Below are 57,671 nucleotides of genomic sequence, written 5' to 3' on the forward strand. Positions count from 1 at the left end.
ACCGCGATCTGCGGTTCCGCGTCGACCGGCAGCGGGCCGGCCACCACCGCCCACGACTCCGGCAGCCCGTCGGTGTCCACCAGGACGATCCGGCCGGGATACTCGTTCTGGGCCGAGCGGAGCAGACCCAGCACGGTCGCGGCGGCCAGGTCGGTCACCGGTCCGCCGGCCGCCGTGGCGGCGCGGGTGAGCACCACGAGCCGGGCGTCGTCGTCGCCGGCCAGCCACCGCTGCACCGCGTCGAGCGTGCGGCGGGTGAGGTCGGCGGGCTCGCCGGCTTCGATCGCGGCCAGCAACGGCAGGTCGGGCACGGTCAGGTCGCCGACGGCCAGGTAGGTCCGGCCGGCGGTGCTGCCCTCGGCCCCGCTCTCGTCCCACTCGATCCGGAACAGCGAGTCGTCCAGCCGCGGGGCACGGGTCAGGCTGTCGCCGGCGACCGGGCGGAACACCAGCTTGTCGACGGCGGCGACCGGGGCGCCGGACGCGTCGGCGAGCTGCACGACGAGGCCGTCCTCGCCGACCGGGCGCAACCTCACCCGCAGCGTGCGCGCGCCGGCGGCGTGCACGCCGACGCCGGTCCACGCGAACGGCAGCCGTGCACCCCCGGAACCGCCGACCAGGGCCGCCGCGTGCAGGGCGGCGTCGAACAGGGCGGGGTGCACCGCGTACGACTCGGCGTCCACGGTCTCCGGCAGCTCGACCTCGGCCAGCACGTCGTCGCCGTGCCGCCAGGCCGCGCGCAGCCCCCGGAAGTCCGGCCCGTAGTCGAGACCCGCCTGCGCGGCCCGCTCGTAGGTGTCGTGCACGGCGACCGGCTCGGCCCCGGCGGGCGGCCAGTCCCGCAGGTCGAAGCCGGGCGCGGCGTCGTCGTCGACCAGCAGGCCGTCGGCGTGGCGCACCCACGGGCCGTCGTCACCGGCGCGGGCGGCGATGCGCACCGTGCGGGCGCCGTCGCTCTCCGGGCCGCCGACCCGCGCCTGGAGCAGCACGTCCCCGGTCGCCGGCAGCACCAACGGCGTACCGATGGTCAGCTCGCGCAGCGCGCCCGCGCCGACCAGCCGCCCGGCCTGCCCGGCCAGCTCGACGAACGCGGTGCCGGGAAAGACGATCCGGTCCAGCACGCGGTGGTCGCCGAGCCACGGGTGGGTGGTGGTGGAGATCCGGGCGGTGAGCACGAGCCCGTCGTCGTCGGCGAGCGTCACCGCCGCGCCGACCAGCGGATGACCGCCCGAGGTGAGCCCGGCGGCGGAGACGTCGCCGGCCGTCGCCCGCACCCGCGGCCAGAACCGCTGGTGCTGGAACCGGTAGGTCGGCAGGTCGGCGACCGGCCCGGGCGGGGTGAGCGCGGACCAGTCCACCGTGGCGCCGCGCACCCACAGCTCGGCCGCCGCCCGGTGCAGTCGGGTCCAGCCGTCGTGGTCGCGGCGCAGCGTCCCGGTCACCAGGCCACCGGCGGCGTCGACCCGGTCCTGGAGCGCGGCGGTCAGCACCGGGTGCGGGCTCACCTCGACGAACGTGGTGTGCCCGGCCGCGATGAGTCCCTGCACGACCTCGTCGAACCGGACCGGGTCGCGGAGGTTGTCATACCAGTAGCCGGCGTCGAGCGCGGTGGTGTCGAGCAGGCCACCGGTGACGGTCGAGTAGAACGGGATCCGCCCGGCCGTCGGGCGCACCGTGCCGAACGCCGCCCGCAGGTCGTCGCGGACGGCCTCCACCTGAGGCGAGTGGGAGGCGTAGTCGATCGCCACCCGACGCGACCAGAGGCCCGCCGCGGCGCACCGCTGCTCGATGGTGGCCAGGCCGGCCGAGTCGGCCGACAGCACCACCAGGTGCGGGCCGTTCACCGCACCGAGCACCGCGCCGTCGACGCCGTCCAGCAGCGCCCCGGCCCGATCCGGGCCGGTCCCGACGGCCAGCAGGCCACCCTGACCGGCCAGCCGGAGCAGGATCCGGGCCCGCTGCACCGAGATCCGCGCGCCGTCGGCGAGACTCAGCGCCCCGGCGGCCACGGCGGCGGCGAGTTCGCCCTGGGAGTGCCCGACCACGCCGGCAATGTCGACGCCGAGCCACTCCCAGACCGCGGCCAGTGACACCATCACCGCCCACAGCGCCGGTTGCAGCAGGTCGGAACGTTCCATCCAGGACTCGTCGCGAGCGCGCAACGCGGCGCCGACCGCCCAGTCCAGGTGCTCGGCCAGCGCCGCCTCGCACTCGGCGAACCGGTCGGCGAAGACCGGGCAGGTGTCGAGCAGGTCGGCCGCCATGCCGGCCCACTGGCCGCCCTGGCCGGGGAAGACCAGGATCACGCCGCCCTCGGCGGTGGCCGCCGACCGTACCCCGGTGACCAGGCCGGCGGCGGTGGCGCCGGTCGCGGCGGCGGCGAGGCCGGCGGCGTCCGCGCCCACGACCACGGCCCGGTGCTCCAGCGCCGCCCGCCCGCTCACCAGCGCGCGGGCGACGGCGGCCGGCTCGTCGTCGACCTCGCGCAACGCGGCGGCCTGCGCGCGCAACGCCTCCGCGGTACGCCCGGAGATCGGCCAGGACCAGGCGGCGGGAGCCGGCGTGGCGGGCACGGGCGCGGCCCCGGGCGCCTCTTCGATGATCACGTGGGCGTTGGTGCCGCTCATGCCGAACGACGAGACGCCGGCCCGCCGGGCGCGCCCGGCCCGGGTCCACGGCACCGGCTCGGTCAGCAGCCGCACCGCCCCGGACGTCCAGTCGACCTGCGGCGTCGGCCGGTCCACGTGCAGCGTGCGGGGCAGGCGGTCGTGCCGCATCGCCTGCACCATCTTGATCACCCCGGCGACGCCGGCGGCGGCCTGGGTGTGCCCGATGTTCGACTTCACCGAGCCCAGCCAGAGCGGCTCGGCGCGGTCCTGACCGTAGGTGGCCAGCAGCGCCTGCGCCTCGATCGGGTCGCCGAGGCGGGTGCCGGTGCCGTGTCCCTCGACCACGTCCACGTCCGACGGTGACAGCCCGGCCGCGGCCAGCGCCGCCCGGATCACCCGCTGCTGAGCCGGCCCGTTCGGCGCGGTCAGCCCGTTGCTGGCGCCGTCGGAGTTGACCGCGGTGCCGCGGACCAGCGCCAGCACCCGGTGTCCGTTGCGCCGCGCGTCGGAGAGCCGTTCCAGCAGCAGCACCCCGGCGCCCTCGCCCCACCCGGTGCCGTCGGCGGCAGCCGCGTACGGCTTGCACCGCCCGTCGGCGGCGAGGCCGAGCTGGCGGCGGAACTCGACGAACGCGGTCGGCGTCGACATCACCGTCACGCCGCCGGCCAGCGCGGTCGCGCACTCACCGTGGCGCAACGCCTGCACGGCCAGGTGCAGCGCCACCAGCGACGAGGAGCAGGCGGTGTCCACGGTCAGCGCGGGACCTTCCAGCCCGTACGCGTAGGCCACCCGGCCGGACAGCACCGCCGCCGCGTTGCCGGTGCCCTGGTGCCCGTCGGTCTCCTCGCCGGCGACGGCGAGCAGGCCCAGATAGTCCTGGCCGCTGGTGCCCACGAACACGCCGGTGCGGGTGCCGGCGGTGCAGCGGGGATCGATCCCGGCCCGTTCGAAGGTCTCCCACACCACTTCCAGCAGCATCCGCTGCTGCGGGTCCATGGCCAGCGCCTCGCGCGGCGAGACGGCGAACAGGTCGGCGTCGAACCCGGTCACGTCGCGCAGGAAGCCGCCCCGCGCGTCCGGGTCGTCCAGCGACGCCGGATCCCAGCCCCGGTCCACCGGGAACGGCGTGAGGCCGTCGCCGTCGCCGTCGACCAGCCGCCACAGCGCCTCCGGGCTGTCCGCGTCGCCGGGATAACGGCAGGCCATGCCCACGATCGCGATCGGCTCGTCCGGCTCGGTCCGGGCCGCCGGCTCCGCGCTCGTGGTGGCGGCGGAGTCCCCGGCCAGCAGCTCACGCAGCCGGCCGGCCAACGCCACCGGGGTCGGGTGGTCGAAGACGAGCGTGGCCGGCAGCGTCAGGCCGGTCTCGGCGCTGAGCCGGTTGCGCAGCTCGACCGCGGTCAGCGAGTCGAAGCCGAGCTTCTTGAACGGGACCCGCACGTCCACCCCGGCCGCGTCACGGTGACCGAGCACCACCGCCGCCTGTTCGCGGACCAGGGTGCGCAGCGCGCGTTCCCGATCGGCCGCGGGCAGCCCGCGCAGGGTCACCGCGAACGCCGGCGGGTCGCCGCCGGGGGCCGCCCCGGCGGCCGGACCGGCCGCCTCGGGCAGGAGGGCGAGCAGCGGCTGCGGGCGGGACGCGGTGAACGCGGGGGCGAAGCTCCGCCAGTCGACGTCGGCCACGACCACGCATCCGTCGTCGTCGCCGTCCAGCGCGGCGGCCAGGGCGGCCACCGCACGCGCCGGGTCCATCGCGCGCAGGCCCCGGCGGCGCAGGTACTCCTGGGTGCTCGCGTCACCGGCCATGCCGGCGCCGGCCCACGGGCCCCAGGCGAGCGCCAGACCCGGCCGGCCGGCGGCCCGCCGCTGCTCGACCAGCGCGTCGAGGACGGCGTTGGCGGCGGCGTACGCGCCCTGCTGCCCGCTGCCCCAGACCCCGGCCACCGAGCTGAAGACGACGAAGAAGTCGAGCTCGGCGGTGAGTTCGTCCAGGTGCCGGGCACCGGCCACCTTGGCCCGCAGGGTCGCGGCGAACGCCGCCGGGTCGGTGTCCGCCAGCGCGCCGAACTCCCCCGACCCGGCCGCGTGCACCACGCCCGCCAGGTCCGGGATGCCGGCGACCAGCTCGGCCACGGCGGCCCGGTCGCCGACGTCGCAGGCGGCGACCGTGACGGTGGTGCCGCGCCCGGCCAGCTCCTGGACCAGTCCGGCCACGCCGGGAGCGTCGGCGCCGCGCCGGCCGGTCAGCACCACGTGCCCGGCGCCCCGGTCGGCCAGCATGCGCGCGACGTGCGCGCCGAGCGCCCCGGTGCCGCCGGTGACGAGCACCGTACCGCCGGTGGCGCCAGCGCGCCCGGCCGCCGGCGGGGCGGCCCGGACGAGGCGGCGCGCGGTCACCCCGGTGGGCCGGACGGTCACCTGGTCCTCGCTGCCGTCGGCCAGCACGGCGGCCAGGTGGCCCAGGGCCGTCCCGCCGGTGCCGGCGGGCAGGTCGATCAGGCCGCCCCACCGGTCCGGGTGCTCCAGCGCGGCCACCCGGCCGAGCCCCCACACCTGCGCGGCGAGCGGGTGCTCGGACACGCCCCGGGTGATCGTCCACAGCGGCGCGGCGATGCCGGCGTCACCGAGGGCCTGCAACACGGTCAGCGTCAGCGCCGCACCGCGCGCCACCACGCCGTCCGGCATCGGCTCGTCGGCCAGCCCGGCCAGCGAGACGACGGCGCCGAACTCCCGGCCCGTCGCGGCCAGGCGCGCGGCCAGGGCCGTCCGGTCCAGGTCGACCGCCGTCAACGTCAGCACGGTGACGTCGTCGCCGAGCGCGGCCACCACGTCCTCGGCCGCGACGCCCTCGGGCACCAGGACCAGCCGGGGGCCGGGGCGCGGGCCCGGCACCGGGGTGACCGGCGTCCACACCACCCGGTAGCGCCAGTCGTCGGCGGCCGGGGCGCGGTGCGCCGGCCAGTAACGGTCCCGCCGGAACGCGTACGTGGGCAGCTCGGCCGGCAGTCCGGTGTCCCGCCCGACGACGGCCGTCCAGTCGACCGGGACGCCGACCGTGAACAGCGCCCCGACGGCCTCCAGCAGCGTCTCCGGCTCGGGCCGCTCGCGCCGGGACGCGGCCACCCGCACCGGCGGCGCCAGGTCCTCGGGCTCGGCGGTCCCGGCCGCGCCGAGCTGGGCCATGCCGGTGAGCACGCCGTCCGGGCCGATCTCCAGGTAGCGGCGGACGCCGAGTTCGGCCAACTCCTGCACGCCGTCGTGGAAGCGGACCGGGCGCCGCACGTGGCGCACCCAGGTGTCGGCGTCGTAGCCGTCGACCACGGTGCCGGTCAGGTTCGACACGATCGGGATGCGCGGCGCGGCGTAGGTCAGCCCGGCCGCCACCGCGCGGAACGCGTCGAGCATCGGCTCCATCCGGGCCGAGTGGAAGGCGTGCGAGACCCGCAGTTGCTGGGTCCTGACCCCGTCGCGGGCGCAGCTCGCGGCGAACGCGGCGACCGCCTCGGCGTCGCCGGAGACGACCACCGACTCGGGGCCGTTCACCGCCGCGATGTCGAGCCCGTCCGGCAACGCCGCGGCGACCTCCGCCTCGCCGAGACGTACCGACAGCATGGCGCCGCCGGCCGGGAGCGCCTGCATCAGCCGGCCCCGGGCCGCCACCAGCGTGACCGCGTCGGCGAGCGAGAGCACCCCGGCCACGTGGGCCGCGGTCAGCTCGCCGATCGAGTGGCCGAGCAGCACGTCCGGCACCACGCCCCACGACTCGACCAGCCGGAACAGCGCGACCTCGACCGCGAACAACCCGGCCTGGGTGTAGCCGGTCCGGTCGAGCAGGTCCGCGTCGTGCCACACCACGTCGCGCAGTGGACGCTCCAGGTGGCGGTCGAAGCGGGCGCAGACGTCGTCGAACGCCGCGGCGAAGACCGGGTAGGTGGCGTGCAGTTCCCGGCCCATCCCCACCCGCTGGCCGCCCTGGCCGGTGAACAGGAACGCGAGTTTGCCCGCGCTGACCGTGCCCCGGACCACCCCGGGCGCGGCGTGCCCGTCCCGGACCGCGGCCAGGCCCTGCGGACCGGCCAACACGACGGCCCGGTGCTCCATGGCCGAGCGGGTGCCGACCAGCGCCCGGGCGACCGCGTGCCGGTCGTGGTCCGCGCCGAGGAAGACCCGCAGCCGATCGGCCTGGGCGCGCAGACCCGCGGCGGTACGCCCGGACACCACCCACGGGACCGGGCCGGCAACCGGCTCGACCGGCTCACCGGCCGGCGGCTGCGGTGCCTGCTCCAGGATCACGTGGGCGTTGGTGCCGCTCACCCCGAACGACGAGACGCCGGCCCGGCGCGGGCGGTCCCGGCGCGGCCAGTCCACCGGGTCCCGCAGGACCGCGACGCCGCCGGCGCTCCAGTCGACGTACGGGGTCGGCTCGTCCACGTGCAGGGTGCGCGGCAGCCGGCCGTGCCGGATCGCCTGCACCATCTTGATCACGCCCGCCACGCCGGCCGCGGCCTGGGTGTGCCCGATGTTCGACTTCACCGAGCCGATCCACAGCGGATCGGCCGCGGACCGGCCGTGACCGTAGGTGGCCAACAGCGCCTCGGCCTCGATCGGGTCGCCGAGGCGGGTGCCGGTGCCGTGCGCCTCGACGGCGTCGACGTCGGCGGGCGTGAGATCCGCGCCGGCCAACGCCTGCCGGATCACCCGGCGTTGGGCCGGGCCGCTGGGCGCGGTCAGGCCGTTGCTGGCGCCGTCGGAGTTGACCGCGCTGCCGCGCAGCACGGCGAGGACGCGCCGGCCGAGCCGCTGCGCCTCGGAGAGGCGCTCCAACACCAGGACGCCGACGCCCTCGGCCCAGCCGGTGCCGTCGGCAGCCGCCGCGAACGGCTTGCACCGCCCGTCCGCGGCCAGGCCGTCCTGCTTGGCGAACTCGCCGAACACCTCGGGCGACACGAGCACGGTGACGCCGGCCGCGAGCGCGGTGGCGCAGTCGCCGCGACGCAGCGCCTGCCCGGCCAGATGGACCGCGACGAGCGCCGACGAACAGGCGGTGTCGACGGTGACGGCCGGGCCCTCCAGCCCGAGGGTGTAGGCGACCCGGCCGGACAGCACGCTTGTGGCGCTGCCGGTGAGCGCGTGCCCCTCCGCCGCCGGCTCGTCGTGCAGCAGGTAGTGGTAGCCGGAGGTGGCCGCGCCCACGAACACCCCGGTCCGGGTGCCCCGCAGCTCGTCGGCGTCGATCCCGGCCCGCTCGATCGCCTCCCACGACGTCTCCAGCAGCAGCCGCTGCTGGGGGTCCATGGCCAGCGCCTCGCGTGGGGAGATGTCGAAGAACTCGGCGTCGAAGTCGACGCCACCGGCGAGGAAGCCGCCCCGGGCCGCGTACGCCGGCCCGTCCGGGTGCGCCGCCCAGCCCCGGTCGTCCGGGAAGCCGGTGATCGCGTCGCCACCGTCGTCGACCAGTCGCCACAGCGCCTCCGGCGAGTCGGCGCCGGGGAACCGGCAGGCCATCCCGACGATCGCGATCGGCTCGGTGGCGGCCTCGGTCAGCGCGCGGTTCGCCGTGCGCAGCCGCTCGGTCTCCTTCAACGACGACCGCAGCGCGGCCACGTAGTCTTCGGTCGAAGCCATCTTGAACTCCAGCGGGTCGTCGCGTCGGGTGGTTCAGGAGGCCCGTTCGCCGAGCGCCAGCCGCAGCAGGTCCTCGCCGTCCAGGTCGTCGATCTCGTCGGTGGCCAGCGGCACCGGGTCGGCGCCCGGCTCCGGCTCGGCGAGGCTCAGCAGCGTGTCGAGCAGGCCGGCGCCGCGCAGCCGGGACAGCGGGATCAGCTGCAACGCCCGGCGGACGCGGGTGTCGTCGTCGTCCTCGGCCGCGCCGCCGAAGAGCAGCGCGTCGAGGTGCTCGGCGAGCGCGCGGACGCTCGGATGGTCGAACGCGACGGCGGCGGGCAGCCGCTCACCCACCGCCCGGCCGAGCCGGTCGCGCAGCTCGACGGCGGTCACCGAGTCCAGGCCGAGGTCGCGCAGCGCGCGGTCGACCCGCAGGGTGGCCGGCTGGGCGTAGCCCAGCACCGCCGCGGCGTGCCGCTGCACCAGCTCCAGGACGGCCGCCGCCCGCTCGGCGGCGGGCAGCGCGGTGAGCCGGTCCCGGTCGCCCTGGCTGCCGTCGGGCTCGGCCGGCCCGCCGCCGGCGGCGTCGGCCAGCCCGGTCAGCAGGGGTTGCGGCCGGAGCGCGGCGAACGCCGGGGCGAAGCGGTCCCAGTCGACGTCGGCCACGACGACGCACCCGTCGCCGCCGCCGACCGCGCCGGCCAGCGCCGCCACCGCGAGGCCGGGGTCCATCGGCGGCAGGCCACGCCGCTGCAGGTACGCGTCGGCGCCCGCCCCCGCCGCCATGCCGGCGCCCGCCCACGGGCCCCAGCTCACCGAGGTGCCGGGCCGGCCCCGGGCACGCCGCCGCCGGACCAGGCCGTCGAGGTGGGCGTTGGCCGCGGAGTACGCGCCCTGCCCGCCCGCTCCCCAGACGCCGGCGATCGAGCCGAACACGACGAACGCGTCCAGCGGCGTGTCGCCGAGCACGTCGTCGAGCACCTCCGCGCCGACCACCTTCGCGCGCATCGCGTCGGCCAGGTCGGCCGGGGTCAGTTCGGTGATCGGGCACACCGTGCCGGCGCCGGCCGCGTGCACCACCGCGGACAGGGGATGCTCCGCCGGGACGGCGTCGAGCAGCGCGGTCACCGCGTCCCGGTCGGTGACGTCGCAGGCCGCGACGGTCACCCGCGCGCCACGGTCCTCCAGGTCGCGGACCAGTTCCGACACGCCGGGGGTGTCCGCGCCCCGGCGGCCGGCGAGCAGCAGGTGCGGCGTCCCCCGGTCGGCCAGCCAGCGCGCGACGTGCCCGCCGAGCGCGCCCGCGCCACCGGTCAGCAGCACGGTGCCGGTCGGCGTCCATCCGGCCCCGGTGCGCGCGGGAGCCGGCGCCCGGACCAGCCGGCGCGCGGTCACCCCGGACGCGCGGACGGCGACCTGGTCCTCCCGGCCGTCGGCGAACACGCTCACCAGGTGCCGGGCGGCGAGCACGTCGAGCTGGACGGGAAGGTCGACGAGGCCGCCCCACCAGCGCGGGAATTCGAGGGCGGCGACCCGGCCGAACCCCCAGACCACGTCGCCGTGGGGGTCGTCGCCGGTCACCGCGTCCCGGGTCAGGCACCACAGCGGGACGTTCCAGTCCAGGTCGTGCAGCGCCTGGGTGACGCTCAGCAGCCAGGCCGCGCCCGCGCTGCCGGGCAGGCCGGCGACGCCGGCCAGCTCGGCCGACCGGTACGGCTGCAGGCCCTCCGCCGCCGTCGCCCGGTCGCCGGTGACCAGGACCACCCGGGACTCGGCGCCGCCGGCCTTCAGCGCGCCGGCCACGTCGCTGACCATCTCGTCGTCGTCGCCCGGCGTCACCACCAGCCACGTGCCGCTGAGCCGGGCCGCCGTCGGGTGCGCCGGCCGCCACTCGACCCGGTAGCGCCAGGAGTCGGTGGCCGCCTGCTCGGCGGCCTGCCCGCGCCAGGCGGACAGGGCCGGGAGCAGCTCGGTCACCCGGGTGTCCGGCGCCACGCCGAGCAGACCGGTGAACCGCGCGACGTCGTCGTCGTCGACCGCCGCCCAGAAGGCGCCGGCGCCGGTGACCTCGGGCCGCGGCGGCGCGAGGACCGGCCAGTAGCGGTCCCGCGCGAACGGATAGGTGGGCAGGACGACGCGGGTGCCGCCCCACACCCGCAAGACCGCCGCCCAGTCGACGGGCTGACCCGCCACGTGCAGCTCGGCCAGCGCCGCGAGCAGGGTCGTCGTCTCGCCGTGGCCCTGCCGCAGCGCCGGCGCGATCACCGTGGGCGCGTCGGCGGTGCCGGTGAGCGAGTGTCGGGTCAGCGCGGTCAGCACCGGGTGCGGCCCGAGCTCCAGGAACCGGGTGACACCGGCCGCCTCCAGGCAGGCCACCCCGTCGGCGAACCGGACCGCGCGGCGGGCGTGCCGGACCCAGTGTTCGGCGTCCAGGGTCTCGGCGACCCGGCCGGTCACGTTGGACACGACCGGGATGCGTGGCGCGGCGTACGTCAGCGCCTCCGCCACCGCCCGGAACTCGTCGAGCATCGGCTCCATCCGCACCGAGTGGAACGCGTGCGACACCCGCAGCAGGTTGTTGCGCCGGCCCTGCGCGGTCCACCGCGCGGCGAGTGCGAACACCGCGTCCTCGTCGCCGGAGACCACCACCTGGGCCCGCCCGTTGACCGCCGCCACGTCCACGCGGCCGTCCAGGTCGGCCAGCTCGGCGGTGGCCTCGTCCTCGGTGGCGTCGACCGCGAGCATCGCGCCGCCGGGCGGCAACTGCTGCATCAGCCGGCCGCGCGCGGCCACCAGGGCGCAGGCGTCGTCGAGCGACAGCACCCCGGCCACGTGCGCGGCGACCAGCTCGCCGATCGAGTGGCCGAGCAACGCGTCCGGCGTGACGCCCCAGCTCTCCACCAGCCGGTACAGCGCCACCTCCAGGGCGAACAGGCCGGCCTGGGTGTGCACGGTCTGGTGCAGCGCGTCGGCGTCGGCGTCGATCACCTCCCGCAGCGGCCGGTCCAGCACGGCGTCGAAGCGGTCGCAGATCGCGTCGAACGCTGCCGCGAACACCGGGAACGCGGCACGCAGCTCCGCGCCCATGCCGAGGCGCTGCGCGCCCTGGCCGGTGAAGAGCACGGCCAGCCGGCCCGGGCGGGCGGTCCCGCTGACCACCGCCGGGTCGGCCGTGCCCTGCGCCAGCGCGGTCAGGCTCGCCGTCGTCCGGCAGGGATCGCCGGCCAGCACCACCGCGCGCTCGTCGAGCAGGGTGCGGCCGGTGGCGAGCGAGTGGCCGACGTCGAGCAGCGCCAGGTTGGGGTCGGCGGACAGCCGGGCCAGCAGCCGCTGTGCCTGCTCGCGCAGGGCGGTGCCGGAGCCGGCCGACAGCAGCAGCGGCACCGTCGCCGGGGCGCCGGCCGGTTCGCGGGTCGCGGCGGGCGTCGCGGCGGGGGCCTCCTCGACGATCACGTGGGCGTTGGTGCCGCTGACACCGAACGAGGAGATCCCGGCCCGCCGGGCGCTGCCGTGACGCGACCACGGCACCGGCTCGGTGAGCAGGCGCATCTCCCCGGCCGACCAGTCGACGTGCGGCGTCGGCTCGTCCACGTGCAGGGTGCGCGGCAGCAGCCCGTGGCGCAGCGCCATGACCATCTTGATGATCCCGGCCACGCCCGCGGCGGCCTGGGTGTGCCCCAGGTTCGACTTCACCGACCCCAGCCACAACGGCCGGTCCGGCGGCCGGTTGCGCCCGTACGCGGCCAGCAGCGCCTGCGCCTCGATCGGGTCGCCGAGCGTGGTGCCGGTGCCGTGCGCCTCGACCACGTCCACGTCGCCCGGGCCCAGGTCCGCGCCGGCCAGCGCCTGCGCGATCACCCGCTGCTGCGACGGGCCGTTCGGGGCGGTCAGCCCGCTCGACGCCCCGTCCTGATTGACCGCGCTGGAGCGGACCAGGGCCAGCACCGGGTGCCCGTGGCGGCGGGCGTCACTCAACCGTTCCAGCACGAGCAGCCCCGCGCCCTCCGACCAGGCGGTGCCGTCGGCCGACGCGGCGAACGACTTGCAGCGCGCGTCGGCGGCGAGACCGCTGTCGACGGTGAACCCGGTCAGCACGGACGGCGTGGCCATCACGGTGACGCCGCCGGCCAGCGCGAGCGTGCACTCCCCCTGACGCAGCGACTGCGCGGCCAGGTGGACCGCGACGAGTGAGGACGAGCACGCGGTGTCGACGGTGACGGCCGGACCCTCGAAACCGAAGGTGTAGGAGACCCGGCCGGAGATGGCGCTGCCGGCGTTGCCGGTCGCCAGGTAGCTTTCGGCCTGGTCCCCGGCGGCCCCGGCGAGCGCGCCGTAGTCGTGGTACATGGCCCCGACGAAGACGCCGGTGCGGGTGCCGCGCAGCAGCGTGTGGTCGATTCCGGCGTGCTCCAACGCCTCCCAGGCGACCTGGAGCATCAGCCGCTGCTGCGGGTCCATCACCAGCGCCTCGCGCGGCGAGACGCCGAAAAGCTGGGCGTCGAAGTCACCGGCGCCGCTGAGGAAGCCGCCCTCGCGCGGCCCGCCGGCGGCGGTGAGCGCGTCGAGGTCCCAGCCCCGGTCGGACGGCAGCGCGCCGATCGCGTCGCCGTCGGCCGCCACCAGGTGCCACAGGTCCTCGGCGCTGGCCACCTCGCCCGGATACCGGCAGCCCATCGCCACGATCGCGATCGGCTCCCGGGCCCGGTCCTCGGCGGCGCGCAGCGCCTCCCGCGTGTCCCGCAGGTCGACGGTGGCCCGCTTCAAATATTCCAGGAGCTTGTTCTGGTCTGTCATGGCGCCTCTTTCCGTCGCTCACACCGCGCGGTCGAGGAACTCGAAGAGCTCCTCCGCCGTCGCCGACTCGAGGTCCTGCTCACCGTCGGTGTCCTCGGTCCCGCCGTTCAGGCGGGCGACGAGCGAGCGCAACCTCCGCTTGACACGTGCATGGGCGTCGTCGCCGGGCTCGACCGCGTCCAGCACGGCCTCCAGCCGGTCCAGCTCCTCCAGCGCGACCTCGGCGGCCGGCCTGGCGGGTGGCACGAGCGCGACCCGCAGGTGCGCCGCCAGCGCCATCGGCGTCGGGTGGTCGAAGACCAGCGTCGCCGGCAACCGCAGGCCGGTCACGCCGGCGATCCGGTTGCGCAGCTCGATGCCGGTCAGGGAGTCCATGCCGAGGTCGAGGAAGCCCCGCTCGGAGCGCACCTCGCCGCCGGACGGATAGCCGAGCACGACCGCGACGTGGGTGCGGACGAAGTCGAGCACGACCCGCTGCCGCTCCTCGTCGGGCAGCGCGATCAGCCGCTCGCGCAGCGGCGGCCCGTCGCTCTCGGCCGGCCGGCCGGCCGCGGACCGCACCGGCGTACGCACCAACGAGCGCAGCAGGTGCAGCAACGGTCCGGTCGCCGCGCTGAGCGCGCCCCGGGCGAACAGCAGGGGCACCACCACCGGCGCGGGGTGTCGCACCGCCGCGTCGAACAGCGTCATCCCGAACGAGGTCTCCATCGGTCGCAGGCCGGTCCGCTCGACCCGGCGCACGTCGAGTTCGGTAAGCGCCCCGGTCATCCCGGTCGGCTGCGCCCACGGGCCCCACGGCAGCGACTTCGCCACCAGCCCGTCCGCCCGGCGGCGCTGGGCCAGCGCGTCGAGGAACGCGTTGGCCGCCGCGTAGTTGCCCTGACCGGCGCCGCCGAAGGTGCCGGCGGCGGAGGAGAACAACACGAACGCGGTGAGGTCGAGACCGCGGGTGAGGTCGTGCAGGTTCATCGCGCCCCGGGCCTTGCCCCGCATCACCAGGTCGACCCGGCCGGGGTCGAGCGCCGCGATCACCCCGTCGTCCAGGACGCCGACCGCGTGCACCACGCCGGTGAGCGGCCGGTCGGCCGGGATCTCGGCGAGGACCTCGGCCAGCCGGTCCCGGTCCGCCGCGTCGCACGCCACCACCGTCGCCTCGGCGCCGAGGGCGGCGACGTCGGCGACCAGGTCGGCGGCGCCCGGAGCATCGGCGCCGCTGCGGCTGGTGACCAGGAAGTGGCGTACGCCGTGCACGCTCGCCAGGTGCCGCACCAGCGCGCTGCCCAGCGTGCCGGTGCCGCCGGTGACCAGGACGGTGCCGTCCGGCCCGAACGCCGGCGCGGTGTCGCCCTCGGCCGGCGCGACACGCACCAGGCGGGCCGCGCTGACCCGGCCGGCCCCGGCGGCGAGCTGCGGCTCGCCCGAGCACACCGCCGGGGGCAGCAGGTCGAGGTCGGCGTCGACGCCCAGGTCGAGCAGGACGAAGCGGTTCGGGTGCTCGGACTGGGCCGAGCGCAGCAGCCCCCAGGCCGCCGCCGGGGCGAGCGCCGGCTTCGCGCCGACCGCTCCCCGGGAGACCACCAGCAGGCGGGCCGGCTCGAAACGGTCGTCGCCGATCCACCGCTGGGCCAGCGCCAGGGCCTCGTGCACGCAGCCTGCCGCCCGGTCGACGGCGTCGCCGTCGCCGTCGGACGCGGACAGCGCGACCACCACCACCGCCGGATCGTCGTCGCCGGTGAAGTGGGCGGTGACGTCGTCGAACGTGGCGCAGGCGCTGACCCGGCCACCGGCGGCGCGCACCTGGTCGGCCAGCGGGGCGTCGCCGACGACCAGCCAGTGTCCCGGATCGGCCGGGGCGACGGCGAGGTCGCTCCAGTCCAGCTCGTACAGCGTGGTCGGCCGGGCCGCGCCGGACGCGCCGAACGAGGCCGGCAGCGGCCGGGCCACCAGCGCGTCCACCGCGACGACCGGCGCGCCCGTGGCGTCGGCGATCCGCACCACGACGGCGTTCTGCTCGGACCGGCCGAGCCGGACCCGGACCGTGTCCGCGCCGGTGGCCCACAGCCGCACCCCGCTGAACGAGAACGGCAGCTCGGCGCCCTGCGGCGCGCCGCCGGCGGCGTCCCGGTGCAGCGACCGGAGCAGCCCGATGCCGTGCAGGGCGGCGTCCAGCAGGGCCGGGTGCACCCCGTACGCCGCCGCGTCGTCCCCGTCGTCGGGCAGCGCGACCTCGGCGAACACCTCGCCGTCGCGTTGCCACAGGGCGCGCAGCCCCTGGAAGGCCGGCCCGTAGCCGTAGCCGCGCTCGGTCAGGTCGTCGTAGAAGCCGGCGGTGTCCACCGCCTGCGCCCCGGCCGGCGGCCACTCCCGCAGGTCGAAATCGGGGCCGGCCGTCACCGGAGCGAGGGTCGCGCTCGCGTAGCGGGTCCACTCCACCTCGTCGCCGGGGTCGGAGTCCGGGCGGGCGTAGACGGCGACGGTGCGGCGGCCGGTCTCCCCGGGCGCGCCGACCACGACCTGGATCCGGACCGCCTGCCGCTCGGTGAGCACCAGCGGCGCCTCCAGGGTCACCTCGTCCAGCGCCGCGGCGCCGACCCGCAGGCCGGCCTGCAACGCCAGCTCGACGAACGCGGTGCCGGGCAGCAGCACGGTCCCGAGCACCGCGTGGTCGCCCAACCAGCGCTGGTCGCCGGCGCCGAGCCGGCCGGTCAGCACCAGCCCGTCGCCGTCGGCAAGCGCCACGGCGGCGCCGAGCAGCGGGTGGCCGGCGTCGGTCAGGCCGGCGCCGCTCAGGTCGCCGGCCGGCGTCGTCCGCGCCGGGGTGAGCCAGTAGCGGCTGCGCTGGAACGCGTACGTCGGCAGCGGCACGATCGGCGCGGCGTGCCCGGCCAGCGCGGCCGACCAGTCGACGGTGCCGCCCTGGGCGTGCAGTTCGGCGGCCGAGCGCAGCACCCGGGTCAGGTCGCCCTCGTCGCGGCGCAGCGTGCCGACGACCGCGACGCGACGGTCCGCGTCGGCCTCGTCGAGCGTCGCGCGGACCGCCATGGCGAGCACCGGGTGGGCGCTGACCTCGACGAAGAAGTGGTAGCCGGCGTCGGCGAGGGCGCGCACGCCGGCGTCGAAGAGCACCGGCCGGCGCAGGTTGCGGAACCAGTACCCGGCGTCCATCGTGCCGGTGTCCGTCCACCCACCGTCCACCGTGGACCACATCGGGATGCGGCCCGGGCCGGGACGGACCGCGCCGAGCGCGGCGATCAGCTCGTCGCGCAGCGCGTCCATCTGTGGGCTGTGCGAGGCGTAGTCCACGGCGATCCGCCGGACCCGCACGCCGTCGGCGGCGCAGGCGTCGACGAAGGAGTCCAGGTCGTCGGCCGGGCCGGCCACCACAGTGGTCTCCGGCCCGTTGACGGCGGCGACCGACAGCTCGGGGTACGCGGCGAGCCGCTCCCGCACCGGGTCGGCGCCCAGCCACACCGACACCATGCCACCGGTGCCGGCGACGGTGCCGACGAGCTTGCTCCGCACGGCGACGATCCGGGCCGCGTCGTCGAGGCTGAGGCCGCCGGCCACGTGCGCGGCGACGATCTCGCCCTGCGAGTGGCCGACCACCGCGTCCGGCACCACGCCCCACGACTCCCACAGCCGGGTGAGCGCCACCATCACGGCGAACAGCACCGGCTGGACCACGTCGACCCGCTCCAGCGAGGCGGCGCCGGGCCGGTCGAGCAGAACGTCCTGCAGCGACCAGTCGAGGTGCGGCGCGAGCGCCAGGGCGCACTCGTCGATGGCGTCGGCGAACACCGGCGCGGTGTCCATCAGCGTGGCGGCCATGCCGATCCACTGGCTGCCCTGGCCCGGATAGACGAACACGGTCTCACCTGTCGTCACCGAGCCGGTCACCACGTCGGCGCAGGGGCGGGCGGCGACCAGGTCGTCCAGCCGGCCCAGCAGGTCGTCCCGGCCGGCGCCGAACAGCGCCGCCCGGTGTTCGAAGGCGGCCCGGGTGGTGGCCAGCGACCAGGCGACCGGGCCGGGCCCGGCGTCGGGTCGGCCGGCGAGGTGCCGGCGCAGCCGGTCGGCCTGCTCCCGCAGGGCGTCCTCGGTGCGGCCGGAGAGCAGCCAGGCCAGCGGCGCCGCCGACGCCGGCGCGTCGGCCTCGGCGGCGGGGGAATCCGGGGCCTGCTCGACGATGGCGTGCGCATTGGTGCCGGTGCCGCCGAACGACGAGATGCCGGCCCGGCGCGGGCCGCCGGTGGCCGGCCAGGCCCGCCCCTCGGTCAGCAGCCGGACCGCGCCGCGCCCCCAGTCCACGTGCGGGGTGGGCTCGTCGACGTGCAGGCTCGGCGGCAGCACGCCGTGCCGGACGGCCATCACCGCCTTGATCACGCCGGCCACGCCGGCCGCCGACTGGGTGTGCCCGATGTTCGACTTGACCGAGCCGAGCCAGAGCGGACGGTCGTCCGGCCGGTTCTGCCCGTACGTCGCGATGATGGCCTGCGCCTCGATCGGGTCGCCGAGCGTGGTGCCGGTGCCGTGTGCCTCGACCAGGTCGACGTCGGCCGGCGCCAGGCCGGCGTTCGCCAGCGCCTGCGCGATCACCCGCTGCTGGGAGGGGCCGTTGGGGGCGGTCAGGCCGTTGGAGGCGCCGTCCTGGTTGGTCGCCGTGGCGGCGACCACCGCGAGCACCGGGTGCCCGTTGCGGATCGCGTCGGAGAGACGCTCCAGCAGGACCACGCCCGCGCCCTCGCCCCAGCCGGTGCCGTCGGCCGCCGCCGCGAACGGCTTGCAGCGGCCGTCCGGGGCCAGGCCACGCTGGCGGCTGAACTCGGTGAACGAGGTAGGCGTGGGCAGCACGGCGACGCCGCCGGCCAGCGCCAGGTCGCACTCGCCCTGCCGCAGCGCCTGTGCGCCCAGGTGCAGGGCCACCAGCGACGAGGAGCAGGCGGTGTCCACGGTGACCGCCGGCCCCTCCAGCCCGAGCCCGTAGGCGACCCGGCCGGAGACGGCGGCGGTGCCGGTGCCGGCCAGGAAGAAGCCCTCGGTCGCGCCGAGCCCCAGGTGCGCGCCCATGCCGTAGCCCTGGAACGAGGTGCCGACGAAGACCCCGGTGCGGCTGCGGGCCAACGTCTGCGGGTTGATGCCGCCGCGCTCGATGGCCTCCCAGGACGTTTCCAGCAGGATCCGCTGCTGCGGATCCATCGCCAGCGCCTCGCGGGGGCTGATGCTGAAGAACCCGGCGTCGAAGTCACCGGCGTCGTAGATGAACCCGCCCTCGCGGACGTAGGAGGCGCCCGGCGCGTCGGGGTCCGGGTCGTAGAGCGCGTCGAGGTCCCAGCCGCGGTCGTCGGGGAACCCGTCGACCGCGTCGACGCCGTTGACCACCATGTCCCACAGCTCCTCCGGGCTGCGCACGCCACCGGCGTACCGGCAGCTCATGCCCACGATGGCGATCGGTTCGTCGGCGCCGGCGGCGGCCGTCGCGGCGGTCTCGGCCGGCGCCTCGCCGAGCAGCTCGGCGCGCAGGTGCTCGGCGAGCAGCGCCGGGGTCGGGTAGTCGAAGATGAGCGTGGTGGGTAGCTGCAGGCCGGTGGCCGCGCGCAGCTTGTTGCGGACGTCGACCGCGGTGACCGAGTCGAAGCCCAGCTCCCGGAAGGCCCGGGTGGGCGCGATCTCCTCCACCCCGGTGTGCCCGAGCGTGTCGGCGGCCAAGTTGCGCACCAGGTCCTGCAGGAAACGCTTGCGCTCGCCGGCCGGCAGCGCGCTCAGCCGGGCGGCGAACTCGCCCGTCTCGCCGTCGGCGCCGCCGGGCCGGTCCGCCTCCCGCCCGACGCGCGCCTCCGGGATCTCGTCGACGAGCGGTCGCCGGCGGGCGGCGGTGTAGCTGGGCGCGAACCTCTCCCAGTCGATGTCGGCGACGGTCAGGTGCGGCTCCGGCTCGCCCATCGCCTGGTCCAGCGCGGCCAGTGCGAGCTGCGGCGGCATCGGGCGCAGACCGCGCCGGGCGAGCTGGGCGACCGCGTCGGCGGTGGCCATGCCGCTGCCCTCCCAACCGCCCCAGGAGACCGCCAGCGCGGCCTGGCCGCGCTCGTGCCGCTGCCGGCACAGGGCGTCCAGGTAGGCGTTGCCGGCGGCGTACGCGGCCTGGCCGCCGCCGCCCCACACGCTCGCGCCGGAGGAGAAGACCACGAACGCCTCGAGGTCGTCGCCGGCCAACTCGTCGAGGTTGCGGGCGCCGGTCGCCTTCCCGCGTACGGTGGCGGCCAGCTCGGCCGGGTCGATGTCGGTGATCGCGGTGGACTGGGCGACCCCGGCGGCGTGGAAGACGGCGGTCAGCGGGGCGGCGTCGTCGACGCCGGCGAGCAGCGCGCGCAGCGCGTCGCGGTCGGCCACGTCGCAGGCGACGATCCGCACCCGCGCGCCGAGCGCGGCGAGTTCCCCGGCCAGTTCCGCCGCGCCGGGCGCGTCGGGGCCGCGGCGGCTGGTCAGCAGCAGCCGTTGCGCGCCGGCGGTGGCCAGCCGGCGGGCCACGTGGGCGCCGATCGTGCCGGTCCCGCCGGTGATCAGCACCGTGCCGCGCAGGCTCGGCGCGGGCCGGCGGTTCGGGTTCGGCGCGGCGCGCACCATCCGCCGGGCGAGGACGCCGGAGGCCCGTACGGCGAGTTGGTCCTCGTCGCCGAGCCCGGCCAGCACGGCCGCGATCCGGCCGGCGGCGCGGCCGTCGACGACCGGCGGGAGGTCGATCAGGCCGCCGAACCGGCCGGGCTGTTCCAGGCTCGCCACCAGGCCCAGCCCCCAGCTCTGGGCCTGGGTGGCGCCGGTGATCCGGTCGGCCGGGGAGACGCTCACCGCGCCCCGGGTGGCGAGCCAGAGCGGCACGTCCCGGTCGCCGCGGGCGTGCTCCTGGATCAACGCCAGGTTGCCGACGGTGCCGCGGGTGACGTCCGGCCAGTCCGGGTGCGGTGCCTCGTCCAGCGCCAGCAGCGACACGATGCCGGCGAGGTCTGCCGCGCCGGCGTCGGTGACCACCTCGGCGCCGTGCGCGGTGAGCAGCCGGTCGACCTCGGCGGCCGTCGGGTCCCCGTCCGGGGCGACGAGCAGCCACCGGCCGGACAGCGTCGCCGGGCCGCCGGCCGGCGCCGGTCGCCACTCGACCCGGTAGCGCCAGGCGTCGACGGTGCGGCGGCGCTGCTCCCGCGAGCGCCAGGAGGCCAGCACCGGCAGCACCGGGGCGATCCGGTCGGCGTCGTCGGCGCCGAACGCCTCGATCAGCGGGGCCAGGTCGGAGCGTTCGACCGCGTCCCAGAACCCGGCCTCGGCGGCGTCGGAGGTGGTGCCGGTGGTGGCGGCGGGGTTCGCCTCCAGCCAGAACCGCTGGTGCTGGAACGCGTAGGTGGGCAGCGGCATCGGCGGCGCGGCGCCGTCGACCCGCGACGGCAGCGCGGTCCAGTCGAACCGGACGCCCCGGGCGTACGCCTCGGCCACCGAGGCCCGGAACCGGTCCGGGCCGCCCTCGTCGCGCCGCAGCGAGCCGACCGCGACCGCCTCGACGTTCGCGTCCTCGGCGGCGTCCTGCACCGCGTGCACCAGCACCGGGTGGGTGCTGGCCTCGACGAAGACGGTGTGCCCGTCGCGCAGCAGCCGCCGCACCGCGTCGGCGAAGCGGACCGTCTGCCGGATGTTGCGGTACCAGTACGCCGCGTCCAGCCCGGCGGTGTCCACCGGTGCACCGGTGACGGTGGAGTAGAACACCGGGCCGTCGCCAGCGCGGGGGCTGATGCCGGCCAGCTCGGCCAGCACGGGTTCGCGCAGCACGTCCATGTGCCAGGAGTGGGCCGCGCCGGGGATGCGGATCTTGCGGACCCGGACGCCCTCGGTGGACAGGTCGGCGAACAGCCGGTCGGCGGTCTGCGGGTCGCCGGCCACCGAGACGGTGCGGGGGCCGTTGACGGCCACGACGTCCAGGCCGGGGTAGTCGGCCAGCCGGCCCTCCACCTCGGCGGCGGGCAGCGACACGGCGACCATCGCGCCGGCGATCTGGGCGCCCCGCTCGGCCAGCAGGCGGCTGCGCACCGCGATCACCGTGGCGGCGTCGTCCAGGGTCAGGCCACCGGCCAGGTAGGCGGCGGCCACCTCACCCTGGGAGTGGCCGACCACGGCGGCCGGCTCGACGCCCTCGGCGCGCCACAGCTCGGCCAGCGAGACCATTGTCGCGAACAGGGCGGGCTGGACCACCGCGACGTCGTCGAGCGACCGCTGCGGGTCGGCGCCGCGCAGCACGTCGGTCACCGACCAGCCGAGCCGGGGCCGCAGCGCGGCGTCGCACGCCTCGACCGAGGCGCGGAAGACCGGCGAGGACGCCAGCAGCCCCTCGGCCATGCCGAGCCACTGCGGGCCCTGGCCGGGGAAGACGAAGGCGACCTTCCCGCCGGCGCCGGCGACGCCCCGGACCAGGCCGGGCGCGCCGCGGTCGGCGGCGAGCGCGTCGAGCAGCCCGGGGTAGCCGTCCCGGTCGTCGGCGAACAGCACCGCGCGGTGCGGCAGCCGGCCCCGGGTGGTGCTCAGCGCGTACGCCACGTCGTCCGGCCGCCAGCCGGGCTCGGCGTCGAGGTGGGCACGCAACCGCGCGGCCTGCGCGCGCAGCGCCTTGGCGGTGCGGGCCGACAGCAGCCACGGGCCGCCGGCCCGGTCGACGGTGCGCCCGGCCGCCGGCGGGGCCTGCTCGATGATCACGTGGGCGTTGGTGCCGCTCATGCCGAACGAGGACACGCCGGCCCGGCGGACCCGCTCCGCGGCGGGCCACGGCACCGGCTCGGTGAGCAGCCGGACACCGCCGGCGGACCAGTCGACGTGCGCGGACGGGCGGTCGACGTGCAGGGTGGCGGGCAGCAGCCCGTGCCGCAGCGCCAGCACCATCTTGATGATCCCGGCCACGCCGGCCGCCGACTGGGTGTGCCCGATGTTCGACTTGATCGAACCCAGCCGCAGCGGGGCGTCGTCGGGGTGCTCCCGGCCGTACGTGGCCAGCAGCGCCTGCGCCTCGATCGGGTCACCGAGGGCGGTGCCGGTGCCGTGCGCCTCCACCGCGTCCACGTCGGCGGCGGTGAGCCCGGCGTGCCGCAGCGCCGCGGCGATGACCCGCTGCTGCGACGGCCCGTTCGGCGCGGTGAGCCCGTTGCTGGCCCCGTCGTGGTTGACCGCCGACCCGGCGACCAGGGCGAGGACCGGGTGACCGTGGCGGCGGGCGTCGCTGAGCCGCTCGATCAGCACGACGCCGGCGCCCTCGCCCCACCCGGTGCCGTCGGCGCCGTCGGCGAACGCCTTGCAGCGCCCGTCCGGGGCGAGCGCGCCGCCACGGCTGCTGTCCAGGAACATGCCGGGGGTGGTCATCACGGTGGCGCCGCCGGCGATCGCCAGGTCGCACTCGCCGTGCCGCAGCGCCTCGGCCGCCAGGTGCAGCGCCACCAGGGAGGACGAGCAGGCGGTGTCCACGGTGACCGCCGGGCCCTCCAGGCCGAACGTGTAGGAGAGCCGGCCGGCGACCACGCTCGTCGCGGTGCCGGTGAGCAGGTGCGGTTCGGAGCCCTCGGGCAACCGCAGGTCGCCGACGCCGTAGCCGGTGGTGGCGGCGCCGACGTAGACGCCGGTGCGGCTGCCGCGCAGCGTCTCCGGGTCGATGCCGGCCCGCTCGAACGCCTCCCACGACGTCTCCAGCAGCAGCCGCTGCTGCGGGTCCATGGTGACCGCCTCGCGCGGGCTGATCGCGAAGAAGCCGGCGTCGAAGTCGGCCACGCCGTCGACGAAGCCGCCCTCGAAGGTGTACGAGGTGCCCGGCTCGAAGAGGTGCTCGACGTGCCAGCCGCGGTCGTCCGGGAACGCGCCGACCGCGTCGACGCCCCCGGCGACGATGCGCCACAGCGCCTCCGGGGTGTCGGCCCCGCCCGGGAACCGGCAGCCCATGCCCACGATGGCGATCGGGTCGTCGGCCGGCCCGCCCCGCGGGACGGTCGCCGGGGTGACGCCGGGCGCGTCGGCGGCGCCGCCGCCCAGTTCCACGTCGAGGAAGGCGGCGACGGCCGCCGGGGTCGGGTGGTCGAAGACCAGGGTGGCGGGCAGCCGGGTGCCCAGCGCCGCGCGCAGCCGGTTGCGCAGCTCGATCGAGGTCAGCGAGTCGAAGCCGATCTCCTTGAACGGCCGGTCCGGTTCGACCGCCTGCGGGCCGGGCAGGCCGAGCACCGCGGCGGCGTCGGCGCGTACCTGCTCCAGCAGGGCGGCCCGGTCCGGCCGCGGCCGGCCGGTGTCGCGGACGGTCCCGGCCGCGCGGCGCTGCGGGGCGCGGGTCAGCTCGGTCAGCACGGCCGGCAGGTCGGCGGCACGGGCGGCCAGCGCGGCCGGGTCGAACCCGGTCGGGACGAGGACCGGCGCGGCGGCGGCGAGCGCGGCGTCCAGCAGCGCGAGCCCGTCGGCCTCGGCCAGCGGCGGGAAACCGGAGGCGGCCAGGCGGGCGCGGTCGCCGTCGGAGAGCTGCCCGACCATGCCGCCGCCGGACCACGGGCCCCAGGCCAGCGACTGGGCGGGCAGGCCGGCCGCCCGGCGTCGCGTCGCCAGCGCGTCGAGGAGGCTGTTCGCCGCCGCGTACCCGGCCTGCCCGGCGCTGCCGACGGTGCCGGCCAGCGCGGAGAAGACCACGAACGCGGCGAGGTCGAGGCCGCGGGTCAACTCGTCCAGGTGCAGCGCCGCGTCGGCCTTGGGGCGCAGCACGGTGTCCAGCCGCTGCGGGGTCAGCGCGGCGACGACCCCGTCGTCGAGCACGCCGGCCAGGTGCAGGACGGCGGTCAGCGGCCGGTCGGCGGGGATGGTGTCGATCAGCGCGGCGAGCGCGGCCCGGTCGCCGACGTCGCAGGCGACCACCTCGGCGCCCGCCGGCACGCCGTCGGCCGGGTCGACGCCGTCGGGCCCGCGGCGGCCGGCGAGGATCAGGTGCCGGACGCCGTGCTCGGCGGCCAGGTGCCGGGCGAGCAGGGTGCCGAGCCGGCCGGTGCCGCCGGTGATCAGAACCGTGCCGTCCTTCTCGAGCGGCCGGGGCACGGTGAGCACCACCTTGCCGACGTGCCGCGCCTGGCTGACGTGCCGGAACGCCTCGGGCGCCCGGCGCACGTCCCAGGCGCGCACCGGCGACAGGCGCAGGCTGCCGTCGGCGAACAGCTCCCGCAGCCGGCCGAGGATCTCCTGGATGCGGTCGGGCCCGGCGTCGATCAGGTCGAAGGAGCGGTAGGTGACGCCCGGGTGGGTGGCGGCGACCGCCGCCGGGTCCCGCACGTCGCTCTTGCCCATCTCGACGAACGTGCCGCCGCCGGCCAGCAGTCGCAGCGAGGCGTCCACGAACTCGCCGGCCAGGCTGTTCAGCACCACGTCGACGCGGTCGAACGCGGTCGCGAAGCCGACGTCCCGCGACGACGCGATGTGCGCGTCGTCCAGGCCCAGCCCGCGCAGCACGTCCCACTTCGCCGGGCTCGCGGTGGCGAAGACCTCGGCGCCGAGGTGCCGGGCGAGTTGCACCGCGGCCAGGCCGACGCCGCCGGTCGCGGCGTGGATCAGCACCGACTGGCCGGCGCTGAGCGCGCCGAGGTCGTGCAGGCCGTACAGGGCGGTGCCGTAGACGATCGGCACCGACGCCGCCTCGGCGAACGTCCACCGCTCGGGCATCGGCGCGAGCACCCGGTGGTCGGCCACCGCGACCGGGCCGAACGATCCGGGACAGAGGCCGAAGACGCGGTCGCCGGGGCGCAGCGTGGCGACGTCCGGCGCGACCTCCAGCACGACGCCCGCCACCTCGGCGCCGAGTTCGACGCGGCCCGGGTACATGCCGAGCGCGGCCAGCACGTCGCGGAAGTTCAGCCCGGCGGCGCGCACCGAGAGGCGGACCTGGCCGGGGGCCAGCGGCGCGTCCGCGCCGGACGGCACCAGCGCGAGCTGGTCGAGGGTGCCGCGCTCCGGCAGCGCCAGCCGCCAGTGCGCGGTGTCGGCGGGCGGGACGAGGTCGGCGGCCGGTTCCGCGCGGCGCAGCCGGGCCCGGTACAGGCCGCCCGGCCGGACCGCCAGTTGCGGCTCGCCGGTGGCCAGCCCGGCCGCCAGCGCGGGCAGCGGGTCGGGTGCGACGAGCGGACCGCCGGGCAGGTCGACGAGCACGACACGGTCCGGGTCCTCGGCCTGGGCCGACCGGACGAGCCCCCAGACGGCCGCGCCGGCCAGGTCGGTGACCTCGTCGCCCGGCTCGGCCGCGACCGCCCCGCGGGTGACCACGACCAGGCGGTCGGTGGTCTCCCGGGGGCGGTTGAGCAGGTCGAGCGTGCGCGCGGTGGCGGCCCGGACGCCCTCGGCGGTCGGCGCGTACCCGAGCACCGGGGCGAGCAGGACGGCGGCGTCGGCGCCGACCGGAACGCCGACGCCGATCGGGTCGCCGTCGAGCTGCGCCCAGTCCGGCGCCGGGGTGTCGTCGGCGGCCAGCGGGGACCAGGCCAACCGCAGCAGCGCCGCCGGCCCGGCCGCCCGGGCCGCGAACTGCGCCCCGGCGATCGGGCGCAGCAGCACCCGGTCGACGGTGAGCACCGGCGCGCCGGTGTCGTCGTACGCGTCGAGGCGGACCGCGTCCACGCCGTCCGGGACGAGCCGGACCCGCAGCGTGGTCGCGCCGGCAGCCCGCAGGGTGACCCCGGTGAAGGAGAACGGCAGGCCGGTGAAGCCGTCCTGCGCCGCCGCCCGGGCGGCGAGCGCCTGCAACCCCGCGTCGAACAGGGCCGGGTGCAGACCGTACCGGCGGGCGTCGGACTCCTCGCCCGCCGGCAGGCGCAGCTCGGCCAGGATCTCGTCGCCGGCCCGCCAGGCCGACCGGATGCCCCGGAACACCGGGCCGTAGGCCAGGCCGGCGGCGTCGTAGCCGGCGTAGAGCGCCGCCACGTCGATCCGCTCGGCGTCGGCCGGCGGCCAGTCCGGCGCGGGCGGCGCCGGGGTGCCCGCCGTGGCGGGGGCGAGCACACCCGTCGCGTGCACGGTCCACGGTTCCTCGGGCCAGCCGTCGGCGGAGGCGTCCGCCACCCGGGAGTGGACGGTGACGTCCCGGCGGCCACGCGCGTCCGCCGCGCCCACCTGCACCTGCACCTGCACGGCGGCCTCGGCCGGCACCACCAGCGGCGTCTGCAGGACCAGTTCCTGCACCACGCCGCAGCCGACCTGGTCGCCGGCCCGCACGGCGGCCTCGGCCAGCGCGGTGCCGGGCAGCACGATCCGGCCGAGCACCACGTGGTCGGCGAGCGCCGGATGGGTGGCCACCGACAGGCGGCCGGTGAACAGCGCCTCGTCGCCGCCGGCCAGCATGACGCCGGCGCCGAGCAGCGGATGGCCGGTCACGCCGAGACCGGCGGCGGCGACGTCGCCCCAGCCCGGCGCCGGCCTCGGCCAGAACCGCTGCCGGGCGAACGGGTAGGTGGGCAGCGCGACGATCCGGCCGGCCGGGCCGTTGACGGCGGTCCAGTCGACCGGCACGCCGCCGGCGTACGCGCCGGCGAGCGCGGCCCACAGCGCCGCGGCCTCGGGGCGGTCGCGGCGCCCGGTGGCGACGGCCGTGACGTCGTCCAGGTGCTCGGCGGCCAGCGCGGTGAGCGGGCCGTCCGGCCCGATCTCCAGGTATGCGGTGGTCTCCCGCGCGTGCAGCCAGTCCAGGCCGTCGGCGAAGCGGACCGTGCCGCGCACGTGCCGCACCCAGTAGTCGGCGTCCATCCGGTCGACCGGCTCACCGGTCAGGTTGGACACCACGGGCACCCGCGGCGCGGCGTAACGGAGACCCTCCGCCACCGCCCGGAAGTCGTCGAGCATGGCGTCCATGCGGGGCGAGTGGAAGGCGTGCGAGACCTGGAGCCGCTTGGTCTGCCAGCCCCGCTCCCGCCACCGGCCGTCGAGCGCGTCGAGCGCGTCGGCGTCGCCGGAGACCACCACGGCGGCCGAGCCGTTGACCGCGGCGACGTCCACGCCGTCGACCAGCTCGGCGCGGACCGCCGCCTCCGGGGCCGCCACCGCCAGCATCGCGCCGCCGGCCGGGAGGGCCTGCATCAGCCGGCCCCGGGCGGCGACCAGCGTGCAGGCGTCGGCCAGGTCGAGCACGCCGGCCACGTGCGCGGCGGCGATCTCGCCGACCGAGTGGCCGAGCAACCGGTCGGGTACCACGCCCCAGTGTGCGAGCTGGCGGGCCAGTGCCACCTCGAAGGCGAACAAGCCGGCCTGGGTGTGGACGGTCTGATGGATCTCCTCGCACCGGAGTGCCGCGCGGAGTCCGTCGAAGCGGGCGCAGATCGCGTCGAAGGTCTCCGCGAAGACCGGGAACCGCGCGGCCAGGTCCGCGCCCATCCCGATCCGCTGCGCGCCCTGACCGGTGAACAGGAAGGCCACCTTGCCGTCGCGGGCCGCGCCGCGCACGACGCCGTCGTGCTCCGCGCCGGACTCCACCGCGGCCAGCGCGGCCAGCAGTTCGGCCCGGTCGGTGGCCCGGACGACGGCCCGGTGCGTCATCGCGGCCCGTGCGGTGGCCAGCGTGCGGGCGACGTCGGCGGGCCGGATCGCCGGGTCGGCGTCCACCGCGGCGCGCAGCCGGGCGGCCTGCCGACGCAGCGCCTCGCCGGTACGCGCCGAGACGGGCACCGTCACCGGCCCGTCGGCATCCCCGGTCGCCTCCGCCGCGGCGGGCGCCGGGGACTGTTCGAGGATGATGTGCGCGTTGGTGCCGCTGACCCCGAACGAGGAGACGCCGGCCCGGCGGGGGTGGCCGGTCTCCGGCCAGTCCCGGTTCCCGGCCAGCAGGCTGACCCGGCCGGCGTCCCAGTCGACGTTGGAGGTGGGCCGGTCGAGGTGCAGGGTGCCGGGCAACACGCCGTGCCGCAACGCCATGACCATCTTGATGATGCCGGCCACGCCGGCGGCGGCCTGCGGGTGGCCGATGTTCGACTTGACCGAGCCCAGGTAGAGCGGTTCGCCGGTGCGGCCCTGGCCGTACGTGGCGAGCAGCGCCTGCGCCTCGATCGGGTCGCCGAGGGTGGTGCCGGTGCCGTGGCCCTCGACCGCGTCGACGTCGGCGGGGGTGAGCCCGGCGTTGGTGAGCGCCTCCAGGATCACCCGCTGCTGGGCCGGGCCGTTCGGGGCGGTCAGCCCGTTGGACGCGCCGTCTGAGTTGACCGCGCTGCCCCGCACCACCGCCAGGATCGGGTGGCCGTGACGCTGCGCGTCGGACAGCCGCTCGACGAGCAGCACGCCGACGCCCTCGGACCAGCCGGTGCCGTCGGCGGCCTCGGCGAACGACTTGCAGCGGCCGTCGCCGGCCAGGCCGCGCTGGCGGCTGAACTCGGTGAACACGCCGGGCGTCGCCATCACCGTGACCCCGCCGGCGATGGCGAGGGAGCACTCGTTCTGCCGCAGCGACTGGCAGGCCAGGTGCAGCGCGACGAGCGACGACGAGCACGCGGTGTCCACGGTGAGCGCCGGGCCCGTCAGCCCCAGCACGTACGAGATCCGGCCGGACACGACCGCGGTGGCGCCGCCGGTGAGCAGGTAGCCCTCGCTGTCCGAGCCCGCGTTGCCGAACAGCGCGAGGTAGTTCTGGTCGTTGGTGCCGGCGAAGACCCCGGTGCGGCTGCCGCGCAGCGACGTCGGGTCGATGCCGGCCCGCTCGATCGCCTCCCACGTCGACTCCAGCAGGATCCGCTGCTGCGGGTCCATGGCGAGCGCCTCGCGCGGCGAGATGCCGAAGAACGCCGGGTCGAAGTCCCCGGCGCCGTCGATGAAGCCGCCCTCGCGCACGTAGCTGCTGGCCGGCCGGTCGGGGTCGGCGTCGAAGAGCCGGCTCAGGTCCCAGCCCCGGTCGGTCGGGAACGCGCCGATGCCGTCGCGCCCCTGCGCCACCAGGTCCCACAGCTCGTCGGGCGAGCCGGCGCCACCGGGGTAGCGGCAACTCATCCCGACGATGGCGATGGGTTCCCGGCCGCCGTCCTCGACCTCCCGCAGTCGCTGGCGCGCCCGGTGCAGGTCGGTGGTGACCAGCTTCAGATAGTCGCGAAGCGTGTCGTTGTCAGCCATCAGTGAGGACCTCATTTTGCGACGGGGTGCGCCTGGCGGGGCCGTGACCAGGCCGGATCGGCCACGGCTGACGCTAACGGCGGCCCGGAGCGCCGGACACCCCTAGCCGGGGCGGGCGGCACCCTTCAACCAGCGGCGGCGTCGGCGAGGTCAGGGGTTGCGCGGTGTGCGCGGCGCTGGCGACAGTGACCGCACATCCGACAGATCGGCGACCACCATGACGACTGCTGGGACCAGGCTGCTGTTCGACCTGCGGGACCCCGCGCTGCAGGACGACCGCTACGGCTACTACAGGCGGGTCCGCGACGTCGAGCCGGTGCACCGGTCGCCCCTGGGCTACTGGGTGATCACCGGCTACGACGAGTGCGACGCGGTGCTGCGTTCCCCGGGGGTCAGCACCGACTTCACCGACGATCCGCAGTGGGCGCGGGTACGCGGCGGGCCGGACAGCCCGGTCGTCGCCAGCGCCCGCCGGTGGATGCTCACCCGCGGCGGCGGCGACCACCGGCGGCTGCGCCGGATGGTGTCGCGGGCGTTGTCGCCGGCCGCCATGGCGCGGCTGCGCCCACGGATCCGCACGCTGGTCAACGAGATGATCGACGCGATGGGCGAGGGCGAGGCGGACCTGATCAGCGGGCTCGCACTGCCGCTGCCGGTCGTCGTGGTGTGCGAACTGGTGGGCATCCCCCTGGCCGACGCCGACCGGTGCCGGCAGTGGACGAACACCATCGCCGACGTGGTCGACCCGATGGTCACGCCGCGGATGCGCCGGCGGATGAACGAGGCGGTCCCGGAGTTCAGCGCGTACATCGCCGAGAGGCTCGCCGAGCGCCGGGCCGAGCCGCGCGACGACCTGCTGTCGATCCTGCTGGAGCCGGACGCCAGGGGCGACCGGCTCAGCGACGAGGACATCGCGGCGCAGATCCTGGTGCTGTTCAACGCCGGGCACGAGACGTCGGTCAACGTGATCGGCAACGGCATGGTGTCGCTGCTGCAGAACCCGGATCAGCTCCGGCTGCTGCGGGAGCACCCGGAGCTGGTCGAGCGCAGCTTCGACGAACTGTCCCGGCACAACTCCGCCGTGCAGATCATGGCCCGGCAGACCGTCGCGCCGGTCCAGGTCGGCGGCGTCACGATCCCGGCCGGGGCGTCGGTCTTCATCGTGCTCGGCGCGGCCCACCACGACCCGGTGAAGTATCCGGACCCGGAGCGGTTCGACGTCACCCGCACCGGCACGTCCCCGCTCATCTTCGGCTCCGGCCCGCACTACTGCATCGCCGCGACGCTCGGCAGGATGGAGGTCGTGATCGCGTTCGAGGAACTGCTGCGCCGATACTCCTCGATCGAGCTGGCGACCACCGAGCTGCCGTGGTACTCGCACTTCACGTTCCTGCTCGGCCTGCGCAGCCTGCCGCTGCGCCTGACGTACGCCAGGTGACCTTCCACCGCGACGGGGCTCGGGCTTTCGCCTGAGCCCCGTCGCCGTGCCTCAGCCCAGGTCGGCCAGCCACCCGGTGACCGCGGCGGCCGTCTCGCCGGCGTACTCGGCCATGATCGAGAAGTGGTTGCCGGTCACGTCGACGGCGGTGTGCGGCAGCTCCCAGCCGGCCCGCCAGTCGTCGTCGCGGTCCCACGGGCCCAGCGGCTCGGTGGCCCGCACCACGAGCGTCGGCGTCTCGATCTCGCGGGCCTCGAACCCGCCGGTCATCACGCCGTAGTGGCCCTGCGCGGTGAGCCGGACGTCGTCCATCGGCACGTACTGGTGCTGCCGCTCGAGCACGCCGGTGGACAGCTCGTTCTGCCAGACCTCGTGCATCGGCCGGGACAGCGGATAGGTGTCGACAAGCACCAGGCCGGCCGGCTGCACGTCCTCCTCCTCCAGATAGCGGGTCAGCGCGTGCGCCAGGATCCCGCCGCCGGAGTGTCCGACCAGGACGAACGGATCGTCACCGACCAGGTTCCGCAGGCACCGGGCCTGCCAGGCGAGCATCACGTACGCGTCGGCCGGCAGCAGTTCGCCGCGACCGAAGCCGGGCACCGGCAGCACCGACACGTCGCGCTCGCCGCGGAACGCCGCGGCGAACCGGGCGAACTCGTGCGGGCCGCCGGCCGCCGTGGTGCCGGTGTGGCACACCAGCCGCGGCGTGCGGTCGCCGCGCACCAGGGTGACCGGGTGCGGACCGTCGGACAGCTGCGCCGGGTCGGTGAAGAACGGGCGGAACTGCGACGCCTCGTACGCCAGCTTCATGAAGTCGACGACCCGGTTCGTCCGGATCGCCTCGCGGTAGAGCGAGTTCAGCAGGCCGACCGGGTTCTCGTCGTCCGGCGCGATGCCCAGCAGCGGCGCCGCCGGGTCGCCGGTCACCCCGGCCGTGGCGAGCAGCGCCTGCTCCACGTGCGCGGCCAGCAGCACCGCCGACGGGTGGTCGAACGCCGCCGTGGGGCTCAGCGTGAGGCCGGTGGCCGCCTGCAACCGGGTGCGCAGCTCGATCGAGGTGAGCGAGTCGAAGCCCAGTTCGAGGAACTTGTCGTCGGCGCCCACCGCGTCGGCGCTCGGGTGGCCGAGCACCCGGGCGGCGTGGTCCCGGACGAGGTCGAGCAGGACCGGCCGCCGCTCGTGCGGGGGTGCCGCGAGGAGCGTCTCGCGCAGCTCCCGCGCCGCGGGGGCCGGCGAGTGCGGTCGGGCCGCCAGGCCGCGTACCTCGGGCACGCCGTCGAAGAACGGCCGCGGGCCGCTCGCGGTCATCGTCTCGACGAACGGTTGCCAGCGGACGTCGGCGACGACAAGCGTGGGGTCGTCGAGCGCGACCGCCTGGCCGAGCGCGACCAGCGCCGCGCCGGGTTCCATCGCCGGCAGGCCGAGACGCGCCAGGCGGTCGCGGACCTCCGGCGCGCCGGAGACACCGTCGGGCTCGTCCCACGGCCCCCAGGCGACGGACGTGGCCGGCCGGCCGGCCGCCCGCCGCTGCTCGGCGAGGGCGTCGAGCCAGGCGCCGGCGGCGGCCGTGGTGGCCTGCCGGCTGCCGCCCCACACGCCCGCGGCGGAGGAGAACAGCACGAACGCCGACAGCGGCAGGTCCCGGGTCAGCTCGTCCAGGTGCCGGGCGCCGGTCACCTTGGCGGCCAGCGCCGCCGCCACGGAGGCCGGCGTGAGGCCCGCGAGCGGGGTGTCGTCGCGGACCCCGGCGGCGTGGAAGACGGCGGTGAGGGGTTCGTCGGCACCGATCCGGTCGAGCAGCCCGGCGAGGGCGCTCCGGTCGGTGACGTCGCAGGCCACCACCGTGATCCGGGTGCCCGACGCGGTCAGCTCGGCCAGCTCCGGCACGCTCGTGCCGGCGCGGCCGGCGAGCACCACGTGCGGGGCGCCCCGCTCGGCCAGCCACCGGGCCAGGCGGCGGCCGAGGGCACCGGTGCCCCCGGTGACCAGGACGGTGCCCTCCGGCTTCCACGGCGCGGGCGCGGCGGTCAGCGGCGCCCGGACCAGCCGGCGGCCGAACGTGCCGGCCGGTCGCAACGCCACCTGGTCGTCGGCGCCGGAGCCGAGGACCCGGACGAGTTCGGCCACCACCCGGTCGTCGACGACGGCGGGCAGGTCGACCAGGCCGCCCCAGCGCCGCGGATGCTCCAGCGGGAGCACCCGGCCCAGGCCCCAGACCGCGGCCTGGTCGGGGTCCACCGGCGCGTCGGAGCGGCCGAGGGTCACCGCGCCCCGGGTGACCGTCCACAGCGGCGCGTCGACCCGGTTCGCCAGGTCGACGGTCGCGTCGAGCGTCGGCGCGAGCGACACCACCCCGGCCGGGGACGCGCCGGGCGCGACCTCGACCGCGGTGAGCACGGTGGGTGCCGCGCCTCGGGCCCGCAAGGCCGCGCCGATCCGGCCGGCCAGTTCGCGGGCCGCCGGCTCCTCCGGCGCGACGACCAACCAGTCGCCGGTCAGGGTGCGCGGGGTGCTGTCGGGCAGCGCGGCCCAGGCGACCCGGTACCGCCACGGCGTGGCCTCGGCGGTGTCGGCGGCCGGCTCGGCCGTCAACCAGTAACGCTGGTGCTGGAACGCGTACGTCGGCACCGGCACCCGCCGGGCGCCCGAGCCGGCGAAGACCGCCGCCCAGTCCGGGGACGCGCCGGCGACGTGCAGGCGGGCCAGCGCGTCGAGGACGGATCCGGTCGGGTCCCGCCCGTCGCGCAGCGTCGGCACCACGCGCGTCGCGTCGTCCTCGGCCAGCGAGAGCCGGGCCATGCCGGTCAGCACGCCGGCCGGACCGACCTCGACGAACCGGGTGACGCCGGCCCCGGCGAGGTGGCCGATCCCGTCGGCGAAGCGCACCGGCTCGCGGACCTGGCGCAGCCAGTACGCGGCGGAGAACTCCTCGACCGGCTCGCCGGTGAGGTTGGACACGACGGTGATCCGCGGCCGTTTGTAGGTCAGCCCGGCGAGCACGCCGGCGAACTCGGCCAGCATCGGCTCCATCCGCGCCGAGTGGAACGCGTGCGAGACGCGCAGCCGGTTGGTACGCCGGCCCAGCCCGGCGAAGTGCCCGGCGACCGCGTCGACCGCCTCCTCGTCGCCGGACACGACGACCGCGCGCGGCGCGTTGACCGCGGCGATCTCGACGCCCGGGCGCAGCGCGGCGCGGACCTCGTCCTCGTCGGCCTGCACCGCGTGCATGGCGCCACCGGCCGGCAGGTCGTCCATCAGCCGGCCGCGGGCGGCGACGAGCGTGCAGGCGTCGTCGAGCGACAGCACGCCGGCCACGTGGGCGGCGACGATCTCGCCGACGGAGTGGCCGAGCACCGCGTGCGGGCGGATTCCCCACGACTCCAGCAGGCGGAACAGGGCGACCTCGACCGCGAACAGCGCGGGTTGGGCGTAACCGGTGCGGTCGAGGGCCTCGACGTCCGCGTCCAGCACCTCGCGCAGCGGGCGCTCCAGCAGGGCGTCGAAGCGGGCGCAGGCGGCGTCGAAGGCGTCCGCGTAGGCGGGGAAGCGGTGGTAGAGGTCGCGGCCCATGCCGAGTCGCTGGGCCCCCTGGCCGGTGAACATCATCGCCAGCCGGCCCTCGGTGGCGCGGCCGTGCGGCACTCCCCCGGCGTCGGGGTCGCCGGTCGCCAGCGCGTCCAGCCCGGCCAACAGCTCGGCGCGGTCGGCGGCGAGCACGACCGCCCGGTGGTCGAGCGCGGCCCGCCCGGTGGCCAGCGTGAAGCCGACGTCCACCGGCGTGTCCACGCCCTCGGCGACGGCGGCGCGCAGGCGCGCGGCCTGGGCGCGCAGCCCGTCGGCGGTCCGGGCGGCCAGCGGCACCGGCACCGGCACCGGCACCGGCGGTCCGGCGGGCTCGTCCCCGACCGGGGCCGGCGGCGCCTCCTCCACGATGACGTGGGCGTTGGTGCCGCTGATGCCGAACGCCGAGATGCCGGCCCGGCGCGGGCGCTGCCCGGGCGCCCACGGTACCGGCTCGGTGAGCAGCTCGATCGAGCCGGCGGCCCAGTCGACGTGCGGGGTGGGTGCGTCGATGTGCAGCGATCGGGGCAGCTCGTGGTGGCGCAACGCGAGCACCATCTTGATCAGCCCGGCCGCGCCGGCGGCGAACTGGGTGTGCCCGAGATTCGACTTGACCGAGCCCAGCCGCAGCGGACGGTCCACGGGCCGGTCCCGCCCGTACGTGGCGATCAGCGCCTGCGCCTCGATCGGGTCGCCGAGCGTGGTGCCGGTGCCGTGCGCCTCGACCGCGTCCACCTCGCACGGGGTGGACCCGGCGTCGGCCAGGGCCTGGCGGATCACCCGCTGCTGCGACGGGCCGTTCGGGGCGGTGAGCCCGTTGGACGCGCCGTCGGAGTTGACCGCCGTCCCCCGCACCACGGCGAGCACCTCGTGGCCGTGGCGCCGGGCGTCGGAGAGCCGTTCCAGCAGCACCAACCCGGCGCCCTCGGACCAGCCGGTGCCGTCGGCCGCCGCGGCGAACGGCTTGCACCGGCCGTCGGCGGCGAGCCCGCCCTGCTTGCCGAACTCGGCGAACACCGCCGGGGTCGGCATCACGGTCACGCCGCCGACGAGCGCCATCGCGCACTCGCCCCGGCGCAGCGCCTGCGCCGCCAGGTGCAGGGCGACGAGCGCCGAGGAGCACGCCGTGTCGATGGTGACGGCCGGCCCCTCCAGGCCGAACGTGTAGGAGATCCGGCCGGACATCACGCTGCCGGCGTTACCGGTCAGCCAGTGGCCCTCGGCGTCCGGCGGCAGCGCGACGCCCACGCCGTAGCCGGTCGACGCGCCGCCGACGAACACGCCGGTGGCGCTGCCGCGCAGCGAGCGCGGGTCCAACCCGGCCCGCTCGAACGTCTCCCAGGCGGTCTCCAGCAACTGCCGCTGCTGCGGGTCCATGGCGACCGCCTCGCGCGGCGAGATCCCGAACAGGCCCGGGTCGAACAGCGCCGCGTCGTACAGGAAGCCGCCCTCGGGCGCGAAGCCCGCGTCCCGGATCTCCGGCCAGCCCCGGTCGGTGGGGAAACCGGCGACCCCGTCGCGGCCCTCCGACAGCAACCGCCACAGCTCCTCGGGCGACCGGACGCCGCCGGGGAACCGGCAGGCCATCCCGATGATCGCGAGCGGTTCGGTGGTGGGCGCGGCGGTCGGGTCCGGCGTGGCGGCCGGGCCCAGCCCGGTCACCAGTTCGTCGAGCAGGTGGCCGGCGAGGTCGTGCGGGGTCGGGTAGTCGAAGACCAGCGTGGCCGGCAGCCGCAACCCGGTGGCACCGGCCAGCAGGTTGCGCAGGTCGAGCGCGGTGAGCGAGTCGAATCCGAGGTCGCGGAACGCCTTCGCCGGTTCGATGGCGTCGCCGGACGGGTGGCCGAGCACGAGCGCGGCGTGCCCACGGACGAGGTCCAGCAGGATGGCCGCCCGCGCGTCCGGGTCGGCGGCGGCGAGGCGCTCGGCGAGCGAGCCGGTCGGCTCCTCGGCGGCGGCGCCCGGTTCGGCGGCGACCGCCCGCACCTCGGGCAGGTCGGCGATGAGCGGACCGGGCCGGGTGGCGGTGAACGCGGCGGCGAACCGCGGCCAGTCGACGTCCACCACGGCGAGCTCGGTCTCGCCCTGGTCGACGGCGGCGGCCAGGGCCGACATCGCGGTCGCCGGGTCCATCGGCGGCACCCCGGCGGTCCGCAGCCGGCGCCGCACGACCTCGTCGTCGGCCAGGCCGGCGCCGGCCCACGCGCCCCACGCGATCGACGTCGCCACCCGTCCCCGGTCGCGGCGGCGGCGGGCCAGCGCGTCCAGGGCGGCGTTGGCGGCGGCGTAGCTGGCCTGACCGGCCGCGCCGATCGTACCGGCGATGGAGCTGAACAGGACGAACAGCGACAGCGACCGGTCGGCGGTCAGCTCGTCGAGCACCTCGGCCGCGCCCGCCTTGGCGCGCAGCACGGTGTCGAGCCGGGCCGGGTCGAGCGTGTCGATCACCCCGTCGTCGACGACCGCGGCGGCGTGCACGACCCCGGTCAGCGGGCGGTCGGCGGGGATCGCGGCCAGCACCCCGGCCAGCGCGGCGCGGTCGGCGACGTCGCAGGCCGCCACCGTCACCGCGGTGCCGCGCCCGGTCAGCTCGGCCACCAGCTCGTCCACGCCCGGCGCGTCCGGTCCGCGCCGGCTGACCAGCAGCACGTGCGGGACGCCCCGGTCGGCCAGCCAGCGGGCGATCGTGGCGCCCAGGGCGCCGGTGCCGCCGGTGACCAGGACGGTCCCGTCCGTCGCCCACCGGGTGTCGCCGGCCGACGCCGGCGCGGCCCGGACCAGGCGACGGGCCAGGACGCCGGAGCCGCGCACCGCGAGCTGGTCCTCGCCGTGTCCGCCGCCGAGCACGCCGGCGAGCCGCCGGCCGTCCCGCTCGGACAACTCCGGCGGCAGGTCGACCAGGCCGCCCCAGCGGTCCGGCAGTTCCAGCGCGGCGACCCGGCCGAAGCCCCACACCTGGGCCGGCGCGACGCTGAGCTGCCGATCGGACCGGCCGGTCGAGACCGCGCCGCGGGTCAGGCACCAGAGCGGGGCCGGCGTGCCCGCGTCGCCGAGCGCCTGCACCAGCGCGACGGTGGCGGCGAGCCCGGCCGGGACGGCGTCCGCCCCGGTCATCGGCGTCTCGACGGTGGCGAGCAGCGAGACGACGCCGGCCGGGTCGGCCCCGGCGAGCGCGTCCGGCAGCAGACCGGTCAGCTCGGCCCGGCCGGTGGCCGCCGCGTCGACGGCGAGGGCGCGCACCTCGGCCCCGGCCCGGCGCAGCGCGGCGGTCACCTCGGCCGCCCCGGCGGCGTCGGCGGCGTCGTGCACCAGCAGCCAGGTGCCGCCGAGCGCCCCGGACGGCAGGTCGGTCACCGGCTTCCACGTGGTCCGGTAGCGCCAGGAGTCCACAGTGCACGCGGTGCGGCGACGGCTGCGCCAGGCGGAGAGCGCGGGCAGCACGTCCCGGAGCCGGTCGGCGGGGTCGAGCCCCAGCGTGCCGGCGACGCCGTCGACGTCGCGGCGTTCGACCGCCTCCCAGAACAGTGTCTCCGCCGCATCCACCGGGCCGGCCGGCGGGGCGGGTTCCCCGGCCGGCGCGTCGATCCAGTAACGCTGCCGCAGGAACGCGGTGGTCGGCAGCGGGCTGAGCCGGGGACGCGCGGCGGCGAAGAACGCGGCCCAGTCGACCTCGACGCCGTGGGCGTGCAGCTGGGCCAGCGCGCGCACGGCGGCCTCGGGCTCCGGGCGGTCCGCGCGCAGCGCGGTCGCCAGCGCGGGCTCCTCGCCGCCCGGGGCGCCGGCGGCCGGGGCCTCGTCGAGGGCGAGCCGGACCAGGCCGGTGAGGGTGCCGTCCGGGCCGAGTTCGAGGAAGCGGGTGACGCCCTCGCGGCGCAGCCACTCGACCCCGTCGGCGAAGCGTACGGCCGAGCGGGCGTGCCGCGCCCAGTAGTCGCCGGAGCGCATCTCCGGCCCGGCCGGGGCACCGGTCAGGTCCGAGACGATCGGGATGGTGGGCTCGGCGTGCGCCAGTCGCCCGCCGACCGCGCCGAGTTCGGCCAGGATCGGGTCCATCCGGGCGGAGTGGAACGCGTACCCGCCGCGCAGCATCGTGGTCTTGCGGCCGGCGGCCCGCCAGTGGGCGGCCAGTTCCTCGACCGCGTCGCGGTCGCCGGAGACCACCACCGAGGACGGTCCGTTGATCGCGGCCAGGTCGACCCGGCCCGGGTAACCGGCGAGCGCCTCGCGGGCCTCGTCGGCGCTCGCCCGGACCGCCATCATCACGCCGCCGGGCGGCAGCTCGTCCATCAGTCGGCCCCGCGCCGCGACCAGCTCGCAGGCGTCGGCGAGCGTGAGCACGCCGCCGACGTGCGCGGCGACCACCTCGCCGAACGAGTGCCCGAGCAGGTAGTCGGGTCTGACCCCCCAGGATTCGAAGAGCCGGAACAGCGCCACCTCGACGGCGAACGTCGCCGGTTGGGTGTACGTGGTGCGGTCGAGCAGCGCCGCGTCGGTCGCGGTGAACACCAGGTCCCGCAGCGGCCGGTCGAGCAGCGGCGCGAAGGCCGCGCACACCTCGTCGAACGCCGTCGCGAACGCCGGGTACGCCGCGTACAGCTCACGCCCCATGCCGGGGCGCTGGACGCCCTGTCCCGGGAAGAGGAAGGCGAGCCGGCCCGAGCCGGCCGAGGCGGTCAGCGCGTACGGCGACGGCTCGCCCGCCTCGACCGCGGCCAGCCCGGCGGCGGCGGTGTCGGTGTCCGCGGCCACCACCACCGCCCGGTGCTCGTGCCGGCCCCGGGCGGCGACGAGCGACCACGCCACGTCGGCCCGGTCGAGGTCGTCGGCGTCGGCGACGAACGCCCGCAACCGTCCCGCCTGCGCCCGCAGCCCCTCCGGGGTGCGGCCGGTGACCACCCAGGGCAGCGGCCCGGGTTCCGGTCGCGGCTGACGCGGCGGCGCGGGCTCGGCGGCCGGGGCCTGTTCGATGATGGTGTGCACGTTGGTGCCGCTGATCCCGAACGAGGAGACCGCCGCCCGCCTCGGCGCGCCGGTCTCCGGCCACGGCCGGGCCTCGGTGAGCAGGCTGACGTCGCCCGCGCCCCAGTCGACGTGCGGCGTCGCGACGTCGGCGTGCAGGGTGCGGGGCAGCAGGCCGTGGCGGATCGCCAGCACCATCTTGATCACACCGGCGACGCCGGCGCCCTGCTGGACGTGGCCGATGTTGGACTTCAGCGAGCCGAGGTGCAGCGGTCGGCCCGGCGGTCGCTGCCGGCCGTACGTGGCGATCAGCGACCGGGCCTCGATCGGGTCGCCGAGCGGGGTGCCGGTGCCGTGCGCCTCCACGGTGTCGATGTGCTCGGGCGAGAGCCGGGCGTCGGCCAGCGCCGCCCGGATGACGCGCTGCTGCGCCGGCCCGCTCGGCGCGGTCAGACCGTTGGAGGCGCCGTCGGAGTTCACCGCCGAGCCGCGGATCACCGCGAGCACCTCGTGGCCGTTGCGGCGCGCGTCGTCGAGCCGTTCCAGGAGCAGCACCGCGGCACCCTCGGCGAAGCCCATGCCGTCCGCGCCGGCGCCGAACGCCTTGCACCTGCCGTCGGCGGCCAGCACCCGCTGGCGGCTGAGCTCCAGCACGCTGATCGGGTTGGGGATGACCGTCACGCCGCCGGCGATGGCCAGCGTGCACTCCTGCCGGCGCAGCGCCTGGGTGGCCAGGTGCAGGCTCACGCTCGACGACGAGCAGGCGGTGTCCACGGTGAGCGCCGGGCCCTCGGTGCCCAGGACGTACGCGACGCGACCGGACACCACCGACAGCGAGCTGCCGGTGACCAGGTAGCCCTCGGACCCGGTGGCCGCGCCGACCGCACCGGCGCTGTAGCCGAGCGAGCTGGCGCCGAGGAAGACGCCGGTGGGGGTGCCGCGCAGCGCGGTGGGGGCGATGCCGGCCCGTTCCACGGTCTCCCAGCACACCTCCAGGATCATCCGCTGCTGCGGGTCCATCGCGAGCGCCTCGCGTGGGCTGATGCCGAAGAATCCGCTGTCGAACATGGTCGCGTCGGCCACGTATCCGCCGGCGGCGGAGTACGTCGTGCCGGGGTGGTCCGGGTCCGGGTCGTAGTGGTCGGCCAGGTCGAAGCCGCGGTCGGCGGGGATCGGGCCGACCGCGTCGACCTCGCCGGCGACCAGTCGCCACAGGTCGTCGGGTCCGGTGACGCCGCCGGGCAGCCGGCAGCCCATCGCGACGATCGCGACCGGTTCCTGGTCACCCGACTCGGCGGTGCGCAGCCGCTGGCGGGTGTCGTGCAACTCGGCGATGACCCGCGCCAGGTAGCCGCGCAGTTTCTCCTCGTTGTCCATGCGAACATCGATCCTTCCGGGAGGGTCAGGCGAGGCCGAGGTCCTGGTCCACGAGGGCGAAGAGTTCTTCGCTGGAGGCCGAACCGAGCTTGTCGATGAGGTCGGGGGCGATGACCGCCCCGGCCGGGGCGGCGCCGCGGGCGTGCCGGTCGAGCAGGGCTTCGAGCCGGAGCATGATGCGCATCCGGCCGATGTCGTCGGCCGGCAGGTCGGCCAGCGCGGTGTCGAGCCGGTCCAGCTCGGCCTCCGACGGCAGGGCGTCCGCCGCACCCGCCGGGCCGAGTTCGGCGGCGAGCCAGGCGGCCAGCACCGCCGGGGTCGGGTGGTCGAACACCAGCGTCGCCGGCAGGGTCAGGCCGGTGGCCGCGCCGAGCCGGTCCCGCAGCTCGACCGAGGTGAGGGAGTCCAACCCGAGTTCGCGGAACGCGCGGCCGGGTTCGATCGCGCCGCTGGAGACGTGCCCGAGCACCGCCGCGGCGTGCGACCGGACGAGGTCGAGCAGCGCCCGTTCCCGGTCGGCCGGGGCGAGTGCCGCCAGCTCGCGGCGGGCGGCGTCCTGATCCGGGCTGCCGGCGGCCTCCACCGGGGCGGCGTCCCGCCCGGCGGCGAGGTCCGGAAGGTCGCCGATCAGCGGGCTCGGCCGGGGCGCGGTGAACGCCCGCGCGAACCGCGCCCAGTCCACGTCGGCCACGGTGACGGTGGCGTCGTCGTGCTCCAGCGCCTGCTGGAGGGCGGCGACCGCGTCGTCCGGGTCGAGCAACGGCAGGCCGATGCGGCGCATCCCGCTCTCGGCGTCCGGGTGCACCATGCCCCCGCCGCGCCACGGCCCCCAGGCGACCGAGAGCACCCGGGCGCCCGGGGCCCGGCGACGCCGGGCCAGCGCGTCGAGGTACGCGTTGGCCGCGGCGTACGCGCCGTGCCGGCCGCCGCCCCAGGTCGCCGCGATCGAGGAGAAGTAGACGACGGTGTCGAGCAGCTCCGGGTCGAGCAGTTCGTCGAGGTGCCGGGCGCCGGCCACCTTGCCGGACGCGGTGGCGGCCAACTCGCCCACTGCGGTGTCGGCCACGTCGATCAGCGTGTTGACGCCGGCGACGTGGAACACCGTACGGACCGGGTCGCCGGCCGCGGCCAGGTCGTCGAGCAGGTCACGCACCTGGTCGCGGTCGGTGAGGTCGCAGGCCGCGACCGTCACCCGACTGCCGTTCGCGGCCAGGTCGTCGGTTAGCCCCGGCTGGGCGCGGCCACCGCGGCTCACCAGCACCAGGTGCTCGGCGCCCCGGCCGGCCAGCCAGCGGGCGACCCGCTCGCCGAGCGCGCCGGTGCCGCCGGTCACCAGCACGGTGCCGCGCGGCGTCCACGCCCGGGCGGGCTTCGACCCGACCGGCGCGCGTTCGATCCGGCGCAGGAACACCCCGGCGGTCCGCAGCGCGATCTGGTCCTCGCCGTCGGCGCCGGCCAGCGCGGCGACGAGCCGGTCCGCGGCGCGGCCGTCCGGGGTGGGCGGCAGGTCGACCAGGCCGCCCCAGCGGGCCGGTTCCTCCAGCGCCGCGACCCGGCCGAGACCCCAGATCGCGGCCTGCTCCGGGTGTTCCACCGGCTCCGCGCCGACGGCCACCGCGCCGCGCGTCACACACCACAGCCGGCCGTGCGTCACGGCGCGCAGCAGCGCGACGGTGGCGGCGAGCCCGGTGGTGACGACTGGGTGGTCCCGGTGCGGGGTCTCGTCGAGGCCGAGGAAGGACAGCACGCCGGCTGCGCCGTCAAGCTGTTCTTCCCCGGCGGCGTCGCCGGTCACCACCGTGGTGTCGGCGCCCGCCCCGGTGAGGGCGGCGACGGTGGCCAGGACGTCCGGGTCGGCGGCGTGCCCGGGCGGGACCACGACGACCCATCGTCCGGTCAGCGGCGCGGGTGCCCGGTCGGGGTCGGCCTTCCAGGCGGCGACGTACCGCAGGCCGTCGAGCCGGCTGGCCAGCAGGCCGCGGCGGTGCCAGGCGGACAGGGCGGGCAGCAGTTCACGGACGGCGTCGGGCCGGTCCACGGCCAGCGTGCCGGCCAGCGACTCAGCGTCGGACCGGGCGACCGCGTCCCAGAAGGACGCCTCGAAGCCGGTGGCCGCGCCGGGCGCCGGGGCCGGCGCGGCCGACGGCAGCGGCCAGAACCGTCGGCGCTGGAACGCGTACGTGGGCAGGTCGGTGACCGGCCGGGCGGGGGGCAGCACGCTGGGCCAGTCCACCGGCACACCCCGCACGTACGCCTCGGCCAGGCTGGTCAGCAGTCGCCGTGGGCCGCCGTCGTCGCGTCGCAGCGTGCCGACCACGTCGGCCCGGCGGCCGGCGTCGGTGAGCAGCTCGGCGAGCGGTACGGCGAGCACCGGGTGCGGGCTGACCTCCAGGAACACGGCGCCGTCCGGCATGGCGAGGACCGCCCGGTCGAAGCGGACCGTCTCGCGCAGGTTGCGGAACCAGTACGTGCCGTCCATCGCGGTGGTGTCCAGGCGCTCGCCGGTGACCGACGAGTAGAGCGGCACCGTCGACGGGCGGCCGGTGACGTCGGCCAGTGACCGCAGCAGCGGCTCCCGCAGGTGCTCGACGTGCGCGGTGTGCGACGCGTAGACGACCGGCACCCGCTTGACCCGCACACCGGCGGTCTCCCCCGCCGCGAGCAGCTCGGTCAGGGCCTCCTCGTCCCCGCCGACCACGACGGCGGTGGGGCCGTTGACGACGGCGACCTCCAGCCGGCCGTCCCACGGCGCGATCCAGGCGGCGGCCTCGGCCGGCGGCAGCGCGACCGACACCAGGCCGCCGCGGCCGGCGATCAGCCGCAGTTCGCGGGAGCGCAGCGCGACCACCGTGGCGGCGTCGGTCAGGCTGAGCGCGCCGGCCACGCAGGCCGCCGCGATCTCGCCCTGGCTGTGTCCGACCACGGCGGACGGGCGTACGCCGTGCGCGCGCCAGACCTCGGCCAGCGCCACCATCACGGCGAACAGCATCGGCTGGACGACGTCGTCGCGGTCCAACGCCGGGGCGCCCGCGACGCCGAGCAGCACGTCGTGGGGGGACCAGTCGAGGTGCGGGGTGAGGGCGTGCGCGCAGGCGTCGAAGCGGGCGGCGAAGACGGAGTGCTGCTGGTACAGCTCGCGGGCCATGCCGGCCCACTGCGAGCCCTGCCCGGGGAAGACGAAGACGGCCTCGGCCGGGCCGCGGGCGACGCCGTGGACGACGCCGGGGGCCGGGTCGCCGGTGGCCAGCGCGGTCAGGCCGGCGGTGAACCCGGCCGGGTCGTGGCCGACGACGACGGCACGGTGCTCGAAGCGGGCCCGCCGGGTCAGGGCGGCGGCGACGTCGGCCACCGGCCGGTCCGGGCGGTCCGCCAGGTAGGCGCGCAGCCGCCGGGCCTGGGCCCGGACCGCCTCGGCGGAGCGCCCGGAGAGCACCCACGGGACCGGTCCGACGTCGGCGGCGGGACCCGGTTCGGCCGGCGCGTCGGCCGGGGCCTGCTCGATGACGAGGTGGGCGTTGGTGCCGCTCGCGCCGAAGGACGAGACGGCGGCCCGGCGGGGGCGGCCGGTCTCCGGCCAGGGCCGGGCCTCGGTGACCAGTTCGACCGCTCCGGCGGCCCAGTCGACGTGCGGGGTGGGCGCGTCGACGTGCAGGGTGCGCGGCAGCACCCCGTGCCGCATCGCGAGCAGGATCTTGATGATGCCGGCGACGCCGGCGGCGGCCTGGGTGTGGCCGATGTTGGACTTGACCGAGCCGAGCCAGAGCGGCCGGTCGGCGGGGCGCTCCTGCCCGTACGTGGCGAGCAGCGCCTGCGCCTCGATCGGGTCGCCGAGGGTGGTGGCGGTGCCGTGCGCCTCGACCAGGTCGACCTCCGAGGGGTGCAGGCCGGCGTCGGCGAGGGCCGCCCGGATGACGCGCTGCTGGGCCGGCCCGTTGGGGGCGGTGAAGCCGTTGCTCGCCCCGTCGGAGTTGAGCGCCCCGCCGCGGACCAGGCCGAGGACGGGGTGGCCGTTGCGGCGCGCGTCGCTGAGCCGTTCGATCAGCACCACGCCGGCTCCCTCGCTCCAGCCGGTGCCGTCGGCGGCGGCGGCGAACGGCCGGCACCGGCCGTCGGAGGCGAGCCCGCCGAGCCGGCCGAACTCGGAGAACGGCCCGGGGGTGGCCATCACGGTGACGCCGCCGGCGATGGCCATCGTGCACTCGCCGCGGCGCACCGCGGCGGCCGCGAGGTGGAGCGCGACAAGTGACGAGGAGCACGCGGTGTCGACCGACAGGGCCGGACCCTGCAACCCGAACGTGTAGGCCAGCCGGCCGGAGATGACGGCGGCGCTGACGCCGGTGATCAGGTGGCCGCCGGCGCCGGTGTCGGTGTTGGTGAGCACCACGCCGTAGTCCTGGGTGTTGGTGCCGACGAACACGCCGGTGTCGCTGCCGCGCAGGCGGTGCGGGTCGATCCCGGCCCGCTCGACGGTCTCCCAGACGGTTTCCAGCAGCACCCGCTGCTGCGGGTCCATGGCCAGCGCCTCACGGGGGCTGATGTCGAAGAACGCGGCGTCGAAGTCGCCCGCGTCGTAGAGGAAGCCGCCGGCGCGCGGGTAGTCGACCGGATCGGCGTCCGGGTCCCACCCCCGGTCGGCCGGGAACTCGCCGATGGCATCGCCGCCGGATTCCAGCAGCCGCCAGAACTCCTCCGGCGACCGGACCCCGCCCGGGTAGCGGCACCCGACGGCGACGATCGCGACCGGGTCGTCGTCGGTCTCCGGCCGCGCCTGCGGCACCGCCGGCTCGGGCTCCTCGGCCGGTACGGCGGTGAGCTGCCCCTCGATGTGGGCCGCGAGCGCGGCCGGCGTCGGGTAGTCGAAGATCAGGGTGGCCGGCAGCCGGATTCCGGTGCGGGCGTTCAGCCGGCCGCTCAGCTCGACCGCGGTGACCGAGTCGAAGCCGAGGTCGTCGAAGGCGCGTTCCACCTCGACGGCGTCCGCGCCGGAGTGGCCGAGCACCTCGGCCGCCTCGGTCAGCACGGTCGCCAGGACGAGCCGCGCGCGCTCGCCGGGTTCGGCGGCGGCGAGGTCGGCGAGCAGCGTCGACCCGGCCGGGGCGGCCTCCGGTCCGGCGGCCACGGCGGCCTCGGGCAGGTCGGCGAGCAGCGCGCTGCGCCGGGCGGACTGGAAGCCCGGCGCGAAGCGCGGCCAGTCGACGTCGGCCACGACCAGGTCGGCGGCGCCCGCGTCGACCGCGGCCGCGAGCGCCGCGACGGCCGGCGCCGGCTCCATCGGCACCAGGCCCCGACGGATCAGGTACGCGGCGGAGTCGTCCCCGGCCGCCATCCCGGCGCTGGCCCAGGCGCCCCAGGCGATCGCGGTGGCGGCCAGCCCGTCGCCGCGGCGGTGCTCGGCGAGCGCGTCGAGGTAGGCGTTTCCGGCGCTGTACGCGCCCTGCCCGCCGCCGCCCCACACCCCGGCGACCGAGGAGATCAGGATGAAGCGCTCCAGCGGCTGGTCCGCGGTGAGCGCGTGCAGGTGGGCCGCGCCGGCGACCTTGGCCCGGACGGTGGCGGCGAACCCGGCCGGGTCCACCTCGGCGAGGGGCGCGGAGTCGGCGGCCCCGGCGGCGTGCACCACGGCGGTGAGGGGACGGTCGGCGGGCACCGCGGCGAGCACGGCGGCGAGCGCGGCCCGGTCGGCGACGTCGCACGCGGCGACGGTGACCGTGGTGGTGTCCGACGACAGTTCGGCGGCGAGGTCCCGGGCGCCGGGCGCGTCCGGGCCGCCGCGGCTGAGCAGGAGGACGTGCGGGGTGCCGCGGTCGGCCAGCCAGCGCGCGACGTGGCCGCCGATCGCCCCGGTGCCGCCGGTGACCAGCACCGTTCCGGTGGGACGCCAGGACTCGGCGACGTCGGTGGCGGCGGCGCGCACCAGCCGCCGGCCGAACACGCCGGAGGCCCGCACGGCCACCTGGTCCTCGACCGGGCCGGCGTCGGCCGCCGCGCTCGCGCCCGCCGCGGCCAGCAGCGCGGCGAAGCGGCGGCCGTCGCGGGCGGTCATCGCCGCGGGCAGGTCGACCAGGCCGCCCCAGCGCCGCGGGAACTCCAGCGCGGCGGCCCGGCCGAGCCCCCAGACCTGGGCCTGGTCCGGCTCGCGCAGCGAATCCGACCGGCCGGTGGACACCGCCCCGCGGGTCACGCACCACAGTGGCGCGTCCACCCCGACCGCGCCCAGCGCCTTGATCAGCGCGAGGGCCGCCGACGCGCCGGCGGACGGGCCGGCCGGGCCGGCGGGCCGGTCGGTCAGGGCCACCACGCCGGCGATGTCGTCCGCTTCCAGGATCGCGTCGAAGAGGTCGTCGGTGAGCGTCTCGGCGTCGGTCGCCGCCGGGCAGCGCACGGTCCGGGCCCCCGCCGCGTGCAGCGCGTCGAGCACGTCGTCGCCGTCGCCGACGACCAGCCAGGTGCCGTCGAGGCGGCCGGCGGGCGGCTCGGGAAGCGGACGCCAGGTGACCCGGTAGCGCCAGGAGTCGAGGGTCGCGGCAGTGCGGCGGCGTTCGTGCCAGGAGGCGAGCGCGGGCAGCAGCGCGGCCAGCGACGCCTGCTCGGCCGCCGAATCCAGGCGCAGCGACCGGGCCAGGCCGTCGCGGTCGCGGCGGGTCACCGACTCCCAGAAGGCGTCGTCGGTGGTGCCGGACAGCGCCCGGGCCGCCGGCGCGGACAGCCAGTAGCGCTCCCGCTGGAACGCGTACGTGGGCAGCGGATGCGGTTGCCCGGGTCGCTCGCCGGCGAGCACGGCGACCCGCTCCCCGGCGGCCCAGCGGGTGGCCAGCGCGACCGCCTCCGCCGGTGCGCCGTCGGCGCCGACGATCGGTCCGTCCTGCGTCCCGGCGGCCAGCGCGGCGAACGCCCGCGCGAAGTCGCCCGGCTCGCGGCCGAACACCACGGCACGGTACTCGAACGCGGTCCGGCTGCCGGCCAGCGCGTACGCCACCGCGACCGGGTCGGTGACCGTGCCGGCGAGGTCGGCGAGCGCGGCGGCCTGGGCCCGCAGCGCCGGGGCCGACCGGGCCGACACCAGCCACGGTACGACGACCGGGGCCTCGACGGGCGGGGCGGGCGGTGCCTCCTGTGCCGGCGCCTCCTCGACGATGACGTGCGCGTTGGTGCCGCTGATCCCGAACGAGGAGACGCCGGCGCGCCGCACCCGGTCCCCCGCCGGCCAGTCCCGCGCCTCGGTGAGCAGGCGGACCCGGCCGGCGGACCAGTCGACCTCCCGGGTGGGCTCGGCGGCGTGCAGGGTGCGCGGCAGCGTCCCGGCCCGCAGCGCCAGCACCATCTTGATCACACCGGCCACGCCGGCGGCGGCCTGGGTGTGGCCGACGTTGGACTTCACCGTGCCCAGCCACAGCGGGTCGGCGTCGGGCGCCCGACCCTGGCCGTACGTCGACAGCAGCGCCTGGGCCTCGATCGGGTCGCCGAGCCGGGTGCCGGTGCCGTGCGCCTCGACGGCGTCCACGTCGGCGGCTTCGATCCCGGCGTCGCGCAGCGCGTCCTCGATCACCCGCTGCTGGGAGGGGCCGTTGGGGGTGGTGAGCCCGCTGGACGCCCCGTCCTGATTCACCGCGGTGCCGCGGATCACGGCCAGCACCGGGTGGCCGTGGCGGCGGGCGTCGCTCAGCCGCTCCAGCAGCAGCACGCCGGCGCCCTCGGACCAGCCGGTGCCGTCGGCGCCGTCGGCGAACGACTTGCACCGGCCGTCGCCGGCCAGGCCGCCCTGCCGGGCGAAGTCGAGGAAGGTGTCCGGGTTGACCATGACGGTGACGCCGCCGGCGATCGCCAGGCCGGTCTCCCGCGAGCGCAGCGACCGGGCCGCGAGGTGCAGCGCGACGAGCGACGAGGAGCACGCGGTGTCGATCGTCAGCGCCGGCCCCTCCAGGCCCAGGGTGAACGCGACCCGTCCGGAGAAGACGCTGCCGGTGTTGCCGGTGCCGAGGAACGTCTCGACACCGTCGGGGATGTCGAGGATGCGCTTCGCGTAGTCCTGGTACATCAGCCCGGCGAAGACGCCGGTGCGGCTGCCGCGCAGCGTGGCCGGGTCGATGCCGGCCCGCTCGATCGCCTCCCAGGTGACCTCCAGCAGCAGTCGCTGCTGGGGGTCCATGGCCAGGGCCTCGCGCGGTGAGATGCCGAAGAAGCCGGCGTCGAACCCGGCGGCGCCGGGCAGGAAGCCACCGACAGGTTCGAGCCCGGCCGGCAGCGCCCCGAGTTCCCAGCCCCGGTCGGACGGGAAGCCGGACATCGCGTCGACGCCGTCGCGGATCAAATCCCAGAACGCCTCCGGGGTGTCGGCCTCGCCCGGGTAGCGGCAGCTCATCCCGATGATGGCGATCGGCTCGGCGTCCGCCTCCTCGACCGCGCGCAGCCGCTGCCGGACCTGGGCCAGGTCGGCGGTGACGCGCTTGAGGTACTCGCGGAGCTTCTCTTCGTTTGTCATCGCAGTCCTCCGCAGTCTCAGGAAGCGCCGAGCTCGTTGTCGATGAAGGCGAAAATCTCGTCGTCGGTGGCCGCGTCGAGGCCGTCGCCGGCCACCGGTTCCCCGCCGCCGTCCGGGCCGCCGAACCTGGCCGCCAGGGCCAGCAGCCGGGCCACCGCCCGCCGGCGCACCGTCTCGTCCAGCCCGTCGACGGCGAGACCGCCGGCGACCCGGTCCAGGTCGTCGAGCAGGCCCGGGTCGGCGGGGCCGGTCGCCGCCAGCCGCCGGTCGAGTTCCGCGGCCAGCCGCACCGCTGTGGGATGGTCGAAGACCAGCGTGGAGGGCAGCCGCAGCGCGGTGGCGGCGGCCAGCCGGTTGCGCAGCTCGACCGCGGTGAGCGAGTCGAGGCCCTGGTCGGTGAGGCCGCGTTCCGGCTCGACCGCGGCGGCGTCGGGATAGCCGAGCGCGGCGGCGGCCTGTGCGCGGACGAGGTCGAGCATCGCCTCCGCCCGCCCGACCGGGTCGAGGCCGGCGAGCCGCCGGGCCAGTTCGCGCCCGTCCGGTGCGGACTCCCCGGCCCGGCGCGGCGCGGCCGGCACCAGGGCGCGCAGCAGCGGGGGCAGCTCCGCCCCGGCCAGCGCGCGCGGGTCCAGCGGGTTCAGCACGGCGTGCGGCAGGTCGGCGGCCAGCGCCCGGTCGAACAGGGCCAGCCCGTCGGCGGCCGTCATGCCGCCGCCGATGCGGGCGACGTCGCGGTCGTCGAGCTGCCCGGTCATCCCGGCGGAGACCGCCCAGAGACCCCACGCCATCGACTGGGCCGGCAGGCCCAGCCCGCGCCGGTGCGACGCGAGGCCGTCGAGGTAGCCGTTGGCCGCCGCGTAGTTGGCCTGCCCGGGCGCGCCGAACGTGGCCGCGACGGAGGAGAACAGCAGGAACCAGCGCAGGTCGAGGTGCGCGGTCAGCTCGTGCAGGTTCCGGGCGGCGTCCGCCTTGGGCCGCAGCACCCGCTCGACCCGCTCGGCGGTGAGGCCGCCCAGGACGCCGTCGTCGAGCACGCCCGCGCAGTGGATCACGCCGGTGAGCGGCGACGCGGCCGGCACCGCGGCGATGACGCGGCGCAGGTCGTCCCGGTCGCCGGCGTCGGCGGCGGCGAGCGTCACCCGGGCGCCGAGCGCTTCCAGCGTGGCCGCCAGGTCGCCGGCGCCGGGCGCGTCCGCGCCCCGCCGGCCGACCAGCACGAGATCGCGTACGCCGTAAGTCCGCACCACGTGCGCGGCGACCAGCGCGCCCAGCGCCCCGGTGCCGCCGGTGATCAGGACGGTGCCCGGGAACGGCTCCGGCTCGCTCGGCGCCGGCGCCGGCGCCCGCACCAGCCGGGGCACGGCGACCGTGCCGGCGCGTACCGCGAGCTGCGGCTCGCCGCCGGCCGCCGCCGCGACGACGGCGGCCCAGGAGGCGGGGTCGTCGTCGGTGTCGACGAGCACGATCCGGTCGGGGTGCTCGGTCTGGGCGCTGCGGACCAGACCCCAGACCGCCGCGGCGTCCGCATCGGTCACCGGGCCGCCGGCCGGCACCGCCAGCCGGGTGAGCAGCACCAGCCGCGACGGCCGGGCCGGCTCGTCGGCCAGCCAGCGCTGGGCCAGGCCGAGGACGTCGGTGACCGACGTCGCCGGCACCAGCACGAGGTCCGCCACCGCGGCCGGCTCGTCGACCACGGGCAGGCCGAGCCGCTCGGCGGTCGCCGCGTCGCCCACCACGACGGCGGTCGGCGCGGGGTCGTCCGGGCTCGCCGGGGCGGGGATCCAGTCCACCGTGAAGAACGCGTTCGCCGGCCCGTCCGTGTCGGCCGGGAGGGCGGCCGGGCGCAGGGCCAGCGCGTCGATGGTCGCGACCGGCTGACCGGCGTCGTCGGCCACCCGCACCGCGACGGTGTCGGTGCCGGCCGGGGAGAGCCGGACCCGGGCGGCGGTGGCCCCGATCGCGTGCACGGTGACGCCGGAGAAGGTGAACGGCAGCCACGGCCGGTCGGTGTCGGCGACGAAGCTGCCGAGCCCGATGCCGTGCAGCGCGGCGTCGAGCAGCGGCGGGAAGATCGCGTAGCGGCCGGCTTCCGGGTCGGTCGTCTCGACCTCGGCGTAGACGTCGGCGCCGGACCGCCAGGCCCGCCGCAGGCCCTGGAAGACGGGGCCGTAGTCGAGTCCGTTGGCACCGGCCGCGGCGTACAGTCCGCCGACGTCGACCGCCTGGGCGCCGGCCGGCGGCCAGGCGGTGAGGTCGAACGCCGGCGCCGCGCCCGCGCCGGGGCTGACGACACCCGTCGCGTGCGTGGTCCAGTCGGTCGCGCCGTCGGCCTTCGCCGCGATGACGACGCGCCGCTCCCCCGCGGAGTCCGGCTCGGCGGCCCGGACCTGGAGGTCCACCGCGCCGCCGGCCGGCACCACGAGCGGCGACGCGAGCGTCAGCTCGCGGACCGCGCCGCGGCCGGCGTGCACCGCCAGCTCGACGAACGCGGTGCCCGGCACGACGATCCGGCCGAGCACGACATGGTCGGCGAGCCACGGGTGGGTGTCGACGGACAGCCGGCCGGTGTAGACGTCGCCGTCGCCGCCGGCGAGCCGCACGCAGGCGGCGAGCATCCGGTGGCCGCCGCCGGTCAGACCGGCGGCGGTGACGTCGCCGGCCCCGGTGGCCGCCGGCCAGTACCGCTCGCGCTGGAACGGGTACGTCGGCAGCGGCACGGTGCGCCCGCCCCGGCCGTCGAGCACCGCGGCCCAGTCGACGGCGGCCCCGGAGACGAACAGCCGGCCGACGGCGTCCAGCGCGGTCGCGGCCTCGTCGCGGTTGCGCCGCATCCCGGGCGCGTAGAGCAGGTCGGGGGCGGTCTGCGGGGCCATCGTGGTGAGCACGCCGTGCGGGCCGACCTCCAGGCACCGCACCACGCCGTGCGCGGCGAGCCAGGCGACGCCGTCGGCGAACCGGACCGCCTCCCGGACGTGCCGCACCCAGTAGCCGGCGGTGTACTCCTCGACCGGCTCGCCGGTCAGGTTGGACACGACCGGGATCCGCGGCGCCCGGTAGGTGAGGTGCGCGATCGTGGCGGCGAACTCGGCGAGCATCGGCTCCATCAGCGAGGAGTGGAACGCGTGCGACACGGTCAGCCGGGTCGCGCGGGGGAACCGCGGCTCCAGCGCGTCGATCGCCTCGCTCGGCCCGGAGAGGACCACCGCGTTCGGTCCGTTGACCGCGGCGATGTCCACGGCGGTCGGCAGCGCGGCCCGGACGGCGGCCTCGGACGCGCGGACCGCGAGCATCGCGCCGCCGGCCGGGAGCGCCTGCATGAGCCGGCCGCGGGCGGCCACCAGGGTCACCGCGTCGTCCAGGTCGAGCACGCCGGCGACGTGGGCGGCGGCGATCTCCCCGATCGAGTGGCCGAGCAGGTAGTCGGGGGTCACGCCCCACGACTCGAACAGCCGGTAGAGCGCGACCTCGACCGCGAACAGCCCGGCCTGGGTGTGCACGGTCTGGTGGATCGCGTCGGAGTCGAGCGCGTCGCGAAGCCCGTCAAAGCGGGCCACGATCTCGTCGAACGCCTCGGCGAAGACCGGGAACCGGCTGGCCAGGCCGGCGCCCATGCCGGGCCACTGGGCGCCCTGCCCGGTGAACAGGACGGCGGTCCGGCCGGGGCCGGCCGGGGCGCCGGCGTCGTCACCGGCGGCGACGCGGGCCAGGGCGTCCGGCGCGGTGGCGGGCACCACGGCGCGGTGTTCGAGGACCGCGCGGGCGCTCGCCAGGGTGTGCCCCACGTCGACCGGCCGCAGGTCGGGGTGGGTGAGCAGGTGCTGGTGCAGCCGGCCGGCCTGGGCCCGCAGCGCGTCCGCGGTGCGGGCCGAGAGCACCCACGGCACCACGCTCGGGTCCGGTTCGACCGGCGGCGGGGCGGGCACCCGGGTGGGCGCCTCCTCCAGCACCACGTGGGCGTTGGTGCCGCTGATGCCGAAGGACGACACGGCCGCGCGGCGCGGGCGTCCGGGGCCGGCGGTCCACGTGACCGGCTCGGTCAGCAGGCGCAGCGCGTTGCCGGTCCAGTCGACGTGCGGTGAGGGCTGATCGGCGTGCAGCGTCCGGGGCAGGACGCCGTGCTGCATGGCCAGCACCATCTTGATGATCCCGGCGACGCCCGCGGCGCACTGCGTGTGGCCGATGTTCGACTTGATCGAGCCGAGCCACAGCGGTTGCCCGTCCCGGTCACCGCCGTACGCGGCGAGCAGCGCCTGCGCCTCGATCGGGTCGCCGAGGACGGTGCCGGTGCCGTGCGCCTCGACCACGTCCACGTCGGCCGGGGTCAGCCGGGCGTTCGCCAGCGCCTGCCCGATGACCCGCTGCTGAGACGGCCCGTTGGGGGCGGTCAACCCGTTGCTGGCCCCGTCGGAGTTCACCGCGCTGCCCCGCACCACCGCCAGCACCTGATGGCCGTGCCGCTGCGCGTCGGAGAGCTTCTCGACCAGCAGCACCCCGACACCCTCCGACCAGCCGGTGCCGTCGGCGTCGGCCGAGAACGGCTTGCACCGCCCGTCACCGGCCAGACCACCCTGACTGTCGAAGCTCGGGAAGATGCCCGCGCTCGCCATCACCGTGACGCCGCCGGCGATCGCCATCGTGCACTCGCCGCGACGCAGCGCCTGCGCGGCCAGGTGCAGCGTGACCGACGACGACGAGCAGGCCGTGTCCACGGTCAGCGCCGGCCCTTCCAGCCCGAACGTGTACGCCACCCGGCCGGAGATGATGCTGGGGGCGGTGCCGGTGAGCAGGTGGCCCTCGCTGCCGGCGGGCATCCCGCCGGTCATGCCGTAGCCGAACGTGGAGGCGCCGATGAAGACGCCCACCGGTGCGCCGCGCAGCGACCCGGGGTCCATGCCGGAGCGTTCGAACACCTCCCAGCACGCTTCGAGCAGCACCCGCTGCTGCGGGTCCATCGCGACCGCCTCGCGCGGGGAGACGCCGAACAGCCGGGCGTCGAAGTCGGTGGCCGCGTCGAGGAAGCCGCCCTGCCGCGCGTACCCGGCCGGGTCGGCCGGCCAGCCGCGGTCGGTGGGGAACGGGCCGATCGCGTCGGCGCCGTCGCGGAGCAGCTGCCAGAGCTCCTCGGGGCTGTTGGCCCCGCCGGGGAACCGGCAGCTCATGCCGACGATGGCGATCGGGTCGTCGTCGGTGGCGGCGCGGGCGCGGCGCGGCGCGGCGACGGCCGGCGCGCCGAGCAGTTCGGTGCGCAGGTAGCCGGCGAGCGCGTCCGGGGTGGGGTAGTCGAACACCAGCGTGGCGGGCAGTCGCAGCCCGGTCGCCGCGGTCAGCCGGTTGCGCAGCTCGACCGAGGTGAGCGAGTCGAAGCCGAGGTCCTTGAACGCCCGGGCGGGGGCCACCGCGTCGCCGGACTCGTGGCCGAGCACCCCAGCGGCGGCGGTGCACACCACATCGGTCAGCAGCCGGTCCCGGTCGGCGTCGGCGAGGCCGGCCAGTCGCCCGGCCAGGCCGGTGCCCGTGGCGCCGCCGTCGTCGGCTCGCCGGACCGGCGTGGTGACCAGCCTGCGCAGCAGCGGCGGCACCTGGCCCGAGGCCCGCACCGCGTCGAGGTCGAGCCGCGCCGGGACCACGTGCCCGTCCGGCAGCCGCCGGGCCGCGTCGAACAACGCCAGGCCCAGCTCGTCGGACATGCCGCCGCCCAGTCGCGCGGCCAGCTCACCGCCCATGCCGGCGGCGTTTGCCCACAACCCCCAGCCCAGCGACTGACCGACCAGCCCGAGCCCGCGACGGTACGACACGAAGCCGTCCAGGAACGCGTTCGCCGCCGCGTACGCCGCCTGGCCCGCCGACCCGAACACCGCCGACACCGACGAGAACACGGTGAACATCGCCAGGTCCCGGCCCCGCGTCAGCTCGTGCAGGTGCACCACCGCGTCGGCCTTGGGCGCCATCACCCCGGCCACCCGCTCGGCGGTCAGGCCGGTGAACACCCCGTCGTCCAGGACACCCGCGCAGTGCACGACACCGGCGAGGTCGTCGATGCCGTCGAGCACCGCCGCGAGCGCGTCGCGGTCGGTGACGTCCGCCGCGACGACCCGCACCCGGGCGTCCAACTCCGGGGCCGGGCCGCCGGAACGGCTGACCAGCACCAGATCGCGCACCCCGTGGGTCTCGACCAGGTGCGCGGCCAGCAGCGCGCCCAGGCCACCGGTGCCGCCGGTGATGAGCACCGTCCCGTCGATCGGGGCCGGCGTGGCGGTCCCCGGGGTGGCGCGCACCAGGCGCGGGACGAGGAACTCGCCGCCGCGTACCGCCACCTCGGGCTCGCCGAGGCCGACCGCCGTGACGACGGCCGGCGTGGCGGGATCGTCGTGGTCCACGTCGACGAGCACGATCCGGTCGGGGTTCTCGGTCTGCGCCGATCGCAGCAGGCCCCACACCGCGGCGCCCGGCAGGTCGGCGACCGGTCCGCCGGCCGGGACCGCGCCCCGGGTGACGACGGCCAGCGTGCCGGCCGGGTCGTCGGCGGCGAGCCAGCTCTGCACGGCGTGCAGGGCCTGGTCGACGTCCTGGACCGGCAGCACCACCACACCCTCGACGGCTTCGCCGGCGGGGGCGGGCAGCGGCGTCCACTCGACGTGGAACAGGGCGTCGCGTACGGCGCCGGTGGCGCCGGTGGACAGGTGTTCCGCCGACGCGCCGCGCAGCATCAGCCGGTCCACGGTGGCCACCGGCTCGCCGGTGCCGTCGGCGACCCGCAGGGTCACCGCGTCCGGCCCGGCCAGGCTCAGTGCGACGCGCAGCCGGGTGGCGGCGGTGGCGTGCAGGGTGACGCCGGACCAGGCGAACGGCAGGCGCGCGGTGCCGTCGGCCGGGAACAGCAGGGCGCAGCCGTGCAGGGCGGCGTCGAGCAGGGCGGGGTGCAGGTCGAACCGGGCGGCGTCGGGGTGCGCCTCGGCCGGCACCGCCACCTCGGCGTAGACCGTGTCGGCGGTACGCCACGCCGACCGTAGGCCCCGGAACACCGGGCCGTAGTCGAGCCCGGCGTCGGTGGCGAGGCGGTCGTAGAAGCCGTCCAGGTCGACCGGTCGCGCGCCGGCCGGGGGCCACTGCGCCAGGGTGGACGTCTGGTCCGCGCCGGCGTCGGTGAGCGCCCCGGAGGCGTGCAACGTCCACGGGCCGTCGGCGTCGTGCGCGGGGCGGGCGTGGATGCGCACGTCGCGTACGCCGTACCCGTCCGGCGCGGTCACCCGCACCTGCACCTCGGCGCCACCGGCCGGCAGGACCAGCGGCGCCTCGACGGTCAGCTCGTCGATCCGGCCGCCGCCGACCTGCCGCGCGGCCCGCAGGGCCAGCTCGACGAAGGCGGTGCCGGGGACGACCACGCGACCCCACACGGTGTGGTCGGCCAGCCACGGCTGGGCGGACGCGGCGAGGCGGCCGGTCAGCAGCACCTCGTCGGCGCCGGCCACCGGCACCGCGAGCCCGACCAGCGGGTGGTCGGTGGTGCTCAGGCCGGGCACCGCGACGGCGGCGCCGGGTGCGGCCTCGGGCCAGAAGCGGCGGCTCTGGAAGGCGTACGTGGGCAGTTCCAGTCGGGCCCGGGCGGGCAGGATCGCGGTCCAGTCGACAGGCACGCCGGCGGTCCACAGCGTCGCGACAGCGTGCAGGAGGTTGTCGGCCTCGTCGCGGTCCTTGCGCAGCGCCGGGACGTAGGTCAGCTCGGGCGCGGCCGTCGCGGACAGCACACCGGCCGGTCCGACCTCCAGGCAGCGGGTGACGTCGTTGGCGGCGAGCCAGGTCATCCCGTCGTGGAAGCGCACCGCCTCCCGCACGTGCCGCACCCAGTAGTCGGCGGTGTATTCCGGCACCGGCTCACCGGTCAGGTTCGACACCACCGGGATGCGCGGCGTTCCGAACTCGACGTGCGCGATGGCGGCCGCGAAGTCGGCCAGCATCGGCTCCATCAGCGCCGAGTGGAACGCGTGGGACACGGTGAGCCGGGTCGCCTTGGCGAACCGTGGCGCCAGCGCGTCGATCGTCTCGACCGGGCCGGAGACGACGATCGACGTCGGACCGTTCACGGCGGCGATGTCCACACCGGTGCCGGCGATGGTTTCCCGCACCGACTCCTCGGTCCCCTGCACCGCGAGCATCGCCCCACCGGCCGGCAGCGCCTGCATCAACCGGCCCCGCGCGGCCACGAGCGTCACCGCGTCGTCGAGCGACAGCACGCCCGCCACGTGCGCGGCGGCGATCTCCCCGATGGAGTGACCCAGCAGGTAGTCCGGGGTGATGCCCCACGACTCGATCAGCCGGAACAGGGCGACCTCGACCGCGAACAGACCCGCCTGCGTGTAGACCGTCCGGTGGATCGCGTCGGAATCGATCGCCTCGCGCAACGGCACGTCGAGGAGCTGGTCGAAACGCGCGCGGACGGCGTCGAACGCCTCCGCGAACACCGGGAACCGGGCGTACAGGCCGGTGCCCATCCCGACGCGCTGCGCGCCCTGACCGGTGAACAGCACCGCGAGGCCGCCCTCGGACGCCACGCCCGACACCGTCGGCGCCGGCAACCCGGCCAGGAAGTCCTCGCGGGTGCCGGCCAGCACGACCGCGCGGTGCTCCAGCGCGGCCCGCCCGGTCGCCAGGGACCAGGCCACCGCCGCCGGGTCCAGCTCCGGCTCGGCGGCCACGAAGTCGCGCAGCCGATGCACCTGACCGGCCAGCGCCGGCGCCG

5 protein-coding genes and 2 pseudogenes (2 of these 7 cut by a window edge) are annotated in these 57,671 nt (G+C 77.1%); 1 reads left to right on the top strand and 6 read right to left on the bottom strand.

Going from position 1 to position 57,671, the window contains the following annotated elements; genetic code table 11:
- The 3 genes in view from T398_RS16250 to T398_RS16260 are tightly spaced (at most 33 nt apart) and all read right to left on the bottom strand, a layout consistent with a single transcriptional unit that may run on beyond the window.
- Positions 1-8,234, bottom strand: partial view of an SDR family NAD(P)-dependent oxidoreductase gene (locus T398_RS16250; RefSeq protein ID WP_496447898.1) — the 5' portion only. 2,347 nt of this gene lie to the left of the window's left edge; 8,234 of the gene's 10,581 nt are visible here — the first part of the coding sequence; it begins with the start codon at positions 8,232-8,234; its stop codon lies beyond the left edge, outside the window.
- Positions 8,235-8,267: 33 nt separating this feature from the next.
- On the bottom strand, positions 8,268-13,007 hold the full coding sequence (locus tag T398_RS16255) for a type I polyketide synthase (RefSeq protein WP_496447899.1): 4,740 nt from the start codon (positions 13,005-13,007) through the stop codon (positions 8,268-8,270).
- Positions 13,008-13,025: 18 nt separating this feature from the next.
- A complete protein-coding gene (locus tag T398_RS16260; protein ID WP_496447900.1) occupies positions 13,026-29,120 on the bottom strand; it encodes a type I polyketide synthase in 16,095 nt (5,364 codons plus the stop codon).
- 217 nt (positions 29,121-29,337) lie between these two features.
- On the opposite strand from T398_RS16260, the gene T398_RS16265 reads away from it, so the two are divergent.
- Positions 29,338-30,558: a cytochrome P450 gene (locus T398_RS16265; RefSeq protein ID WP_496447902.1), complete on the top strand. Its 1,221-nt coding sequence runs from the start codon at positions 29,338-29,340 to the stop codon at positions 30,556-30,558.
- Between the two features lie 102 nt (positions 30,559-30,660).
- On the opposite strand, the pseudogene T398_RS16270 reads toward T398_RS16265, so the two are convergent.
- The 3 genes and pseudogenes from T398_RS16270 to T398_RS16280 form a co-directional block, all read right to left on the bottom strand.
- Positions 30,661-40,449: pseudogene (locus T398_RS16270) on the bottom strand (type I polyketide synthase); the annotation flags it as partial.
- 31 nt (positions 40,450-40,480) lie between these two features.
- Positions 40,481-48,934: pseudogene (locus T398_RS16275) on the bottom strand (type I polyketide synthase); the annotation flags it as partial.
- 17 nt (positions 48,935-48,951) lie between these two features.
- Positions 48,952-57,671: part of an SDR family NAD(P)-dependent oxidoreductase coding region (locus tag T398_RS16280; RefSeq protein ID WP_496447903.1), annotated on the bottom strand (this coding region is incomplete at its 5' end). Its footprint extends 4,263 nt past the window's final position; the window shows 8,720 of its 12,983 annotated nt.

This window comes from Salinispora goodfellowii (assembly GCF_059570675.1).

Excerpts from the sequence above, each read along its gene's own strand:
- T398_RS16255 (WP_496447899.1), bottom strand. The coding sequence starts at position 13,007 with ATGACAGACCAGAACAAGCTCCTGGAATATTTGAAGCGGGCCACCGTC.
- T398_RS16265 (WP_496447902.1), top strand. The coding sequence starts at position 29,338 with ATGACGACTGCTGGGACCAGGCTGCTGTTCGACCTGCGGGACCCCGCG.
- T398_RS16260 (WP_496447900.1), bottom strand. The coding sequence starts at position 29,120 with ATGGCTGACAACGACACGCTTCGCGACTATCTGAAGCTGGTCACCACC.